The 54,803-nt window shown below is 67.4% G+C and carries 58 protein-coding genes (2 of these 58 cut by a window edge); 24 read left to right on the forward strand and 34 right to left on the reverse strand.

All coding sequences use genetic code 11. The annotated features are described in order from the left end of the window. From parE to J2W22_RS18610, 7 genes are all read right to left on the reverse strand, one after another. A protein-coding gene (gene parE, locus J2W22_RS18580) for a DNA topoisomerase IV subunit B (RefSeq protein WP_307119768.1) crosses the window boundary here: on the reverse strand, window positions 1–116 show its 5' end (the start). The gene continues 1,867 nt to the left of window position 1, outside the view; 116 of the gene's 1,983 nt are visible here — the first part of the coding sequence; it begins with the start codon at window positions 114–116; its stop codon lies beyond the left edge, outside the window. A 203-nt stretch (window positions 117–319) separates the two neighbouring features. After that, a complete protein-coding gene (locus tag J2W22_RS18585; protein ID WP_307119769.1) occupies window positions 320–1,846 on the reverse strand; it encodes a methyl-accepting chemotaxis protein in 1,527 nt (508 codons plus the stop codon). Next, on the reverse strand, window positions 1,843–2,157 hold the full coding sequence (locus tag J2W22_RS18590; RefSeq protein WP_307119770.1) for a hypothetical protein: 315 nt from the start codon (window positions 2,155–2,157) through the stop codon (window positions 1,843–1,845). Before J2W22_RS18590 ends, J2W22_RS18585 begins: the two co-directional genes overlap by 4 nt. Before the next feature lie 81 nt (window positions 2,158–2,238). After that, window positions 2,239–2,628: a hypothetical protein gene (locus J2W22_RS18595; protein WP_307119771.1), complete on the reverse strand. Its 390-nt coding sequence runs from the start codon at window positions 2,626–2,628 to the stop codon at window positions 2,239–2,241. Window positions 2,629–2,637: 9 nt separating this feature from the next. Continuing rightward, window positions 2,638–2,952 carry a hypothetical protein gene (locus J2W22_RS18600; protein ID WP_307119772.1) on the reverse strand — a complete coding sequence of 105 codons (315 nt, stop codon included), beginning with the start codon at window positions 2,950–2,952 and terminating at the stop codon, window positions 2,638–2,640. 67 nt (window positions 2,953–3,019) lie between these two features. Next, window positions 3,020–3,577, reverse strand: coding sequence for a demethoxyubiquinone hydroxylase family protein (locus J2W22_RS18605; RefSeq protein ID WP_307119773.1), 558 nt, complete (start codon window positions 3,575–3,577; stop codon window positions 3,020–3,022). Beyond that, entirely contained in the window at window positions 3,555–4,223 is a 669-nt protein-coding gene (locus J2W22_RS18610; RefSeq protein WP_307119774.1) for a GcrA family cell cycle regulator, read from the reverse strand. Before J2W22_RS18610 ends, J2W22_RS18605 begins: the two co-directional genes overlap by 23 nt. 55 nt (window positions 4,224–4,278) lie before the next feature. On the opposite strand from J2W22_RS18610, the gene J2W22_RS18615 reads away from it, so the two are divergent. The 7 genes from J2W22_RS18615 to queE all read left to right on the forward strand — a co-directional run bounded on the left by J2W22_RS18615 (window position 4,279) and on the right by queE (window position 10,796). Further along, window positions 4,279–5,118, forward strand: coding sequence for an ABC transporter permease (locus J2W22_RS18615; protein ID WP_307119775.1), 840 nt, complete (start codon window positions 4,279–4,281; stop codon window positions 5,116–5,118). A 318-nt stretch (window positions 5,119–5,436) separates the two neighbouring features. Continuing rightward, entirely contained in the window at window positions 5,437–6,633 is a 1,197-nt protein-coding gene (locus tag J2W22_RS18620) for an aspartate aminotransferase family protein (protein WP_307119776.1), read from the forward strand. Between the two features lie 147 nt (window positions 6,634–6,780). Beyond that, window positions 6,781–7,701 (forward strand): ornithine carbamoyltransferase, encoded by a 921-nt coding sequence (gene argF / locus J2W22_RS18625; protein WP_307119777.1) that lies wholly within the window; start codon window positions 6,781–6,783, stop codon window positions 7,699–7,701. 184 nt (window positions 7,702–7,885) lie between these two features. Beyond that, window positions 7,886–8,812 (forward strand): Hsp33 family molecular chaperone HslO, encoded by a 927-nt coding sequence (hslO, locus tag J2W22_RS18630; protein ID WP_307119778.1) that lies wholly within the window; start codon window positions 7,886–7,888, stop codon window positions 8,810–8,812. A 71-nt stretch (window positions 8,813–8,883) separates the two neighbouring features. After that, on the forward strand, window positions 8,884–9,291 hold the full coding sequence (locus tag J2W22_RS18635; protein WP_307119779.1) for a hypothetical protein: 408 nt from the start codon (window positions 8,884–8,886) through the stop codon (window positions 9,289–9,291). Between the two features lie 178 nt (window positions 9,292–9,469). Continuing rightward, complete coding sequence (queC, locus tag J2W22_RS18640) at window positions 9,470–10,153, forward strand: 7-cyano-7-deazaguanine synthase QueC (RefSeq protein ID WP_307119780.1); 684 nt, start codon at window positions 9,470–9,472, stop codon at window positions 10,151–10,153. 10 nt (window positions 10,154–10,163) lie between these two features. Further along, entirely contained in the window at window positions 10,164–10,796 is a 633-nt protein-coding gene (queE, locus tag J2W22_RS18645) for a 7-carboxy-7-deazaguanine synthase (RefSeq protein WP_307119781.1), read from the forward strand. A gap of 170 nt (window positions 10,797–10,966) precedes the next feature. Here queE and J2W22_RS18650 read toward each other — a convergent pair whose 3' ends face one another. From J2W22_RS18650 to lipB, 3 genes are all read right to left on the reverse strand, one after another. After that, complete coding sequence (locus J2W22_RS18650) at window positions 10,967–11,647, reverse strand: hypothetical protein (RefSeq protein WP_307119782.1); 681 nt, start codon at window positions 11,645–11,647, stop codon at window positions 10,967–10,969. 183 nt (window positions 11,648–11,830) lie between these two features. Further along, the gene (locus J2W22_RS18655; RefSeq protein ID WP_307119783.1) at window positions 11,831–12,076 is read right to left on the reverse strand and encodes a hypothetical protein; all 246 of its coding nucleotides are present in this window, start codon (window positions 12,074–12,076) and stop codon (window positions 11,831–11,833) included. A gap of 114 nt (window positions 12,077–12,190) precedes the next feature. Beyond that, window positions 12,191–12,835 carry a lipoyl(octanoyl) transferase LipB gene (gene lipB, locus J2W22_RS18660; RefSeq protein WP_307119784.1) on the reverse strand — a complete coding sequence of 215 codons (645 nt, stop codon included), beginning with the start codon at window positions 12,833–12,835 and terminating at the stop codon, window positions 12,191–12,193. Between the two features lie 94 nt (window positions 12,836–12,929). Here lipB and J2W22_RS18665 point away from each other — a divergent pair, with 94 nt between their 5' ends. Both J2W22_RS18665 and J2W22_RS18670 read left to right on the forward strand, forming a co-directional pair. Beyond that, a complete protein-coding gene (locus J2W22_RS18665) occupies window positions 12,930–13,763 on the forward strand; it encodes a glycerophosphoryl diester phosphodiesterase membrane domain-containing protein (protein WP_307119785.1) in 834 nt (277 codons plus the stop codon). Next, entirely contained in the window at window positions 13,760–14,500 is a 741-nt protein-coding gene (locus tag J2W22_RS18670; protein ID WP_307119786.1) for a hypothetical protein, read from the forward strand. Before J2W22_RS18665 ends, J2W22_RS18670 begins: the two co-directional genes overlap by 4 nt. On the opposite strand, the gene J2W22_RS18675 is transcribed toward J2W22_RS18670, so the two are convergent. Genes J2W22_RS18675 through J2W22_RS18685 form a run of 3 tightly spaced genes read right to left on the reverse strand, consistent with a single transcriptional unit; the run spans window position 14,464 to window position 16,356 of the window. Beyond that, window positions 14,464–15,063 (reverse strand): GNAT family N-acetyltransferase, encoded by a 600-nt coding sequence (locus J2W22_RS18675; protein ID WP_307119787.1) that lies wholly within the window; start codon window positions 15,061–15,063, stop codon window positions 14,464–14,466. The genes J2W22_RS18670 and J2W22_RS18675 overlap by 37 nt on opposite strands. A 1-nt stretch (window position 15,064) precedes the next feature. Then, complete coding sequence (hemF, locus tag J2W22_RS18680) at window positions 15,065–15,907, reverse strand: oxygen-dependent coproporphyrinogen oxidase (RefSeq protein WP_307119788.1); 843 nt, start codon at window positions 15,905–15,907, stop codon at window positions 15,065–15,067. Beyond that, entirely contained in the window at window positions 15,904–16,356 is a 453-nt protein-coding gene (locus J2W22_RS18685) for a tRNA (cytidine(34)-2'-O)-methyltransferase (RefSeq protein WP_307119789.1), read from the reverse strand. The genes hemF and J2W22_RS18685 overlap by 4 nt, the downstream gene beginning before the upstream one ends. 201 nt (window positions 16,357–16,557) lie before the next feature. On the opposite strand from J2W22_RS18685, the gene petA reads away from it, so the two are divergent. The 4 genes from petA (at window position 16,558) to J2W22_RS18705 (ending at window position 19,852) form a co-directional block, all read left to right on the forward strand. After that, window positions 16,558–17,109 (forward strand): ubiquinol-cytochrome c reductase iron-sulfur subunit, encoded by a 552-nt coding sequence (petA, locus tag J2W22_RS18690; protein ID WP_307119790.1) that lies wholly within the window; start codon window positions 16,558–16,560, stop codon window positions 17,107–17,109. A gap of 13 nt (window positions 17,110–17,122) precedes the next feature. Next, window positions 17,123–18,382, forward strand: coding sequence for a cytochrome b (locus J2W22_RS18695; RefSeq protein ID WP_307119791.1), 1,260 nt, complete (start codon window positions 17,123–17,125; stop codon window positions 18,380–18,382). 15 nt (window positions 18,383–18,397) lie between these two features. Beyond that, window positions 18,398–19,234, forward strand: coding sequence for a cytochrome c1 (locus J2W22_RS18700; protein ID WP_307119792.1), 837 nt, complete (start codon window positions 18,398–18,400; stop codon window positions 19,232–19,234). A gap of 87 nt (window positions 19,235–19,321) precedes the next feature. Next, on the forward strand, window positions 19,322–19,852 hold the full coding sequence (locus J2W22_RS18705) for an adenine phosphoribosyltransferase (RefSeq protein WP_307119793.1): 531 nt from the start codon (window positions 19,322–19,324) through the stop codon (window positions 19,850–19,852). Window positions 19,853–19,989: 137 nt separating this feature from the next. On the opposite strand, the gene J2W22_RS18710 is transcribed toward J2W22_RS18705, so the two are convergent. The 4 genes from J2W22_RS18710 to J2W22_RS18725 all read right to left on the reverse strand — a co-directional run bounded on the left by J2W22_RS18710 (window position 19,990) and on the right by J2W22_RS18725 (window position 24,033). Further along, on the reverse strand, window positions 19,990–20,439 hold the full coding sequence (locus tag J2W22_RS18710) for a MaoC family dehydratase (RefSeq protein ID WP_307119794.1): 450 nt from the start codon (window positions 20,437–20,439) through the stop codon (window positions 19,990–19,992). Window positions 20,440–20,571: 132 nt separating this feature from the next. Further along, complete coding sequence (locus tag J2W22_RS18715; protein ID WP_307119795.1) at window positions 20,572–21,852, reverse strand: alkaline phosphatase family protein; 1,281 nt, start codon at window positions 21,850–21,852, stop codon at window positions 20,572–20,574. Between the two features lie 40 nt (window positions 21,853–21,892). Next, window positions 21,893–23,272, reverse strand: coding sequence for a hypothetical protein (locus J2W22_RS18720; protein WP_307119796.1), 1,380 nt, complete (start codon window positions 23,270–23,272; stop codon window positions 21,893–21,895). Between the two features lie 2 nt (window positions 23,273–23,274). Then, on the reverse strand, window positions 23,275–24,033 hold the full coding sequence (locus J2W22_RS18725) for a MauE/DoxX family redox-associated membrane protein (RefSeq protein ID WP_307119797.1): 759 nt from the start codon (window positions 24,031–24,033) through the stop codon (window positions 23,275–23,277). A gap of 42 nt (window positions 24,034–24,075) precedes the next feature. On the opposite strand from J2W22_RS18725, the gene J2W22_RS18730 reads away from it, so the two are divergent. From J2W22_RS18730 to J2W22_RS18740, 3 genes are read left to right on the forward strand one after another with little or no spacing between them, the layout of a single operon-like run. After that, complete coding sequence (locus tag J2W22_RS18730; RefSeq protein WP_307119798.1) at window positions 24,076–24,468, forward strand: MerR family transcriptional regulator; 393 nt, start codon at window positions 24,076–24,078, stop codon at window positions 24,466–24,468. 42 nt (window positions 24,469–24,510) lie between these two features. Beyond that, window positions 24,511–26,124 carry a DUF6438 domain-containing protein gene (locus J2W22_RS18735; RefSeq protein WP_307119799.1) on the forward strand — a complete coding sequence of 538 codons (1,614 nt, stop codon included), beginning with the start codon at window positions 24,511–24,513 and terminating at the stop codon, window positions 26,122–26,124. A gap of 51 nt (window positions 26,125–26,175) precedes the next feature. Then, window positions 26,176–27,618 carry an alpha/beta hydrolase gene (locus tag J2W22_RS18740; protein WP_307119800.1) on the forward strand — a complete coding sequence of 481 codons (1,443 nt, stop codon included), beginning with the start codon at window positions 26,176–26,178 and terminating at the stop codon, window positions 27,616–27,618. Here J2W22_RS18740 and J2W22_RS18745 read toward each other — a convergent pair. Beyond that, window positions 27,587–28,207 (reverse strand): hypothetical protein, encoded by a 621-nt coding sequence (locus J2W22_RS18745; protein ID WP_307119801.1) that lies wholly within the window; start codon window positions 28,205–28,207, stop codon window positions 27,587–27,589. The genes J2W22_RS18740 and J2W22_RS18745 overlap by 32 nt on opposite strands. Before the next feature lie 125 nt (window positions 28,208–28,332). On the opposite strand from J2W22_RS18745, the gene J2W22_RS18750 reads away from it, so the two are divergent. After that, window positions 28,333–29,652 carry an acetamidase/formamidase family protein gene (locus J2W22_RS18750; protein ID WP_307119802.1) on the forward strand — a complete coding sequence of 440 codons (1,320 nt, stop codon included), beginning with the start codon at window positions 28,333–28,335 and terminating at the stop codon, window positions 29,650–29,652. 207 nt (window positions 29,653–29,859) lie between these two features. Here J2W22_RS18750 and ychF read toward each other — a convergent pair whose 3' ends face one another. Beyond that, on the reverse strand, window positions 29,860–30,957 hold the full coding sequence (gene ychF / locus J2W22_RS18755) for a redox-regulated ATPase YchF (protein ID WP_307119803.1): 1,098 nt from the start codon (window positions 30,955–30,957) through the stop codon (window positions 29,860–29,862). A gap of 124 nt (window positions 30,958–31,081) precedes the next feature. Here ychF and J2W22_RS18760 point away from each other — a divergent pair, with 124 nt between their 5' ends. The 3 genes from J2W22_RS18760 to J2W22_RS18770 all read left to right on the forward strand — a co-directional run bounded on the left by J2W22_RS18760 (window position 31,082) and on the right by J2W22_RS18770 (window position 34,194). Then, window positions 31,082–31,657 (forward strand): hypothetical protein, encoded by a 576-nt coding sequence (locus J2W22_RS18760; RefSeq protein WP_307119804.1) that lies wholly within the window; start codon window positions 31,082–31,084, stop codon window positions 31,655–31,657. A gap of 229 nt (window positions 31,658–31,886) precedes the next feature. Further along, window positions 31,887–32,903: a hypothetical protein gene (locus J2W22_RS18765; RefSeq protein ID WP_307119805.1), complete on the forward strand. Its 1,017-nt coding sequence runs from the start codon at window positions 31,887–31,889 to the stop codon at window positions 32,901–32,903. Window positions 32,904–33,198: 295 nt separating this feature from the next. Beyond that, a complete protein-coding gene (locus J2W22_RS18770; protein WP_307119806.1) occupies window positions 33,199–34,194 on the forward strand; it encodes a hypothetical protein in 996 nt (331 codons plus the stop codon). A gap of 81 nt (window positions 34,195–34,275) precedes the next feature. Here J2W22_RS18770 and J2W22_RS18775 read toward each other — a convergent pair whose 3' ends face one another. From J2W22_RS18775 to J2W22_RS18800, 6 genes are all read right to left on the reverse strand, one after another. Then, on the reverse strand, window positions 34,276–35,754 hold the full coding sequence (locus J2W22_RS18775; protein WP_307119807.1) for a calcium-binding protein: 1,479 nt from the start codon (window positions 35,752–35,754) through the stop codon (window positions 34,276–34,278). Between the two features lie 215 nt (window positions 35,755–35,969). Beyond that, a complete protein-coding gene (gene pth, locus J2W22_RS18780) occupies window positions 35,970–36,539 on the reverse strand; it encodes an aminoacyl-tRNA hydrolase (protein ID WP_307119808.1) in 570 nt (189 codons plus the stop codon). An 82-nt stretch (window positions 36,540–36,621) separates the two neighbouring features. Next, the gene (locus tag J2W22_RS18785) at window positions 36,622–37,239 is read right to left on the reverse strand and encodes a 50S ribosomal protein L25/general stress protein Ctc (protein ID WP_307119809.1); all 618 of its coding nucleotides are present in this window, start codon (window positions 37,237–37,239) and stop codon (window positions 36,622–36,624) included. 263 nt (window positions 37,240–37,502) lie between these two features. Next, complete coding sequence (locus J2W22_RS18790) at window positions 37,503–37,985, reverse strand: SRPBCC family protein (RefSeq protein ID WP_307119810.1); 483 nt, start codon at window positions 37,983–37,985, stop codon at window positions 37,503–37,505. Then, a complete protein-coding gene (locus tag J2W22_RS18795) occupies window positions 37,982–38,317 on the reverse strand; it encodes an ArsR/SmtB family transcription factor (RefSeq protein ID WP_307119811.1) in 336 nt (111 codons plus the stop codon). Before J2W22_RS18795 ends, J2W22_RS18790 begins: the two co-directional genes overlap by 4 nt. A 141-nt stretch (window positions 38,318–38,458) precedes the next feature. Then, on the reverse strand, window positions 38,459–39,343 hold the full coding sequence (locus tag J2W22_RS18800; protein WP_307119812.1) for a TraB/GumN family protein: 885 nt from the start codon (window positions 39,341–39,343) through the stop codon (window positions 38,459–38,461). Window positions 39,344–39,451: 108 nt separating this feature from the next. Here J2W22_RS18800 and J2W22_RS18805 point away from each other — a divergent pair, with 108 nt between their 5' ends. The 4 genes from J2W22_RS18805 to J2W22_RS18820 all read left to right on the forward strand — a co-directional run bounded on the left by J2W22_RS18805 (window position 39,452) and on the right by J2W22_RS18820 (window position 46,271). Further along, window positions 39,452–40,345 carry a glycine--tRNA ligase subunit alpha gene (locus J2W22_RS18805; RefSeq protein WP_373423001.1) on the forward strand — a complete coding sequence of 298 codons (894 nt, stop codon included), beginning with the start codon at window positions 39,452–39,454 and terminating at the stop codon, window positions 40,343–40,345. Between the two features lie 214 nt (window positions 40,346–40,559). Next, window positions 40,560–42,779, forward strand: coding sequence for a glycine--tRNA ligase subunit beta (glyS, locus tag J2W22_RS18810; protein WP_307119813.1), 2,220 nt, complete (start codon window positions 40,560–40,562; stop codon window positions 42,777–42,779). A 322-nt stretch (window positions 42,780–43,101) separates the two neighbouring features. Next, the gene (ppdK, locus tag J2W22_RS18815) at window positions 43,102–45,765 is read left to right on the forward strand and encodes a pyruvate, phosphate dikinase (RefSeq protein ID WP_307119814.1); all 2,664 of its coding nucleotides are present in this window, start codon (window positions 43,102–43,104) and stop codon (window positions 45,763–45,765) included. Next, entirely contained in the window at window positions 45,762–46,271 is a 510-nt protein-coding gene (locus tag J2W22_RS18820; protein ID WP_307119815.1) for a hypothetical protein, read from the forward strand. Before ppdK ends, J2W22_RS18820 begins: the two co-directional genes overlap by 4 nt. 136 nt (window positions 46,272–46,407) lie before the next feature. On the opposite strand, the gene J2W22_RS18825 is transcribed toward J2W22_RS18820, so the two are convergent. The 9 genes from J2W22_RS18825 to J2W22_RS18865 all read right to left on the reverse strand — a co-directional run. Continuing rightward, window positions 46,408–46,923, reverse strand: coding sequence for a hypothetical protein (locus J2W22_RS18825; protein WP_307119816.1), 516 nt, complete (start codon window positions 46,921–46,923; stop codon window positions 46,408–46,410). Window positions 46,924–46,935: 12 nt separating this feature from the next. Then, window positions 46,936–47,550 carry a hypothetical protein gene (locus tag J2W22_RS18830; protein ID WP_307119817.1) on the reverse strand — a complete coding sequence of 205 codons (615 nt, stop codon included), beginning with the start codon at window positions 47,548–47,550 and terminating at the stop codon, window positions 46,936–46,938. Window positions 47,551–47,618: 68 nt separating this feature from the next. Beyond that, window positions 47,619–48,623, reverse strand: a complete 1,005-nt coding sequence (locus tag J2W22_RS18835) for a type II secretion system F family protein (protein ID WP_307119818.1) — start codon at window positions 48,621–48,623, stop codon at window positions 47,619–47,621. Between the two features lie 4 nt (window positions 48,624–48,627). Further along, window positions 48,628–49,608: a type II secretion system F family protein gene (locus tag J2W22_RS18840; RefSeq protein WP_307119819.1), complete on the reverse strand. Its 981-nt coding sequence runs from the start codon at window positions 49,606–49,608 to the stop codon at window positions 48,628–48,630. Between the two features lie 51 nt (window positions 49,609–49,659). After that, entirely contained in the window at window positions 49,660–50,949 is a 1,290-nt protein-coding gene (locus J2W22_RS18845; protein ID WP_307119820.1) for a pilus assembly protein CpaE, read from the reverse strand. Further along, a complete protein-coding gene (locus J2W22_RS18850) occupies window positions 50,946–51,572 on the reverse strand; it encodes a CpaD family pilus assembly protein (RefSeq protein WP_307119821.1) in 627 nt (208 codons plus the stop codon). Before J2W22_RS18850 ends, J2W22_RS18845 begins: the two co-directional genes overlap by 4 nt. Before the next feature lie 23 nt (window positions 51,573–51,595). Continuing rightward, entirely contained in the window at window positions 51,596–53,305 is a 1,710-nt protein-coding gene (locus J2W22_RS18855; RefSeq protein ID WP_307119822.1) for a type II and III secretion system protein family protein, read from the reverse strand. A gap of 1 nt (window position 53,306) precedes the next feature. Then, entirely contained in the window at window positions 53,307–54,341 is a 1,035-nt protein-coding gene (gene cpaB, locus J2W22_RS18860; protein ID WP_307119823.1) for a Flp pilus assembly protein CpaB, read from the reverse strand. A gap of 61 nt (window positions 54,342–54,402) precedes the next feature. Beyond that, window positions 54,403–54,803, reverse strand: partial view of an A24 family peptidase gene (locus J2W22_RS18865; RefSeq protein ID WP_307119824.1) — the 3' portion only. The gene runs 73 nt beyond the window's last position; the window shows 401 of its 474 coding nt (coding positions 74–474); the start codon falls outside the window, past its right edge; its stop codon occupies window positions 54,403–54,405.

A 54,803-nucleotide genomic window follows, 5' to 3' on the forward strand; every position in this document is an offset into this window, starting at 1 on the left:
ATATACATGCCCGGGCGGCGCCGTACCGGCTCCAGCCCTTCAAGGACTTCGATCGAGGAGGCGTCATAGGTGCCGGAGGGCACGCCCGGCGCGGCAAACAGGTCTTCAGCAGCCATGGAGAACGTATAGGGGGTGCGGGGTGAGGGGCGCAAGGGAGGGACCTCTTCATTCCTCCTCGGAACGGGGAGGGGGACCATTCGCGGCAGCGAATGGAGGAGGGGCCCGCTGTCCGCAAAGGAAATCGTCCGTGGAGGGCGGGACCCCTCCACCACGACGCTGGCGCGTCGCGGTCCCCCTCCCCGTTCCGGGGAGGAGTTTCTTACGCCGCCTTCAGCTGGGCGATGAACCGGTCGGTCGCCACTTCGAGCGCGAGTGCGGCCTCCGAAAGCCCGGTCGCGGCGCTGGAGACGCTGTCGGACAGCGCCTCGGTATCGCTCGCCACGGTGGCGACCGCGCCGATCCGCTCGGCCATGCGCGTAGCACCAGCGGCGGTGTCGAGCGCGGTGGCCTCGATCATGCCGGCGGCATAGCGCTGGCCGTCGACCTCGTTGCGGATCGCCTCTGCCGCGGCGGCGACCTCGGCGACGGTGCTGGCGATCTCGCCGAGCGCGTCATGTGCCTGCTCGGCGCCGCCATGGACGGTGCCCGCCAGCGTGCGGATCTCCTCGGTGGCGTGGCCGGTCTGGTTGGCGAGCGCCTTCACTTCGTGCGCGACCACGGCGAAGCCGCGGCCGATATCGCCGGCGCGGGCCGCCTCGATCGTCGCGTTGAGCGCGAGCAGGTTGGTGCGCGCGGCGATGTCCTGGATCGATTCGGCGAAGACGGTGATCGTGCTCGCCCGGTCGGCCAGCGCGCGCACCGCATCCTCGCCCGAGCGCGAGACGCCGCGCGCCGCGCCGCTCAGTGTCGCCTGCTGATCGACACTCGACGCGATCGCCATGATCGAGGCAGTGAGTTGCTGAACGCCATGCGCGAGCCCGCCCGCGGTATCCGACGCTTCGGTGGCGATGCGCGCGGTGGCGGCAAGCTCGCCGCTGGCGCGGTGCGCGAGGGTGTTGAGCGAATGGGCCGAGCGGTCGAGGTCGCTCGCCGCGCGGGTGACGTCGCGCACCGTCTCGGCGACCGATTCCTGGAAGGCGGTGGCCAGCGCCAGCATCTCGCGGCGGCGCTCGGCGGCGGCACCGCGCTCGCTCGCCTCGCGGCGCTCGCGCTCGGCGCGTTCCCGTGATTCAGCCGCGCGCACCGCCGTCAGTGCGGCCTCGGCATCGTCGCGGCGCGCGGTCGCGTCCTGGGCGAAGCGCTCGCTCTGGGTACGCGCTTCTGCTTGCGCTTCGATCAGCCGGACGAGCTGGGTGGTGAGATAGGCGAGCACCGCGAATTCGAGCAGCACCGCGACGGCATGGAACACGACGCGGCCGAAATCGCCGCCGCCCTCGAACACCCAGGCCGGCAGCAGGAGCTGGAAGAGGATGTGGTGCGCGGCGATCAGCCCGCAGGCGAGCGCGATCGGCTTCCAGTCGTAGAGCAAGGTCAGCGCCGAGAGCGCGACGAAGAAATACATGTGCGTGTCCATCTGCCAGGGATGGCCGGACAGCGCATAGACGGCGAGGCCGGGATGGATCGCGGCGAGCGTGCCGACGATCAGCCGGGCGGACGAATCATAGCGGTGGCGCAGCGCGACGAGGGTCGGCGCGATATTGGCGGCCGCGCCGAGCAGCAGGGTGATCCATTCGCGCTGGCTGCCGCGCAGCATCAGGCCGAGCAGGAAGACGACGAGCACGGTGGCCCAGCCGGCGATCACCAGCGTCTGCACGCCACGGCGGCGCAGGCGGTCGATCTCGCTCATGCCGCCGGCCCTCCGCACAGCGCCGGCGGCGCGGCGAGGATCAGGACGGCCTGGCCGCTGAGCGCGGAGGCGACCGAGAGATGGTCGCCGCTGACCACGAAGCTGCCCGGGACGGGGCCGCTGCCGAGCAGCTGCGCGCCGCCGTCGATCGCGCCGGCGAGCATGTGGTTGGGGCTGCCGGGAAACAGGGGAACGAGGAGCATCCGCCCCTGGCTGGGCGGCCAGAAGGCAGCGCAGACCAGCGCCACCGCGACCAGTGCGAGTTGCGCACCCAGAGCGTGGCGGGCGAAGATTACTCCAATACGGTTCATTACGCCCGTCTAGGGCTACATAGGTTATAAACGCGTAAACCACGTCATTCGCGGAATTTACGTATACATGCGGGCGCAGCGTCAGCGGGCGCCGAATCCCGCCACGATCATCGCCGCCACCGCCGCCAGGAAGAAGAACAGCATCAGCACCGCCGGCCAGCGCAGATGCGCGGTGCCGCCGCTCGCCGCGGCTTCCTGCTCGGGGGTCATCGTCCAGCCATTGGCCTTGCGGTCGATGCTCTCGAGCGATCCGGTGATCCCCATCAGCTGGAACATCGCGAAGAAGATCGCCGCGCCGAACAGCACCCAGGCGACATAGAGGCTCGCCGGGATCACTGCCGCCTGCCCGGTGGGGCGGGTGACGAACTTGTCGAGAAAGGTCACGGTGAAGGCAACTGCGCCGGTCGAGAGCGCGATCACCTGCTTGGCGATGTCGATCGCGGCCTTGAACCCTTCGATGCTGGTGCCCATCCCCGCGCCTCAGCAAAAGGGGTGGCGGGGGCAGAACCAGGCAAGCGCCGGATAGAAGCTGCGCTCCCCGAGCAGGTCGTCGGGATAGTCGGGCAGGTCGCGGGCGAGTTCGGCGGCATGGTCGAGCAGCGCGAGCAGTGCCGTGCGGGCAGCCTCGATCTCGGCCTCGGAAGCCTTTTCCTCGGCCAGGATCCGGCCCGCCTGCGCCGTCATCTCCCGCAGCCTGGCATCGGCGCCGTCGCCGAAATGCCGGCCCATCGCTGCGGCATGATCGAATGCCGCCCCGAACAGATAGTCGCCTATGCTTCCAGCCGCAGATGCCATCGCCGGCCCCCTTGCGAGACGGGCGCCAGTCTACGCCTGTGGGGGCTTCAAGACAATCGGGCGGGGCTCAGCGCCGCATGCCGATCCAGATCACCGCCTCGGTCGCTGCTGCCACGCCGGTGTCGAGCAGCTTCTGGAAGTGGCCGCCGGGCAGGTGCGCCGCGGAGCGATCATGATGTTCCTGCTCCTCGGCCAGTATGTCGGTGAGGATGAGGACCGCTGCGGGATCGCTGGCGGAAAGCGCCGCGATCTGCTGGGCCATGTGCCGAAGCACCACGCGCTCGATCGCGACGGTGGTGGCGGAGATCGCATGCCGGCCGAGCAGACCGGTGAGCGTACCGAGCAGTGTGCCCAGTGTCGCGCAGACCGGGTAGCTCAGGCAGCGCGGCTGGCCGCGGCGCGCGAGCTCGGCGGCGAACAGCGCGCGGTGGCGCATCTCGTGCGCGATGTATTCGTCGATCTCGGAAAGCAGGTCGGGCGCCGTCCAGCGGGCGAGCCGGCGCTGTGCCCGATAGACGCAGACCGCACCATGCTCGCCGGCATGATCGACGCGCAGCACCCGGTCGCCCAGCGTCTCGCCGGGTGCCAGGCGTGCGGTCAGCTTAGCGGACGCGCGGGCCGCCAAAGGGCAGCGGGGGCGGCGGGCGGCGGTCGCGGCGGGGCAGCTGGGCCTGATAGGCATGGCCGCAATGATCGACACAGTAGGGGAAGCCCGGGTTCACCTTGTCGCCGCAGAAGTGGAAGTCCGGCTCGCCCGGGTGACCGATCGGCCATTTGCAGATCTTGTCGTTGAGATCGAGCAGGCTGGTCTTGCCGGCGATCGCCTCGCTCGGCTTGGCGGGGACGAGTCGGCGCGGCGGGGCCGGCGCGATCGGCGGGGTCTGCTCGCCCGGGTTCTGGCGCACGAAGCCGCCGGGGCCGACCGAGCGGAGCACCGGGCCTTCGCGCTTGGGCGCGGGCGCGGGCGCATCGGTATCGTCATCGTCCGATTCGGGGGCGGGTGCAGGCGCGCGCGGTGCGGCAGCGGCCGGCGCCACCGAAGCGGTCGGCGCGGGCGTCGGGCGCGGCGCGGGGGCCGGCTTGGGCTCGGCGGCGGCCTTGGGCTCGTTGGGCTTCACCGGCGACGGACGCGCGGGAAGACCCAGGCGGTGCGCCTTGCCGATCACGGCATTGCGACTCACCCCGCCCAGTTCCTCGGCGATCTGGGTTGCGGTCAGCCCGCTGTCCCACATCTTCTTCAGCGTATCGATCCGCTCTTCGGTCCAGCTCAAAACTTCTCTTCCTTCACCTTGCAGGCGGCCCGTGCAGCGGTTACGCGAACGCGCGATGAGCAGCCAGCCTGAATTCGGTCAACAGCTCCCCGAGCCCGGCGTTCCGGTTATCCGCAACGTCAACTGGGGAGGTTTGCGCACCCTCTATATCAAGGAGGTGCGCCGTTTCTTCAAGGTGCAGCTCCAGACGATATGGGCGCCGGCGATTTCGCAGCTCCTGCTGATGGTGGTGTTCACCACGGCTTTGGGCTCGCGCGGGGCGGTGCATCTGGGCGGAACGGAGGTGCCGTTCGCCGCCTTCATCGCGCCCGGCCTGGTCGTGATGGGCATGCTCAACAACGCCTTCGCCAATTCGAGCTTCTCGCTGCTCGTCGGCAAAATCCAGGGCACGATCGTCGATTATCTGATGCCGCCGCTCTCCACCGCGGAGCTGCTCGCGGCGATGGTCGGCGGGGCGGTGACGCGCGCCTTCATGGTCGGCGGCACAGTGTGGCTGGCGATGCTGCTGTATCTCGGCACCGCGGCAGTGCCGGTGCAGCCTTGGGCGGTGCTGTGGTTCGGCCTGCTCGGCTCGGTGCTGCTCTCGTTCCTCGGCGTGCTGACCTCGATCTGGGCGGAGAAGTTCGATCACAGCGCCGCGGTGACCAATTTCGTCGTCGCGCCGCTCGCTTTGCTCTCGGGCACCTTCTATTCGGTCGAGCGCCTCGCGCCTGCCTTCCAGGTGGTCAGCCACGCCAACCCGTTCTTCTACATCATCTCGGGCTTCCGCTACGGCTTCCTCGGCGTCGCCGATTCGCCGATCCTGATCGGCAGCCTGGTGATCCTGGCGCTCGACGTGGTGCTGGGCTTCCTCTGCTACGCGCTGCTGCGCAAGGGCTGGAAGATCAAGAATTAGGCTGTCCGACATGCAAGTTTCCCCTCCCTGCAAGGGAGGGGCTAGGGGTGGGTTAGAAAAGGCCGGGCTCGATGCCCGGCCTTTTCTTTCTCCGCAACCGTCGCGCCGAGCTCGCTACGCTCGCCACCCACCCCCGACCCCTCCCTTGCAGGGAGGGGAGCAGAAGGCGCGATAACGCCCCGGCATGCCCCTCGCCGAAACGATTATTGACCTCTCCCGGCCACCCCTCGTAAACACCCGCCTCGGGCGGTCCCGAAAGGCCGCCCTTTGTCGTTTCTGGAGTCTCGTTTCGAGCTTTTCCCAAGGAGGTACGTTCCCATGACCATCACCCCGCTCATGCCCGTCTACCCGCGGTGCGCAGTGCGGCCGGTGCGAGGCGAGGGCGTGTATCTCTATGGCGAGCGCGGCGAGCAGTATCTCGACTTCGCCGCGGGCATCGCGGTCAACGCGCTCGGCCATGGTCATCCGCATCTGACCAAGGTGCTCCAGGACCAGGTCGCCACGCTGATGCACGTGTCGAACCTCTACGGCTCGCCCCAGGGCGAGGCGCTGGCCCAGCGGATCATCGACGTCAGCTTCGCCGACACGGTGTTCTTCACGAACAGCGGCGTCGAGGCGATCGAGTGCGCGATCAAGACCGCGCGCCGCTATCATTACGTCAACGGCAACCCGCAGCGTCACAAGCTGATCACCTTCAAGAACGCCTTCCACGGCCGTTCGATCGGCGCGATCTCGGCGACGGACCAGGCCAAGATGCGGGACGGATTCGAACCGCTGCTGCCGGGCTTCGACTATGTGAAGTTCAACGACCTCGAAGGCGCGCTCGCCAAGATCGACGGCGAGACTGCCGGCTTCCTGGTCGAGACGGTGCAGGGCGAGGGCGGGATGACCGCGGGTACCCAGGAGTTCATCCAGGGCCTGCGCAAGGCGTGCGACGAGCATGGCCTGCTGCTCATCCTCGACGAGATCCAGTGCGGCTATGGCCGCACCGGCAAGATGTGGGCCTATGAGCATTACGGCATCACGCCCGACATCATGACCGTCGCCAAGGGCATCGGCGGCGGCTTCCCGCTCGGCGCCTGCCTCGCCACCGAGGAAGCGGCCAAGGGCATGGTGATCGGCACCCATGGCTCGACCTATGGCGGCAACCCGCTCGCGATGGCGGCCGGCTCGGCGGTGCTCGACGTGATGCTCGAGCCCGATTTCCTGCCGCATGTCGAGAAGATGGGCGACCGCCTGCGCCAGGCGTTCGAGCAGATGATCCCGAACCATGATCACCTGTTCGAGGAGATCCGCGGCAAGGGGCTGATGCTCGGCATCAAGATGAAGGACACGGTGGTGAGCCGCGACTTCGTGGCGCATCTGCGCGACAATCACGGGCTGCTGACGGTTGCCGCCGGCGAGAACGTGTTCCGCGTGCTGCCGCCGCTGGTGATCAACGAGGATCACATCGCCGAGTGCATCGAGCGCCTGAGCGAAGGCGCGCGTTCCTTCGCGCCGCCGAGCGATGATTGACTTCAATTCCTCCCTCGCGAAGCGGGGGAGGGGGACCATGCGCAGCATGGTGGAGGGGGCACCTCCACGGGCTGTGACGCTTGGGGCGATGCCCCCTCCGTCACGTTTCGCGTGCCACCTCCCCCGCTGCGCGAGGGAGGATTTTCGATGACCCGCCATTTCCTTGATCTGTCCGACGCCGGCACCGCCGGCATCCAGGCGATGCTCGACGATGCGATCGCGCGGAAGAAGGCCCGTGCCGGCTGGACCAAGGGCAGGGTCGATGCCGACGCCCCGCTCGCCGGCCATGTCCTCGCGATGGTGTTCGAGAAGAACTCGACCCGAACGAGGGTCTCGTTCGACATGGCGATCCGCCAGCTCGGCGGCACCTCGATCGTGATGGATGCCGGCTCGATGCAGCTCGGCCGCGGCGAGACGATCGCCGATACCGCGCGCATCCTGTCGGGCTATTGCGACGCGATCATGATCCGCACCGACGATCACCAGAAGGTGGTCGACATGGCGAAGTACGCCTCGGTGCCGGTGATCAACGGCCTCACCGACGCCTCGCACCCCTGCCAGATCATGGCGGACATGGAGACGATCCTCGAGGCCGGCTTCGCGCTGCCGGGGCTCAAGGTCGCCTGGCTGGGTGACGGCAACAATGTCCTCGCCTCGATCATGGAAGCTGGCGGGCTGATGGGCTTCGACGTGGTCGCGGCCTGCCCGCAGGGCTATCAGCCGACCGACGAAGACCTTGCCCGCGGCAAGGGCCGGGCCAGGGTGGTCGGCGATCCGCGCGAGGCGGTGGAAGGTGCCGACATCATCGTCACCGATACCTGGATCTCGATGGGCCAGGCCCATGCCGAGGCCAAGCTCGCCGCGATGATGCCCTTCCAGGTGACCGAGGCGCTGATGGCCGCGGCCAAGCCGAATGCCCGCTTCCTCCACTGCCTGCCCGCCCACCGCGGCGAGGAAGTGGTCGATGCGGTGATCGACGGGCCCCAGTCGCTGATCTGGCAGGAGGCGGAGAACCGTCTCCACGCCCAGAAGGCGGTGCTGCGCTGGTGCTTCGGGCAGATCGGCTGAGACGAAGGTGGCCGCGACCGGGTTCGCGGCTGTCCTCCCTGGCATGATGGTCCCCGCCGCGCGGCAGTCCGCGTGGCGCGCGAGTTGTCTTGGGCCCGCGACGCCCTACATAGCCGGCAACTTTCCGAAAATAAGTGCCACCCACGGCATCCCGGCCTAAACGCCGGGCAGCGAGGATATCGACGTGACCAACACTGCCCCCCCCACCGATCTCGATCGCGTGATCGGCTTCACCATTCCCGGCCGCCACACCCGTGGCCGCGTTGCGCGGCTGGGGCCGGTGCTCGACGAGATCCTGTCGGCGCACGCCTATCCGCCGCAGATCGAGCGGCTGCTTGCCGAGGCGCTGACCCTCACCGCGCTGCTCGGCTCCACGCTCAAGCAGGCCGAGGGGCAGATGACGCTCCAGGCGCAGAGCCAGGGCGGCATCGTCAGCCTGCTGGTGTGCGACTACAAGGACGGCGAGTTGCGCGGCTATGTGCAGTTCGACGCGCTGCGCCTGTCGCAGCTCGGCAAGAATCCGTCGCTGTTCGCGCTGTTCCACAAGGGCCATCTGGCGATCACCTTCGACCAGGTGACCACCAAGGAGCGCTACCAGGGCATCGTGCCGCTCGACGCCGGCACGCTGGGCGAGGCGGCGCAGAGCTACTTCCTCCAGTCGGAGCAGATCCCCAGCCTGGTGCGGCTGGGCGCGCAGCGCGACAAGGAAAGCGGCAAGTGGATCGGCGGCGGTCTGTTCCTCCAGCATCTGCCGGAGGGCGAGGCGGGGCGCGAGCGGCTGCACGTGCGGCTCGACCATCCCGAATGGCAGCATGTCGAGGCGCTGGGCTCGACCATGGGCGTCGACGAGCTCGCCGATGCGGCGATCCCGCTCGAATCGCTCATCTGGCGGCTGTTCAACGAGGAGGAAGAAGTGCGCGTCCTCAGCGGTGCGGACCTGTCGCGCGGCTGCCGCTGCGATCCGGGCTACATCACCGAGGTGCTCGCCAAGTTCCCCGAAGCGGAGCGGGCGGAGATGGCGGACGAGCATGGCGTGATCAGCGTCGACTGCGCCTTCTGCTCGAAGAAATTCCCGGTGCGGCTCGAGGATTTCGTTCCGCCGGCGTTGTAATTCGCGCCCCTTGCGCCATATCGGTGCGAAGGGGCGCGAACCTTCGGGTTCGTGACGGGAGGACGTTGCGCATGTTGTTCGGGCGTATGATGTGCGTGGCAATCGCCGCCGCATCGCTGTTTCTCGTGAATGACGGGCCTGCCGCGGCCCGGCGCTCCGGCGCGCAATCGGCGCTGTCGCAGATCGAGCGCGGCCAGTGGCTGCTCAAGGAGAAGCTGGGCGCCGAGCGCAAGATCTGCTTCACCGGCCCTAACAGCTTCATCCAGCTCGGCCACGGCCCCATTCCCTGCGAGCAGTTCGTCGTCGCGCAGGACCAGCGCGCCTCGACGATCCGCTATACCTGCGCCGGCCACGGCCTGGGCCGCACCACGATCACGGTGGAAACGCCGCGGCTCGTGCGGATCGACACCCAGGGCGTGCTCGACGGCTCGCCGTTCGACCAGGAATATGAGGCGCGCAAGGTCGGCACCTGCAGCTGAACGGGGCTTAACCCTTATTTCATGGCTGCCGCGCTACCGTGGCGCTGCTCCTAGTGAGCACTTTCCTCTCTGGCATGGGTTTTCCCAACAACTGGGCCGCTTCCGGGCGGCCCATTTTGCGTCTGCCCCAGCTGCCGCCTATTTTGCCTTGCAGCATGAATCGGGCTAGGGGCCTGCGATGACTGACAGCGTTGCAATTGTGCTGGTTTCCGGCGGCCTCGATTCGATGATCTCGGCCGCGCTCGCGCGTGAGGCGGGGCACCGGCTGTTCGCCCTTTCTTTCGACTATAACCAGCGCCACCAGGTCGAGCTGGCCGCCGCGCGCCGGATCGCCACCGCGCTGGGCGCCGAGCGCCATATCGTGATGCCGATGGACCTGCGGGCGTTCGGCGGTTCCGCGCTCACCGCCGATATCGACGTGCCGAAGACCGGGGTGGGGGAGGATATCCCCGTCACCTATGTGCCGGCGCGCAACACGATCTTCCTCAGCCTGGCGCTTGGCTGGGCCGAGGCTTCGGGCGCCCGCGACATCTATATCGGCGTCAACGCGCTCGATTATTCGGGCTATCCCGATTGCCGCCCCGAGTTCATCGAAGGCTTCGAGAAGCTCGCCGAGCTGGCGACCAAGGCGGGCGTGGAGGGCGAGCCCTTTCATATCCGCGCGCCGCTCCAGCACATGACCAAGGCCGATATCGTGCGCGAGGGCACGCGGCTCGGGCTCGACCTGGGGCTCAGCTGGTCCTGCTACGATCCGGCGCCGGGCGGCCTGCATTGCGGGCTGTGCGACAGTTGCCGCCTGCGCGCCCGGGGCTTCGAGGAAGCCGGCGTGCCCGATCCGACGCACTACGCCGTCAAGCCGTAAGGGCCTGGCGATGACCTACAGCGTCAAGGAGATGTTCCTCACCCTGCAGGGCGAGGGCGTGAATGCCGGCGCGCGCGCCGTGTTCGTCCGCTTTGCCGGCTGCAACCTGTGGACCGGCCGCGAGCAGGACCGGGCCAGCGCGATCTGCCAGTTCTGCGACACCGAATTCGTCGGCACCGACGGGCTGGGCGGCGGCAAGTTCGCCACGGCGGAGGCTCTGGTCGATGCGGTGGAGGGTTTCTGGGGCGAGGGGACGGAGAAGCGCTTCGTCGTGCTCACCGGGGGCGAGCCGATGCTGCAGGTCGACGATGCGCTGGTCGATGCGCTCCACGCCCGAGCTTTCCGCATCGCGATCGAGAGCAATGGCACGCTTCCCGCGCATCCCGGCATCGACTGGGTGTGCATCAGCCCCAAGGCGGGCAGCGAAGTCGTCCAGCGCTCGGGCGACGAATTGAAGCTGGTCTGGCCACAGGTCGGCACCGATGTCGAGGCGATCGAGGGCTGGGACTTCGCCAACTTCCTGATCCAGCCGATGGACAGCGTTGCGGCGCAGGAGAATATCGAGGCGGCGATCGCCTTCGCGATGGCCCGGCCGAAATGGCGACTGACCTTGCAGACGCACAAGATGCTGGGGCTGCGGTAAACTACACGGCTGCCGTAAGCTTAAACCGTCATCCCGTCGCCCTTCTCGTCATCCCGGCGAAAGCCGGGATCTCAAGCGATGGCGCGGACGGCAGGACAAGAGCCGCACGAGATCCCGGCTTTCGCCGGGATGACGGAAATAGGTTCGGGATGAAGTTGGAATCGCTCCGCTCAATCGAGCAGCAGCGGCCCGCATTTCTTGACCTGGTACATGCCCTTCTTCCAGCACTTGTCGTTGCCGAACGGCGGCATCTTCACGCCGTACATGCCGGTGACGACATAGCCCTGCGGACGATATTGCTCGCCCCACGGGCCCAGGCTGGCGCGAAGTTCCTTGATGCGGTCCTGCGCCAGCTCGCTGAACTTGCCGGCCTTCACGAACACGGCATCATGGCCGATTGAGGCGGCAGTCTGGCAGAAAGAGAGCTGCCCCTGAACAGTCGAGAAGCCCGAGTAGATGCGGGTGCCGTACTTGTCGAGCTCTAGCTGGCCCTGCTTCTTGTTCTTGTACGTTCTTGCAAAATATTTCTCGAGCGTAGCGTATGAATCCCGCAGCTCGATCGCGTGATCCTTGATCAGCGAATTGTAATTGTCGACCGACAACAGGGTCGGCTCGAACTGGCACTGGAGCGCGGCGACGTTGAGCGCTGCGCGCAGGTTCCAGGCGAGCGCGGCGCGCAGCTCGTCGGCGGTGGCGCCGGGCAGCGCCGGGCCGGTCATGCCGGGCTCGGTGCCGTTGACGCGGCCGCTCTCGAGATTGGCCGGCTTGAGGAAGAACTGCGCCGAAGCCGGTGCAGAGACGAACAGGCCGAGCCCCCCGGCCAACCCAAGTGCGATACGCGATGCGAGCATGTTGCCCTCGAAAACTACCAATTGACCCCGTGGGCACGGGGTTACGGGTTTACGAGTCCGCGTTGAAGCCCTTTTTTACCATGAGCCGTGCCATCCCGGCATTTCATCGCAAAAGCGGAAACGAAAAAGGCCGCCCGGTCGCCCGGACGGCCCTTTCACAACACCCTAAACGGGCGCGCTTGCTTAGTGCGCGGCGTTGGTGGTGGTGTTGGTCTCGACGGTGGTGGTGTTCTCGACAACAGCGCCGTTCTCGGTGGCGGCGGCGTCGATGTTGGTCACCATGGTGTCGGTGGTGGTGACGTTCTCGGTCGGAACGACTTCGGTGGTGTTGGTCACGTTGGTCGACTCGTTGCTGGTGCACGCCGAGGCCAGGAGGGCCGCGCCGGCGATCATCGAACCTGCAACGATCTTCGAAATGACTGCACGCATGTAGAAAGCTCCCTAGATTATGGATCTGGATTACGGATAGCCGTTTAATACCCAAACCGAAGTGGACATTAGACGGTTCGGGCAAACCCCTCAAGACTCGAAATTTGACCTCGGCTAGGAGAGAGCCTCCAAAAATGGCGAAAATGTGGCACGAAGCGCCGAATCGAATTGCCCGGGCGTGACCGGCTTGCCCAGCGCCTCGGCACTCGTGACCGGGAATTCGGCGATGCCACAGGGGACGATGCCGTTGAAATCATTGAGGTTCGGCGACAGGTTCACCGCGAAGCCGTGCATCGTCACCCATTGCCGGATGCGCACCCCGATCGCGCCGATCTTGGCTTCCTGGCCCGCCTGATCGAGCGTCCAGATGCCGATCCGGCCTTCGGCACGGAACGCCTCTATGCCCAGCTCGGCCAGTGCCGCGATCACCCAGCCTTCGACGGCATGGACATAGCCGCGGACGTCGCGCTTCCGGTCTCGCAGGTCCATCATCAGATAGCCGATGCGCTGGCCCGGGCCGTGATAGGTGTAGCGCCCGCCGCGCCCGGTGCGGAACACCGGGAAGCGCGTCGTGTCGACCAGCTCGCTCGCGTCGGTGGCGCTGGTGCCGGCGGTGTAGACGGGCGGGTGCTCGAGCAGCCAGATCCGCTCGGGCGCGGTTCCGGCGGTGAGCGCGGCGACATGCGCCTCCATCTCGGCGAGGGCGGCGCCATATTCGATCGGCTCCGGCGCGACCCGCCATTCGATATCCTTGGTCATGGGCGGGAATTGCGCATGCCGGGGCGATTCCGCAAGCATTGGCAACAGATTGTCCGCCCGCTAACACCGCTCCGATAAGGGAGGCACGGGTCGCATGGCGAAGATGGGGACCGTCTGGGATCGGACGGCGGAGTTTCTGAGCGACAATCTGGGCGCGATCCTGCCCGTGGCGCTGCTCGCCTTCTTCGTGCCCGCCTCGATCGAAGGCAGCTTCCAGGCGGCCAAGACCGGGGCGGGGCCGGCGCTGGTCCTGTCGCTCTATCTCGTCCAGATCGCCTTCGGCATCCTCTCGATCTGGGGATCGCTGACCATCGCGGCGATGGCACTCGACATGGCCGATGTCCGCGCCGCCGGGCGGATCGGGCGCGAGCGGCTGCTGCCGGCGCTCGCCGTCTCGGTGCTGATCTTCGCGGCGATGCTCGTGCTGGCACTGCCGGTGCCGCTGGTGCTGCAGCTGGGCGGCTATGACCTGATGGAGATCGCGCGCGGCAACGCCGTCTCGCTCAGCCCGCAGATCGCCGGGGGCATCGCGCTTTACGGGCTGGTCGCGCTCGGCCTGATCCTGTGGCTCGGCGCCCGGCTGTTCGTCACCAATCCGGTGATCGTGCGCGAGAAGCGGATGTTCTCGGCGCTGCGCCAGTCGTGGAAGCTCACCCGCGGCATGACCTGGCGGATCATCGGCGTGATCCTGCTCTTCGCCCTGGTCTCCTGGGTGTCGATCCTCGCCGCCAACCTGGTGTTCGGCAGCATCTTCACGCTCGTCGCCGGCGGACCGGCGGACGGCATCTCGCTCGCCGGAGTGCTCACCTCGGTGGTCGTCGCGGCGGTGCAGACCGGCTTCACCGTGCTGGTCCCCGCCTTCACCGCCAAGCTCTATCTTGCGCTGACCGCCGAGGCGGGGCTGCGCGAAGGCGTGCTGCGCGCATGAGCCTCACCAGCCGCGGCATCTTCCTCGATGCCGTCACCCTGTGGCGCGCCGAGCGCTCCCTGCTCGTGCCCGTCGCCGGCCTGTTCTTCGTCGCGCCGATGCTGGGCGCCGCGCTGCTCCTTGGCGGGCTCGACCTGCCCGCGACCGAGGATCCGGAGAAGCTGCGTGCGGCTTTCATGGCCTTCTACACGGCGCATCTGCTGCCGATCCTGGCGATCAACCTCGTCATCGATTTCGGCTGCTTCGCGATCTTCAACCTCTATCTCCAGGGCGGCGGACGCACGCTGGGCGAAGTGCTGCTGCTCGCGCTCCGGCGCTTTCCGGCCTTCTTCGTGCTCAACCTGATCGCCGGGCTGCTCTTCTCGTTCGGCCTGTCGCTGTTCGTGATCCCCGGCCTGTTCGTGCTGGCGCGGACCTGGCTCGCCGGGCCGGCACTTGCCGCCGATCCGGGCGCCGGCGTGCTCGGGGCGTTCCGCGAAGGCTGGCGGCGCAGCGGCGGCGTGACCGGCTTCGCGCTGATCGGGCTTGCCTCGATGGTGTTCTTCCTGGCCTTCGGGCTGGTGATCCTCACCGGCGGCATCCTGGGCACGATCGCCGGGCTGGCCGGTGGTGCCCAGGCGGTCACGATCGTCTCCTACCTCGCCACCGCGCTGTTCGGCGGCGCGGCCTGGACCGGGCTCGCGCTGATCCGCATCGCCGCCTATCGGCTCGGCGGCGCACCCAAACAGGGAATCTGAGGCGCGGCATCCGCCGCCAGCACGCCCGCCAGCCGCGGATCGGCGAAGGTCTCCACCGTGCGCTTGTAAGGCACGAAGCCATGCTTGCGGTAGAAGCCGAGCGCGCCCGGCGAATCGAGCGTGCAGGTATGCACCCAGACGCGGCTGACCCCCGGCCGCCAGGCCAGCATCAGCGCATGCGCCATCAGCCAGCCGCCATGCCCCTTGCCGGCCAGCTCGGGGACCAGCCCGACGAACCCCAGCTCGCAGGTCGCCTCCGCGCGGAAATCGAGCTCGAGCATGCCGACCTCGATGCCGCCCCGGTCGACCACCGCATGCACCCACACCTCGGGATCGTGAATGATCGCGGTCAGCCGGGCATCGTCCATCACCAGCCGCGAGAACCATAGCCAGGGCTCGCCGACGCGGCGGAACAGCGCGCGGTACTTGGCCGGGTCGGGCGCGTTCCAGCGCACCAGCCGCAGCGGCGAATCGGGCAGGGGCCGCGGCAGGGGTTTCGCCAGCATCTCGAGCGCGGTGACGACCGTGGCGATCTGGTCGTCCGCGACCGGGATCAGGCCCATCTCAGCTCCACGCCGCCATCGGCGGCAGGCTCATCAGGATCGCGTCGATATTGCCGCCGGTCTTCAGGCCGAACAGCGTCCCCCGGTCGTAGATCAGATTGAACTCGGCATAGCGGCCGCGCCATTCGAACTGGCGCTGCTTGTCCTCCGCGGTGAAGTCCATCCCCATGCGCTTGCGGACGAGGCGCGGGAACACATCGAGGAACGCCCGGCCGACATCCTGGGTGAAGGCGAAGTCCGCCTCCCAGTCGCTTTCCAGATGGTCGTAGAAGATCCCGCCCACGCCGCGATGCGTCTTGCGGTGGGGGATGTAGAAATACTCGTCCGCCCATTGCTTGAAGCGCGGATAATGCTCCGGGTCGTGCGCGCCGCATGCGGCCTTGAGCGCGGCATGGAATTCGGCGGTGTCCTCGTCATAGGGCATGGGCGGGTTGAGGTCCGCGCCGCCGCCGAACCAGCGCTTGGTCGTGGTCAGGAAGCGGGTGTTCATGTGCACCGCCGGCACATGCGGATTGGCCATGTGCGCGACTAGGCTGACGCCGGTGGCGAAGAATTGCGGGTCCTCGCCGGCACCGTGGATCGACTTGGCGAAGTCGCCCTCCAGGCTGCCGCCAACGGTGGAGACGTTGACCCCCACCTTCTCGAACACCTTGCCCTTCATCACCCCGCGCACGCCGCCGCCGCCCGGCTCGCCGCTCGGGTCGGTGCGATCCCAGGCGATATACTCGAACTTCGCGTCCGATCCCACCTCGGCCTCGATCGCCTCGAATTCGGTGCAGATCGCGGTGCGCAGGCTTTCGAACCACGCCCGGGCGCGCTGCTGCTGGTCGTCGAGCTCGATCATTGCGGGGGGAATCCATTGGTCTGGCGCAGCGCCTCGGCGAGCGAGATGCCCGCCGACACGGCAAGGTTGAGCGAGCGCAGGCCCGTGCGGATCGGGATGCGCACCGCAAGGTCGGCGCGTTCATGGACATAATCGGGCGCGCCGCGGCTTTCCGAACCGAACAGCAGCGTGTCGCCCGGCTGGAACACCGCCTCGGTCAGCGGGATCGATCCGCGCGTGGTGAACAGGATCACCCGCCCGGGCAGTTTTTCGGCGAATGCGTGGAAATCGGCATGGCGCGCCACGTCCGCCGCGCCGCCATAATCCATCGCCGCCCGGCGGAATGCCGCGTCGTTCCAGCCGAATCCCATCGGCTCGATCAGATCGACGGGCGTATCGAAGCACGCGCCCAGGCGCAACACGGCGCCGACGTTGCCGGCAATATCGGGTTCGAACAGGGCTAGTCGCATGGCCTTGCTCCTAGCGTTCTATTCCCTTGCGTAACAAGCCGCTGAAAAAGCCTGTTGCGGAAGCGAGGGACCGCCGTCTATCACCTCGGCGCGCCTATTCGGGGGACATCGAAGGGCAACGAGGGGGCCCTTAGCGCCCGTGTAAGCGTCACGTCCTACCCGCGCGTTCGTCGCGGTAAGTTCGAAGTGCAAGGGGTAAACATGGCAATTGAAGCCGATCTGGCCGGTCCCGAGAATCCCCGTCGCCGCGATTACCTCCAATATGCCGCCGTTTCGGTGGCAGCGGTGGGTGCGGGCGTCGTGGTGTTCCCGCTGGTCAATTCGATGAACCCGTCGGCCGACGTCCTCGCGCAGTCCTCCACCGAGGTGGACCTGTCGAAGATCGAGCCGGGCCAGGCGATCAAGACCAGCTTCCGCAAGCAGCCTTTGTTCGTGCGCAATCTGACGCCGAAGGAAATCGCCGAGGCGGATGCGGTGCCGGTCTCGGCCCTGCGCGATCCGCAGACGCTCGAGCAGCGCACGGCGAAGGGCCACACCAACTGGCTGATCACGCTGGGCGTGTGCACCCATCTCGGCTGCGTGCCGCTGGGCGCGGGCGAGGGCGAGAATCGCGGTCCGTTCGGCGGCTATTTCTGCCCCTGCCACGGTTCGGCCTATGACACTGCCGGTCGCATCCGCCAGGGTCCCGCCCCGAAGAACCTCGAGGTTCCAAAATATAATTTCACGTCCGACACCGTCGTCGTGGTTGGGTGAGGATTAGAGCGCGATGAGCTTTCCCTGGGCCAAACATTATGAGCCGAAGAATCCGGTGATGCAGTGGGTGGATTCCCGTCTGCCCCTGCCGCGCTTCGTCTACAACGCCGTCGGCGCCGGTTATCCGGTGCCGCGCAATCTCAACTATTGGTGGAACTTCGGCGTGCTCGCCGGGGTGGCGCTGGTCTGCCAGCTGATCACCGGCATCGTGCTGGCGATGCACTTCCATTCGTCGGCTGCGAGCGCCTTCGATTCGGTCAATGTCGGCATCATGCGCGACGTGAACGCAGGCTGGTTCCTGCGTTTCGCCCACGCCAACGGCGCCTCGATGTTCTTCGTGGTGATCTACATCCACATGTTCCGCGGCCTTTATTACGGGTCGTACAAGGCGCCGCGCGAGATGGTGTGGCTGCTCGGCGTGGTGATCTTCCTGCTGCTGATGGCCACCGCCTTCATGGGCTATGTGCTCCCCTGGGGGCAGATGAGCTTCTGGGGCGCGCAGGTGATCACCGGCTTCTTCTCGGCGATCCCCGTGGTCGGCGACTGGGTCCGCGTCTGGCTGCTCGGCGGCTATGCGCCGGACGATGCCGCGCTCAACCGCTTCTTCTCGCTCCACTATCTGCTGCCCTTCGTGATCGCGGGCGCCGTGATCCTGCACATCTGGGCGCTCCACATCCCGGGCTCGTCGAACCCGACCGGCGTGGAAGTGAAGGGCGAGCAGGATACCGTGCCGTTCCACCCGTACTACACGGCGAAGGACGGCCTGGGCGTGGTGGTGTTCCTGATCCTGTTCTCGGTGCTGATCTTCTTCGCGCCGGACTATCTGGGCCACCCGGACAACTACATCCCGGCCAACCCGCTCTCCACCCCCGCGCACATCGTCCCCGAATGGTATTTCTGGCCGTTCTACGCGATCCTGCGCGCCTTCACCGCGGACTTCATCCTGCCGGCGAAGCTGTGGGGCGTGCTGGCGATGTTCGGCTCGATCCTGCTGCTGTTCTTCCTGCCCTGGCTCGACAAGTCGCCGGTGCGCTCGGGCTCGTACCGCCCGATGTACAAGGTGGCGTTCTGGGTGCTGGTGGTCGACGTGCTGGTGCTCGGCTATTGCGGCGGCTCTCCGGCCGAGCCGCTCTACGTGATCCTCAGCCAGATCGCGGCGGCCTATTACTTCGCGCACTTCCTGATCATCGTGCCGATCATCTCGCACCTCGAGACGCCGAAGCCGCTGCCGGGCTCGATCACCGAGGCCGTGCTGACCAAGACCGGCGCGTAAGGGGGACCAGGAACAATGACTTCACTGTTCATCAAATCGATCAAGTTCCTGGTCGGTGGTGGCTTCATCCTCGTGCTGCTGATCGCGCTCTATGGCTCGGTCTGGGGCGTGATCAACGAGCCGGCCGCCGAAACCGCCGAGCATGCGATGCACAAGCATCCCAAGGAGCTGAAGCTCGCCTCGGACGGGCCGCTCGGCAAGTTCGACCTGCGCCAGCTGCAGCGCGGCTTCCTCGTCTACAAGGAAGTCTGCTCGGCCTGCCACTCGCTCAACCTGGTCTCGTTCCGCAATCTGAAGGATCTCGGCTATAGCGATGCCGAGGTGAAGAAGATCGCCAAGGACTGGGCGATCAAGCAGCCGGTGTTCGACGAGAAGGGCGGCACCTGGGGCGAGCGCGACAATGTGCCGTCGGACCGTTTCCCGAAGGTCTATTATCCGGGCACCGGCACCCCGCCGGACCTCAGCCTGATCACCAAGGCGCGGCATGACGGCGCGGCCTATGTCCACTCGCTGCTGACCGGCTACAACGAAAAGCCCTCGGCCGAGGCGCTGGCGCACTTCCCGGACTTCGCCAAGACGCCCGACGGGATGCACTTCAACCCGTATTTCGCGAACCTCAACATCGCGATGCCGCCGCCCCTCACCCAGGACGGCCAGGTCCAGTATTCGGACGGCACCCGCGCAACGGTGGACCAGATGTCGACCGACGTGGCCGCCTTCCTGGTTTGGACCGCCGAGCCGACCCTCCAGACGCGCCGCACGGCCGGCTGGGCGGTGCTCGCCTTCCTCATCGTGCTGGGCTTCCTGACCTATGGTGCCTATCGCTCGGTCTGGGCAGGCGTTAAGCACTGATCCCGCTCCGGCGGTAAATGCCGATCAATCTGGATCCCGCCCCGGCTCGGCCTGGGCGGGATTCCTGTGTTTAAAGGGCCCGTTTCGATGAATGACGACATCCGGCAGCGTATCCGGACGATCCCCGACTTCCCCAAGCCGGGCATCATGTTCCGCGACATCACCACGCTGCTGCTCGATGCCGAGGGGCTGAAGCTGACCATCGACCGGATGGCCGAGGCCGTTGACGGCCCGGTCGACCTGGTCGCCGGGATCGAGGCGCGCGGCTTCCTGTTCGGCGCGGCGCTGGCGGTGAAGCTCGGCGCGGGCATGCTGCTGGTCCGCAAGGACGGCAAGCTTCCGGGCGCGACGATCGCCGAGGATTATGCGCTCGAGTACGGCACCGACCGGATCGCCATCCATGCCGATGCGCTGGCGCCGGGCGCCCGCGTGCTGCTGGTCGACGACCTGATCGCCACGGGCGGCACCGCCCGCACCGCGGTCCGCCTGCTGCGCAAGGCCGGGGCCGAAGTCACCCAGGCGGCCTTCGTGGTCGACCTGCCCGAACTGGGCGGCGCCGACGCGCTGCGCGGCGACGGGATCCACGTCCATTCGCTGGTGGCGTTCGACGGGCATTGAAGCGCCTGAGAGCCGACAATTTCTTTCCCCGGCGAAGGCCGGGGCCCAGACTTGAAAGTCACGCGCCTTGGCGCGTCTTCGCCGCGCACGCTTAGTCTGGGCCCCGGCCTTCGCCGGGGAAAAGCTCTATGGCGGAGTCAGGCCTGGGGTCTTCTCCGCATCAGCGCCAGCGCGACAAACCGCAGCACCGGCTCGTCATGCTGGTTGTAGGTGGTCGTCTGGGTCCGCATGCTGCCCATCTCGGGCCGGCTGCGCGACGGCTTCACCTCGAGGATCTCGCTCTCGCAGCGCAGCACGTCGCCGGGATAGACCGGCTTGAGCCAGCGCAGCTCGTCCACGCCCGCCGCGCCCAGGCTGGCCTGGGGATTCACCCCCATCTCGGCGACGAACATCGACATGGTCATCGCGCAGGTGTGCCAGCCGCTCGCCGCGAGCCGGCCGAAATGCGTCTGCGCCGCCGCCTCGTCGGAAAGATGGAAGGGCTGGGGGTCGTACTTCCGCGCAAAGTCGAGCACTTCCTCGCGCGTGACCTCATACCGGCCGAAGCTCCGCTTCGTGCCGACTTGCATATCGTCCAGATAGAGCATGGGATCAGTTTCGGATGAAAACGTAGTTTTGGCAAGTGTCCTGTGCTGCTCCCCGGCGAAAGCCGGGGCCCAGGGTTTCTCTGCCGACTCGCTTGTGACCCTGGGCCCCGGCTTTCGCCGGGGAACCGAAAATCACCTGCGCAGCACATCCCGGAACGGCGCATCGCTGCCGTCCACCCCGGCCTTGGCCGGCAGGCCGATCAGGTCGCGCAGCAGCGGATAGACGTCGACATTGGTGAAGGCGGGCAGCACCGCCTGCTTGAACGCCGGGCCGTTGGCGATGAACAAGGCGCGCATCTCGGGCGACATGTTGTCGAAGCCGTGATTGCCGCCGCTCTCGCCGGCCCTGCCGGGCTTGTCGCTAACCGACCAGCCGGTCTCGGCCAGGCAGAGGATCGCCGGGATGCGGGCATTGGTGCCATAGTGGAAGCGCGCCGGGATCTCGCTTTTGCGCCAGCATTCATAATGGTCGTGCTTGCCGAGCAGCGCCTTCTCGACCTTGGCTTCCTTGCCGGGCGCCGGAGTCAGGCTGAGATAGGGGCCGGCCTCGACCAGGTGGTAGTCCTCGGGCGCCAGGCCGGTGGTGGCGACCACGGTCCGCTCGCCGCTGGTCGCCGCCATGCCATGATCGGCGACGATGACGAGGTTAGCCGGCTGGCCGAGCCCGGCGAGCCCGTCGACCAGCTGGCCGACCAGCTGGTCGACATCGGCCACCGCCGCGGTGGTGCGCTGGTCGTCCGGGCCGTACATATGGCCGGCGCTGTCGACCGTGTCGAAATAGAGCGTCAGGAATTTCGGCCGGGTCGCGGCGGGGCGGCGCAGCCAGTCGATCAGCGCGTTGACCCGCTGCTCGCCGGTGATCACCTGGTTGAACTGCGCCCAGTCGCTCGGCCGGGTGCCGCCCTGCATCTCATAGGGCCATTTGTCGGCCTTCCTGCCGCCGATCGCGACGTTCGATCCCGGCCAGAACTCGGTGCCGGTACGGATGCCCGCCTTCTCGGCGTCCACCCAGATCGGATCGGCCGCGTTCCACCAGAACGGGTCGTCGCTCTGCATGGTGAAGACTTCCTTGGGCCGCGCGGCATCCTCCATCTTGTTGGCGGTGATGCCGTGATGGTCCGGATACATGCCGGTCACCAGCGTCCAGTGGTTGGGGAAGGTCTTGGACGGGAAGCTCGGATGCATCGGCGCGGTGACGCCGCCCGCGGCCAGGCGCGAGAGATTGGGCGTCACGCCGCGATCCAGATAGTCGCTGCGGAAGCCGTCGATCGAGACGAGGATCGTCACCGGGGCACGCTGTTCGGCGACCGGGGCGGGTGCGGCGGCGGGCGGCGGGGCCGCCACCGGCGCGGTCGCGCAGGCCTGGAGGACAGCGGCAAGCGCCGCGGCGGCGATCTTCGAATACCAGCGCATGGGCGGCCCCCTGACAGCGAAATGTTGCGGGGGTAAGTCGTTACATCCCCAGGCCCAGCCGGGCAAACAACGTGTAGCTGAACGGCGCCCTGCCATAGGCGGCATCGAGCGCATCCGGCTTGGCATAGGTTGCAAGCGATCCGCCCAGCGCCACCTCGCCCTTGTCGGACAGCGGGATGCGATAGGCATAGCCCGCCTCGAACCGCGTCACCCGGAACTTGGTGTCGTGCAGCGGATCGGCATGGTCGGGGAACAGCTCGTCATTGGCGACGTTCTCGACCCGGCCGAACAGGCTGTGATGCCTGCTCAGGTCCCAGTTCGCCTCCGCGATCCAGGCGGTCAACGTGTCGCCGGGCACCCGGTCCTTGGCCGAGAAGGCGAGCAGCGCGGAGACGCCCTTGCCGCCATATTGCACGCTCGCGGTGGTGCGGTTCTCGTCCTGGCCGGCGTGCATCTCCTCGGGATCCTTCAGCCGGCCATGGCTCGCCTGCACGACCCAGTTCGGCGAGGGCGTCCAGGTCGCGCGCAGGCTCCAGCTGTCGAGCTTGGGGCTCTCGATGTCCCAGCGCTTCTCGTCCGGCTCGCGCCCGCGGAACGCCGATGCCTCGAGCTGCACGCCATTGGTGTAGAGGCCGCCGGTCACCACCCCATAGGTGATGTGCGTGCTGTCGAACCAATGGTGCGAGATCGGCGACAGCGGCAGATAGCGCGCCGACTTGCGGTGGACGAAGGCCGAGGGTCCCAGCGCCGGCTCGCCCACCGGCCCGCCATAGACGAAGCCGGAAATGCCTCCGCCCAGCGGCACGTCGAGCCGGGCGGTCAGCTCCATGAACAGGTCGTGCGGGTGCTGGCGGTCGATCAGCGGCTCGCCATGCGCGGTCTCGCCGCTGGCGAACAAATTGGGATAGCCGCGCTGGCCGTTCACCGCGTCGAGGCTGCCCATCACGTCGAAGGTCAGCTTCGTCCCGTCCCCCCAGCGCCGCTGCGCCTGGAACATCGCCATGTTCGCCGTGTAGGTGGCATTGTCGCCGCGCGGCCCGCCCTGGTCGGTATAGGCCAAAGTCGCCGAACCCATCGCCATCAGCATCCAGTCGCCGGTCATCACATGGAAGCCGCCGTTCATCCCGTCCGAGACCGGCAGGCGCGAGGTGCCCGATCCGATCGCGCTGTTCGCCGCGCCGGCTGGGGTAGAGGAATCCTGCCCGTCCATCCCCGGCATGTCGTGCATCGAATGATCCTGCGGCGCAGGCGCGGGGGTGGGGGCAGGCATGGCGTGGCCGCTATGATCCTGCGGCGCAGGCGTAGGCGTCGGAGCGGGCGCCGGCATGTCCATGCCCGGCATCGAATGCCCGCTATGATCCTGCGCGAAGGCAGCGGGGGACGTCAGCAGCGCGGCGGTGGTGAGGAGCAGCTTCTTCATGGTTACATTCCCATCGCGGCCGGCCGGGCGAGCATCCACAGCCCCATGCCGATCATGAACAGATTTTCGGTCAGCGAGACGAAGCCCAGCGGCACGCTGCTGCTCCCGCCGACACAGGCGCACTTCAGCGTGCGCCGGTCGACATAGACGGCCTTGAACACTGAGATCGCACCGATCCCGCCGATGGTCAGCCCCAGCGGCGCCGCGAACCAGGTCAGTGCGCCCGCAGCCATCAGCACGCCCGCCAGCGCCTCCAGGAACGGATAGGCATAGGCATAGGGCACCCAGCGCCGGGCGAGCAGGTCGTAGTTCAGGAACATCGACGAGAATTTCTCGACGTCCTGCAGCTTGAGCATCGCCAGCACGCACATGCTGAAGCTGACGAACCACTCCGCCGCACGCACCGTGAAGGGCGTGCCCGAAACCGCGAAGCTCGCCGCCATCGCCAGCGCCGCAGTCATCGCGAACAGCGCGATCACCGGCTGGTAGCTGGTCGCACCCGGCTCGATCACCTTCCCGCCGAAGAAGCGGGTCAGGTCGTCATTCCCGCCGATCCGCTTGCCGTCGATGAAGGTCTGCGGCGTGGTCTTCACGCCATGCTCGGCCTTGAATGCGTCGGTCTCCGCCCGCGTCGTCAGCCAATGGTCATCGACCGTATAGCCGTGCCGCTCCAGCTGCCATTTGGACTTGAGTCCATAGGGGCAGACATGATCGGGCATCACCATCCGGTAGAGCGTCGCGCGCTTTGCATTCCCTGTCATGTGCGCCCATATAGGGTCCGTACCATGGTACGGAGTCAAGGCATGTCATTGACGATCGGGAAATTGGCCGAAGCGGGCGGCGTCGGCGTGGAGACGGTCCGTTATTATCAGCGGCGCGGCATGCTGGCGGAGCCCGAGCGCGGCTATCATGGCGGGGTGCGCCGCTATGGCGAGGGCGATCTGCGGCGCCTCAGGTTCATCCGCTCTGCCCAGGCCGCCGGCTTCACCCTCGAGCAGATCGCCGAGTTGCTCGATCTCGACGCCCGCGACGACCGCCCCCGCGCCCGTGCGCTGGCCCGCGAGCAGATCGAAGTGCTCGACCGCAAGATCGCCGAGCTCACCGCCGCCCGCGACGCGCTGGGCAAGCTCGCCCATGAATGCGGCAAGGGCGGCGCCGGGCCGTGCCCGATCCTGGCTGCGTTCGAAACGGGGTAATCCAGCGATTGCCTCGTCAATGATATTATGTATCATTGCATCATGAACCTGCTCCGGCTCGGCCTGCTCGCTCCGCTTTGGCTCCTCTCCAGCGCCCAGACGGCACCTGATCCACAGGTCATCGGCTTCCCGAGCGCAGTGGTGGAGGCGCATCGTCTTTCGGGCAGCACGACCGTCATCGTGCCCCCGTCGAGACATGCGGGCCAGGTCGAGCTTCAGGTCATGATCGATGCCGCCGGCAAGGTCAGCGATGTCCGGGCGGACAAGTCGGCCGGCGATTTCGGCGATCCCGCACCGGCGATCGCGGCGGCGCGGCAATGGACCTTCCGTCCCTTCGAATATCGCGGTCGCCCGGTAGCCGCGCTCGCCACCATGTGGGTCGATTACCGGTTCGGGCCGGCATGGGCCGATCCGCAGGCGGCCTTCCCGGCGATCGATTACGACACGCTGCGCATCGAGCTCAGCCGGAGCGCCTGTTTCGGCCCGTGTCCTGTCTATACCGTCTCGATCGCCGGCGATGGCACGGTGACCTATCGCGACGATTCCGATGAGGAAGGGGCCGGGGTGGTGCACCGCATCTTCAATCGCAACGGCACCTTGGTATCCGGCACGCACCACGCGAAGATCGATCGCGCCGCGCTGGACGGGCTGATCGAGAAATTCCGCGCCGCGCGCTTCTTCGGGCTGAAGAAGGAATATCAGGCGCCGATCACCGACAGCCCCACTTATGCGCTCCGCTTCTCCACCGGGGCACAAAGCATGGAGGTGGTCGATTATGTCGGCCGCATGGTCGACATGCCCGAGGCCGTGACCGCGCTGGAGGAGGAAGTCGATCGCGTATCGGGCAGCGCGCGCTGGGTGAAGGGCGACGAGACGACGCTGCCGGCGCTTCTGGCCGAAGGGCTCGACCCGCATTCCCTCGCTGCTGCCGACCTGGCCCTTGGAGTGCACGGGCCAGGTGGCGATGCGGTGGTGCTGGGCCTGCTGGCGGCTGGCATGCCTCTCGATCGGATGGTCAGGGGTGCGCAAGCGCCCAAGGCGGAGCCGCTCGGCTTGAGCCTGCTGGCAACGGCCTTGCAGGACGCCAGGCCTAAGGTGGCGCTGGCGCTGATCGAACGCGGCTGGTTGACGAAGATGCCCGTGCCTCAGCGCATGGCGCTTTTCGCACAAACCGCCGGCGGTTGTGATCCCGCGGTGGCTAGGGCGATGGTCGCGGCTGGCGTGGATCCCAATGCGCGCATTCCGGCCACCGAGGATTTCGGCTTTCTCGATGGCGGCAGCACGGCGCTGCACGTTGCCCGCACCCGCTATTCGGCGTGCAGGGAACTGGAGGATCGCGGCCCGCTGGTCCGTGCGCTGATCGCGCTCGGCGCCGATCCCAATGCGGCCGATGGGGAAGGGGAGACGCCGATCTACGGCATCGAGGATCCCGACCTGCTCGCCACCTTCCTTGCTTCAGGCGCACGCACGGATGTGAAGGACCAGAACGGCAACGGCCCCGCATTCGGCAGCTGGACCGATCTGATCGCGCTGATGCTGCTGGAGGCCGGCGCCGATCCCCGTGGCAAGGAGGATGGCAAGACGCTGCCGATGATTGCCAAGGAGAAGAACATGCCTGCCACCCGCGCCTGGCTCGAAGCGCACGGCATCCGCTAACCCGCCGTTCATTTCACCGTCGGCACGATGGCACGAAAGAGGGAGGGGTGCATGCGGGTTCTGCTCGGATTGGTGCTGCTGCTGGCGACGCCGGCAATGGCGCAGGACAGGCTTTCCCTCGCTCCCGGAACCGAGACCGCCTCGGACGGCAGCACCGTCCGCTACGAAGCCGGCGCGATCGAGGTGCCCGAGAACCGCACCAAGCCCGACAGCCGCAAGATCAGGGTCGGCGTGCTGCGCATCAAGGCGGCGAAGGACATCGGCCAGCCGCCGATCTTCCTGCTCGTCGGCGGCCCCGGCGTCACCCTGCTCGACACGCTGGGCGATCCCAGCCCGCTCGCGAAGCGCCGGCTGCGCATGTGGCTCGACCATGCCGAGACCAACGACCTGGTGATCGTCGAGCAGCGTGGGTACACGCTGCGCGGCGACATGCTCGAGCTGCGCTATCCCGCGGCCCTGCTCGACCGGCCCAGCCGCATCGAGGACGATATCGCGGTGACCCGCAAGCTGGCCGAAGGCGCAGCGGCGGCCAATCCGGGGCACGACCTGACCGGCTACACCATCGCCGAATGCGCTGACGATGTGGACTCGGTGCGCCGCGCCTTGGGCTATCCGCGGATCAGCCTCACCGCCGCGAGCTTCGGCTCGCAATGGGCCTTTGCCGTGCTGAAGCGCCATCCGGGCACCGTCGCGCGGGGACTGATCTCGTTGGTCGAGCCGCTCGCCAACGGCTACGACATGCCTGCCCAGGTCTTTGCGGTGATGCAGCGCGTCGCCTTCGAGGCGGAGCAGGGCCCGGCGCTCCGGCCCTTCATCCCGCAAGGCGGGCTGATCGCGGCGGCGCGAACCGTGCGCGACCGCTTCGCCAAGGGCCCGGTGACCGTCGAGGTGCCCGGCACCGGCAAGGTCGTGCTCGGGCTCGGCGACTTCCAGCGCGCGCTGCTCAGCCATGTCACCGATGCGAGCCGCTGGCCGGCCTTCGTGATCGATGCCTATAACGGCCGCTACCAGGCTTGGGCGGCGGAGGAAGTGGAAAGCCGCAAGGCGAGCACCGCCTCGCTGATCGGCCCGCTGATCGATACCGCCACCGGAGTCACCGCCGCGCGCTGGGCGCAGATCCAGACCGATCCCGCGCTCGACATGCTCGGCCCGTGGAACTTCGCCGCCTATGCCGCCACTGCCGATCTCTGGCCCACCGCCGATCTGGGCGACGCCTTCCGCCTGCCGGTGCGCGACGAGACGCCGATCCTGTTCGTCCAGGGCGATTGGGACGCCAATACCCCGGTCGAGAATCTCGTCGACGTGCTGCCCTGGTTCCCCAATGCCCGCGCGCTGATCGTCCATCGCGGCCAGCACAATGGCCGGCTGCTGCGCGATCGTCCCGATCTCGATGCGGCGACGATGCGCTTCCTGCGCGACGGGACGATGCCGGCGCTGCCGGGCCGGGTCGATGCCGCGCCGGTCAAGTTCGCGCTGCCGGCCTCCACCGGCTGAACCAGCGCGCGATCAGCAGGGCGGCGAGCGGGAAGACGATCGCATAGCCGAGGACGCCGATCATCCGCAGGGCCATCACCCCGGTGATCGGCCCCAGCCAGCCGAGCAACGCCAGCCCGCCGCTGGCGATCAGCAGCAGCCGGATCGTCCGTTCGTCCCCCGCGCCACGGAACGCAGGCGCCATCAGCAGCACGGCGACGGCGAAGAACCCGTCCCAGGCGATGATGTCGAGCGCATAGGGTAGCGAGGGCCAGGCGAACGAATCCTCCACCCCCAGCATCAGGATCGACAGGTGCACCACGCTGGTCAGCGCCAGCGCGGCGGCCATGAAGGGAAGCGCCAGCCGCGTGAATCGCGGCCCCTGTCCGGTGCCGCGCACCGCCGCGGCCAGCCCGAGCAGGAACGGCACGAGCAGCAGGATCAGCACTTCCATCATGCCGAACCAGGGCTGGCCGATGGGCGCGCCGGACACGGGCAGGGCGATCAGCCCGATCGCCATTACCAGCGCGTAGAGCAGGCCCAGCCCGGCCACCCCATATCCGGAGATCATGCCCATCAGGCGGAGGATTCGCGCGGGGGATCGCTGCATGGCGCCATCTCACCCGCACGCCGCCGCAAGCGCAAGCCGAACCGTCGCGCGGGGGCGCTCGGGTTCATTCGAAGTTCAGCCTTGAAACCATTGCTCTGTCGAAACGAAGTCGCAGGGAGGGCGATATGCGGGGTGGTTTCTGGAGTGCGGCGGCGCTGGTCTGTGCTCTGTCGACAGTGGCGCAGGCGCAGGATCAGGTCGCGGGACGCTGGATCGTCACCGTCGATTATTTCGGCACGCCAACCTATTGGACGCTCGATCTCAAGCAGGATGGCAGTCAGATCAGCGGCGACCTGACCGGCGACGTGCTGACCGGCACGGTCAAGGGCAGCGAGATCCGCTTCCTGGCAAAGGACAATTCCGGCGGCTCGGAGGACGTGACCGCCCGGCTGGTCAAGGGTCGGATCACCGGCGAGATGCTACTGGTGGACGGCAGCGCGCCGGCGGGCGGGCCGCACCGCCTGGCCTTCACTGCCGAGCGTCCGCCCCAGCCGAGCGGCGCCGCGCCCCGGCGGCATGAGTTCGTGCCGACACGCTATTATCGCCAATTCTCGCCGTTCAACCCGCCGGCGCTGCACGTGAACCCCGGCGACACGATCCATACGACGACGATCGATGCGGCCGGCATCGACTGGCAGGGCATCCGCCGCGCTGCGCCCGGCAATCCGCAGACCGGTCCCTTCTATGTCGACGGCGCGATGCCCGGCGATACGCTGGTCGTCCGCATCCGCAAGCTCCGCCTCAACCGCGACACGGCGATCAGCTCCAGCGGCATGACCGAGCGCGGGCAGGACGCGCGCACTGCGGTGCGCATGGCGGGGGCGGGCAAGCCGGTCACCTGGCGGCTCGATCGCGAGAAGGGTGTCGCCACGCCCGACGCGCCGAGCGATGCGCTCCGGGGCTTCGAGGTGCCGGTCAAGCCGATGCTCGGCGGCATCGGCGTGGCGGTCAATCCGCGCGGCGCCGCGCCCGGATCGGGCGATGTCGGCAGCTTTGGCGGCAACATGGATTTCAACGAGATGGGCGAGGGGACCACCGTCTACCTTCCCGTCGCGGTGCCGGGCGCCTTGCTCTATTTCGGCGATGCCCATGCCTTGCAGGGCGACGGCGAGACCACCGGCGACGCGCTCGAGACCTCGATGGACGTCGAGGTCGAGGTCGATCTGATCCGCGGCAAGAGCGCCGGCCGGGTCCGCATCGAGACGCCGACGCATCTCGTCGCGATCGGCATGGAGGGCTCGCTCGACGCCTCGTTCCGCGCCGCCTCGTCGAGCATGTTCGCCTGGCTGGCGGCGGACTATGGTCTGACCCCGGCCGACATCGCCCAGATCTACGGCACTATCGCCGAATATCGGGTGAGCGCGGTGCCGGGCGCCGCCGCGGGCATGGTCCTCAAGATCCCCAAGGCCCGCCTCGTGACGCTGCCGGGGGTGAGGAAGCCGTGAGGTCGTTTCGATGCTCGAAGGGGTGGGGACTCCTATCCCATAGAGAACTGCGTCACCCCGGCCTTGTGCCGGGGTCCACAGTGCCGCACTGGATGCCCTGGAACCTAGAGTTCAACCCTCACCGTGCGGTGGACCCCGGCACAAGGCCGGGGTGACGGGGGAATTCCGGGCAATGCCGGGCTTCTCCCCTCCGGTTCGGCTTCGACCTCAGCTATGCAGGAAGTGCATCACATCGCCGTCCTTGACGATGTACGCCTTGCCTTCCGCGCGCAGCTTGCCGGCCTCGCGCGCCTTGGCTTCCCCGCCCAGCGCGACGAAATCGTCATAGGCGATCGTCTCGGCGCGGATGAAGCCCTTCTCGAAGTCGCTGTGGATCACGCCCGCCGCGTTCGGCGCGGTGGCGCCCTGGTCGACGGTCCAGGCACGCGCTTCCTTCGGGCCGACGGTGAAGAAGGTCAGCAGATGGAGCAGCTTGTAGCCGGCGCGGATCACGCGGGCGAGGCCGGTCTCCTCCAGCCCCAGCTCGCCCAGGAACTCGCCGCGGTCCTCGACCGGCATCGTCGCGATCTCGGCCTCGATCGCGGCGGAGACGACGACTGCCTCGGCACCCTCGGCCTTCGCCTTGGCGAACACCTTGGCCGACAGGTCGTTGCCGTTCGCCGCGTCTTCCTCGTTGACGTTGCACACGTACAGGACCGGCTTGCCGGTGAGCAGCTGCGCCTGGGCGAAGGCGCGCGCCTCGTCCGGGTCCTTCGGCTCGGTCAGCCGCGCCGGCTTGCCGTCGCGCAGCAGGTCGAGCGCCTGGCCGAGCACGCTGGCCGCGACCTTGGAGTCCTTGTCGCCCTGCGCCGCCTTCTTCTGCAGGTTGGGCACGCGCTTCTCGAGGCTCTCCAGGTCGGCGAGCATCAGCTCGGTCTCGACGGTCTCGGCATCGGCGATCGGGTCGACCTTGTTGTCGACATGCTGGATGTCGTCATTCTCGAAGCAGCGCAGCACATGGACGATCGCGTCCACCTCGCGGATGTTGCCGAGGAACTGGTTGCCCAGTCCTTCGCCCTTGCTCGCGCCGCGCACCAGCCCGGCGATGTCGACGAAGCCGAGCTGCGTCTCGATGATCTTCGCGGAGCCGGCGATCTCGGCCAGCTTGTTCAGCCGCGGATCCGGCACCGCGACATTGCCGACGTTCGGCTCGATCGTGCAGAACGGATAGTTCGCCGCCTGCGCCGCCGCCGTCTCGGTCAGTGCGTTGAAGAGCGTGGACTTGCCGACGTTCGGAAGCCCGACGATGCCGCAGCGGAAACCCATGTGAAGCCTGTTCCAATGTTCTGGGGAAAGGCGCCCCGATAGAGCGAAAGCGCCGCTTTTGCCAGCGCGTTGACTTGGGGGCCGCGCATGGCACAGTGACGCCATAAAAGAGGGGACGAACCATATGATCCGTTTCGGTTGTTTCGCCGCGGCCGGCGTCGTGCTCGCGCTTGGCCTGTCGGCCTGCGACGACAGCGCGGCCAACCAGAAGGCGAATGCGGAAGCCGCTACCCGCGCCGCCGGTGCCGAAAAGGCCCAGAAGCTGAAGGAAGGCGTCGAGCACAGCTTCGACTGCCTCTCGGCACTGCGCTGGCAAAAGGCGGGGATCGCCGCCGCCGGGGCGGGCGACACCAAGGTCTATGAGGCCTATTATCGCGAGAAGCTGGAGGCCGCGCTCGGCGACCAGACGCTCCCGGCCGGCGACGACGGCGCCCCGGCGCTGTCCAAGGCGACGATCCAGGACTATGCCGACTGGGCCTATCCCAGGACGGTCGAGGCCAAGTTCCGCGCCGGCAAGGACAGCAATGGCGACGGCACGGTCTCGCCGGCCGAGCGCAGCGGCCGCGGGCTCAACACCGTGGCCCAGTGCGTCCAGTTCGTCGCCGAAATGGGCAAGGGCCCGCTTGCCGGCAAGGACAAGGTGGCCCGCATGTTCCGCATCGAGGCGCTGCGCAAGTCGCTGAAGGACAAGGACGCCTGAGCCTTTCGCCACGCCTGAAACCGCGGGCGGTTGCGGGATGGCGCCGGCGGCTCCGTCCCCGAGAGGGAAGAAGGCGGAAGTTGCGACACGCGGTTTCGCCTTCTAAGGCCCTCAAAACGCCGTATTGCGACCGGATTAGCCGGACGCGAACGGCTTGACTGGGGGCCGTTCATCTGGGGTACAGGGGCGGCAGGCCCTTTCGGTGCCCGCGTGTTTTAAGGAGCAGGGAATGATTCGCCGTCACATGTTCATGAGCGCGCTTGCCGCGACGGTTGCGCTGTCGGGCTGCGGTGGCGGCAACGATTCGACCGCGACGCCGACGCCGACCGCGACGCCCACCCCGACGCCGACGCCGTCGCCCACCTATGCGGCCTTCCCGCTGGCCGCCCCGGCCGAGTTCAACACCTATAACGCCGCGATCAGCTATACCGGCGATCCGGCGACCAGCGCGGTCACCCTCGGCCCGGTCAGCACCGAAGCGCTGACGGCTCTGGCTCGCGTCCGCCTCGCCACCGACACGGCGATCGCCACCGGCACCTATGTGATGCGCGAGAACACCGAGGAATCGCGCTTCTGCGTGCCGACCGGCCAGACCTGCACCTCGACCTTGGTCACCGGTGCCGAGACGACCAACCCCGAGTTCATCTTCCGCACCAACGATGCGACCACTGCGGGCAAGTTCGCCCAGGTCGAGTATCTGAACAACGTGGTGAAGGACAAGGTCACCGCCAATGCGGCGCTGGCGCTCACCCGGGTGAGCTACGCCAATTGGTGGCGCGGCGATTCGACCGCCGGCCAGAAGCGCCTCGCCTATACCGCCTGGGGCTATTCGACCGCCTATAGCGACATGCCGGCCACCGGCACCGTCAACTACAGCACGCTGACCGTCACCGGCCGCCTGGTGAGCACCGTCGGCGCCACCACCGCGATCAACAAGGTCACCGGCACCGTGACCATGGCGACCAACTTCGCCACCGGCGCCGTCACCATGACGATGACCCTGTCGACGATCCCGACGGGCGGCGGCGCGCCGGTCGCCTATGGCACCTTCACCGCCCAAGGCGCGATCCCGGTCGGCCAGAACCAGTGGACCGGCAGCTTCACCACCGGCAGCCCGCTCACCGGCACGCTGGCCGGCGGCTTCTTCGGTTCGCAGGGTGAGCAGGTCGGCACGGTCTTCTCGGCCACCGGCAGCTTCGGCGGCGCCAACCAGAGCCTGATCGGCGTGGTCGTCGGCAAGAAGTAAGCCGCACCACTCGAGGAAACAGCGAAGGGGCTCCGGTTCGCCGGGGCCCCTTTTCTTTGCGGAAAAGGGCGTCCTGTGCCGTGCCGGTGCAGCCGCTTCTGGCCGCCTGATACCGGCCGCGGGCGTTCGATGTCGGAAGTTCTGCCCTCAATATCGATGAAAAATCTAGGAAATCACGACGCCGCTATTCACCCGTGCGCCGCGCCATCCGAGTGAAGAACCTTGAATGATGTGGCTGTCGATTGATCTGTTATGGTGATATGACGCTCCCTCTTTGGTTAAAAGGGGTTCAGCTATGGCAAATATTGTGATGCGCGCCGCGTTGACGGGCGTCGCTCTTCTGGGGAGCGGTTTTCTATTTGCAGGTCAGGCGCAGGCGCAGGCGACGCGCACCTGGGTCTCGGGTGTCGGCGACGACGTCAACCCGTGCAGCCGCACCGCGCCGTGCAAGACCTTCGCCGGCGCCATCTCGAAGACCGCGGCGGGCGGCGAGATCAACTGCATCGATCCGGGCGGCTTCGGCACGGTGACGATCACCAAGTCGATCACCATCGATTGCACCGGCACGTTCGGCAGCACGCTGAATTCCGCGACCAACGGCTTCATCGTCAACGACAGCGCCACCGGCACGCCGGGCACCATCAAGGTCATCCTGCGCGGCCTGTCGGTCGATGGCGCGGGCACGACGCAGGGGCTGAACGGCATCCGCTTCATCTCGGGCGCCTCGCTGATCGTCGACAACGTCATCGTCCAGAACAACGGCAACGGATATGGCGTCTCGTTCCAGCCGAGCCGCCCGGCCAAGCTGTTCCTGACCAATGTGACGATCACCGGCAACGGCAACGGCACCTCGGGCGGCGGGATCTTCGTCAATCCCACCGGTGCCCTGGGCACGGGGCGCGTCGTGCTGAACGACGTCAGGATCTTCAACAATGGCGGCAGCGGCCTGCAGGTCGATACCGTCGGCAACACCGCGACCGGGGGAAGCATCGTGCTGGTCAAGAACAGCGTGATCTCCTCCAATCCCATCGGCGTGCTGGTGAACACGCCCGCCGGCACCACCACTGCGGCGGTGATGATCGACAGCACGGGGATCTTCGACAACAGCAACCGCGGCATCCTCGCCGGCGGCGCCACGGCCACCGTGCGCGTCCGCAACTCGACGATCACCGGCAACAATGCCGGCCTCCAGTCCGGTACCGGCGCGGTCATCCGCAGCTATGGCAACAACGCCCTCGACGGCAATTCGGTCGACGGCGCCTTCACGGCACCGGTGCTGCCGCAGCAGTGATGGTATGCGGCGGGTGGGGCCTGGGGCTCCACCCGCTCACCGGCGGCGCGGGCCGATGCAAAGCGGCCCGCACCTCTGGCCTCAAAGGTGGAAGTCGCCCGAGACCAGCGCGATATTGCCGCTCAGCGCGATAGCGAAATCGGCGACGCCGTTGCCGTCGAGATCGCCATAGATCATCGTCCGCGCGCCCGAATATTCGTAGCGCAGTTCTCCCGCGACGCCGGTGAAGGCGCCCGTCCCGAGGAAGGCGAAGGCATCGTCGGCGCCCCCGGCGACCGCGTCGATCGCGCTCAGGTCGATCCGGTCGCCTTCCGCCTGGCTGAAGTCGTAGATCAGGTCGGCGGTGGTGGCCGTGAGCCCGGCGAAATCGCCCGAAGCGAAGCCGAACGTATCGCCACCGCCACCGCCGGTCAGCTGGTCGCGCCCGGCGCCGCCGATCAGGATGTTCGCGCCCGAATTGCCCGAGAGGCTGTTGTCGAGCGCATTGCCCGTCCCGTCGAGCGCCGCGGTGCCGGTCAGGCTAAGCTGCTCGAGCTCACTGCCGAGCGTGTAGCTGATGCTCGAATTGACCGCATCGACGCCGCCGCCGGCAGCTTCGACGATGACGTCACCCAGGCTGTCGACCGAATAGGTATCGCCGCCTGCACCACCGGACATGAAGTCGTCGCCGGTGCCGCCGTTCAGGACATTGCCGGTGGCGCTGCCGATCAAGATGTCGTTGCCGCCATTGCCCTCGATCGCGGTGCTGCCCCAGGGAAGGCCGCCATAGGGATCTGCGCTGACGTCGAACACATCGTCATAGTCGGAGCCGAGCACGGTCTGGATGTGCTCGATGCTGGTGAGCGTGATCCCGCCGATCGTCGCGGAGCTGCCGCCAAGCACCGCGGTGAAATCGGCCGTGACGCCCGAGGTGGCGGCGGTGAAGACGAGGCGTACCGAATCGATTCCGCTGCCGCCGTCGAGCGTGTCGTTCACGCCGCCGCCGAGCAGATCGTCGCCATCCAGGCCGTAGAGGAGATCGGCTTCGCTGTCGCCATTGCCGGTGTAGGAAAAGCCCTCGAGCCAGTCGCGGCCGGCGCCGCCGATCAGCACATCGCTGCCCGACCAGCCGTAGAGCGAGGTGCTGCTCCCGGCCAGGCTGCCGGTGGTGAATGTATCGTTATAGGCCGAGCCATAGATGGTGCCGAGCCTCTCCATATTGGTGATCGCGGCGCCGGCGACGGTGATCGAGCCTCCGGTCCAGATCGCGCTGAAGTCTATCGTCAGCGCCGAGGTGGCGTTCTGGTAATTGCCGTTGAGCCGATCGGTGCCCGATCCGCCGTCGACCAGGTCGCCGGCGCCGGCGGTGATCGTGTCGTCGCCATTCTCGCCATAGAGCCGGTCGTAGCTGTTCTCGAAGAGCGGGCCGCTGACGATCGTGTCGTTGCCGTCCCCGCCGCGAATGAGGTCTGCGCCGGCGCCGCCATCTAGCGTATCATTGCCGCCCAGACCGTAGATCGTGTCGCCGCTGCTCGATCCGGTGATGTAATCGGTGCCGCTGGTGCCAGTATAAGTGGGCATTGTCATTCCCCTTATGCCGCAGCGCGAGAACATCGCGCATGCTTCGCGATGAAATAGATCGATTCAAAAGATGAATCGATGATGACAATGGCGTCGTTACCTTTGCGGAAACTATTGGCTATCACTGATCCATGTTGGAAAGGGGTTCGCGGCCGGTCGGCTTGTCGTGCATTGCTGCCCTTTCGCGGCAGATCGCGCCAGCCCGCCGCAGCCCCTCAATCCTGCAGACGCAGCGCCACGTCGCTCATGAACCGCGCATCGTCGCCCGCCGCCAGCCACGGCGCCTCGGCGGCGATCGCGCCGAGCATGTCGGCCAGCGGGTCGAGCTCGTTCTTGGCGTAATTGCCCAGCACATAGCCGTGCACCCGGTCCTTGTGCCCGGGATGGCCGATGCCGATCCGCACCCGGCGGAAATCCGGTCCCAGATGCTTGTCGGTCGAGCGCAGGCCGTTGTGCCCCGCGGTGCCGCCGCCGCGCTTCACCTTGACCTTCATCGGCACCAGATCGAGCTCGTCATGGAACAGGGTCACGTCTTCCGGCGTCAGCTTGTAGAAGTCCATCGCCGCGCGCACCGAACGGCCGCTCTCGTTCATGAAGGTGCCTGGCTTGAGCAGGATCACCTTCTGCGTCCCGATCCGGCCCTCGCGGGTCCAGCCCTGGAACTGCTTCTTCTCGGGCGTGAAGCCATAGGTCTCGGCAATGGCGTCCACCGCCATGAAGCCCACATTGTGCCGGTGCATCGCATATTGCGGGCCCGGATTGCCCAGGCCGACCCACAGCTGCATCTCAAATCCTGCTCAAACGAAAATCGCCTCCGCACCTAGGGCGCGGAGGCGATTTTTTGAACCGGTAAGTTCGAGGGGGCGATTACTCGCCGGCTTCCTCGCCTTCGGCTTCGGTCTGGGTCGTGTCGCCTTCGCTCGACTTGAGCGCCGACGGAGCAACCACGGTCGCGATGGTGAAGTCGCGGTCGGTGATCGCCGAGGTCGCGCCCTTCGGCAGGGTCACTGCCGAGATGTGCAGCGAATCGCCGACTTCGAGGCCCTTGAGCGAGATGGTGATCTCGCTGGGGATCTCGGCGGCGTCGACGACCAGGTCGAGCTCGTGACGGACGACGTTCAGCACGCCACCGCGCTTCAGGCCCGGAGCGAGCTCTTCGTCAGCGAAGACGATCGGCACGTTCACGTGCACGGTCGCGTGCTCGCTGATGCGCAGGAAGTCGGCGTGCACCGGACGATCGGTGACGGGGTCGAAAGCCACGTCCTTGGGCAGGGTGCGCTCACCATTGATCATGATGATCGAATTGAAGAAGTGCCCGGTCATCAGCAGACGATAGAGCTCGCGCTCCTCGACGTGGATGCTCTTCGGATCCTGCTTGTTGCCGTAGATCACGGCGGGGACGCGGCCATTACGACGAAGCTCGCGGGAGGCTCCCTTGCCAACCTGCTCGCGCGTCTCGGCCGACAGCGTAAGCGTATCGCTCATGTGTCGTTCCAATCAGCTAAAGTTAGTTCGATCCGGCCAGGCCTCCAGGGATGACCCTGGCACGGAAGGCGCGCGCATAACGGGGGAAGGCGGGAAAAGCAAGGTTGTGTGCAGGCGAATGCAAACATGTGTCGGCAAACGCCAACATTCGTCATCCCCGCGAAAGCGGGGACCCATCTCCCGGACCATCCCCGGACACTCCGGCCGTATTTGTTTGCACGTGCAGGAGATGGGCCCCCGCTTTCGCGGGGGTGACGATGGATTCAGACGATTTCCTCGAGAAAGTCATCCAGCTTCTCGAAGCTCTGGCTCCAGCCTTCGCGCATGCCCGAAAGCGCGGGCAGCAGCTCATCACTCGCCTGCAGCACCACCGTTGTCATGTGCATCTGCGTGCCGCCGCCGGGGGCGTCGGTGAATTCCATCCGGGTGCGGTGCTCGATGCCCCAGCTGCCGTCCGGCGCACCGAAGGCGCGAAGAACCATGACCAGAGTGTCCGGACGATCGACCACTTCATACTCGCCATGCACTTCGTTGATCCCGTACGGCTCGGGCCCGCGCATATCGAGGCGGATCCTGCCGCCCGGCCGCGCCTCGCTCTCGGCGAAGGGCACGTCGAAATGGTGCGGACCCCACCAGCGGGCGAGATGCTCGGCCTTGGTCATGCAGTCGAACACCAGGTCGCGCGGCGCGGCAAAGGTGCGGTCGATGGTCACTTCATAGCCGGCACCGAGTTCCGTCGTGGTCATTTGCTCTCTCCATTCTTCTTCTGCAGTTCATCGAGATAGGCGTCGAGGTCGTCGAACTTGGCGTCCCAGAAGCGGCGATATTCGGCGATCCAGTCGCTCGCGGCCTTGAGCGCCGCCGGCTCCAGCTTGGCGGGGCGCTGCTGCGCGACCCTGCTGCGCGAGATCAGCCCGGCATGCTCGAGCACCTTGAGGTGCTTGGTCACCGCCGGCCCGCTCATCGCAAAGGGCTGGGCGAGCTCGCCCACTGTGGTTTCGCCCAGCGCCAGCCGCGCCAGGATCGCGCGGCGAGTGGGGTCGGCAAGGGCGGCGAAGGTGTTGCTCAGGGCGTCCATATATAACTCATAGGTTATTTAACCGAAGAGTTATATTAAGCCCGGGGCAATGTCAATCCGGCGCCACCTTAGCTACCTTAGGTGTCCGCTGCTTCTGCTCGTCATCCCGGCTTTCGTCGGGATGACGGTCGTGGGTTGGCCTCAGTACCGAACCCGCTCGACCTTCAGCCCACGCTTGGCCAGCTCGGCCTGCACGCTCTCGCTGCCCGCCAGGTGCCCGGCGCCGACGGCCAGGAACACCGTGCCAGGCTGTTGCATTCGCTTGGAAATCCAGCCGGCCCAGTTGCGGTTGCGGTTGACCAGCAGCGCCTGGCTCACCTCGGGGGCGGAGGCCATGTCGGCATTGACCAGCCTCGCCAGCCCCTCGGCATCGCCCTTGCGCCAGGCAGTGACGGCCTGGTCGATCTTGCTGCCGGCCTGGGGCAGGTCGTCGATCGTCTCGATCAGCAGCTTGCGCTGGGCGGGCAGGGGCAGGGCGTCGAAATAGCCGAGTTGCTGCCGCGCGGTCTCCAGCCCCTCGATCTTCTTGCCCGCGGCCTTGGCGGCGTTGGTCAGGGTCAGCTCTGCGCCCTGCTTGTCGTCATATCCCAGCTGCTTGAGCGGCATCACCGACAGCAAGGTGGCGGCCAGCCAGGGCTCGGCCCGGTCGAGCGAATCGGGCGCCATGCCATATTCGGGCAAGGCCGCGCGCATCTTCGCTGCCTCTGCGGCAGGCAGCTGCTCGGTCAGCGGCGGGCCAGCGGCGGCGGTGCCCAGCTCGGCGACGATCTGCTGCATCTCGGCATCGGGCGGCAGCACCAGCTCGAGCACCAAAGTGTCGGAGGCATCGAAGGCCTTCCTGATCCCGTCGTCGAACCAGCTGAGCCCGGGCTTGAGCACATGGACGGTACCGAACAGGTAGATGGTGGTGTCGGCGTCCTTGACCACCCACAGGGCCGGGTCGGCCTTCTCGGCCGGCGCGGCAGGCTTCTGCCCGCAGCCCCAGAGGGTCAGCGCGGCGAGGGCGGGCATCAGGCGGCGGATCATCGGGCGTGCGATCATCCCCGCTGGGTAGCCGCGAACCGCCGATCGATCCAGAGTCGCGGCGGTGCGGCATTGACCGGTTGGAGAGGAGACGCCAAAGCGCGGGGCACTATGGCAGAGCCCCTCAGCTTCCAGCGCATGATCCTCACGCTCCATGACTATTGGGCGGAGAAGGGCTGCGTGATCCTCCAGCCCTATGACATGCGCATGGGTGCGGGCACCTTCCACCCGGCGACGACCTTGCGCGCCCTCGGCCCCGAGCCGTGGAACGCCGCCTTCGTCCAGCCCTGCCGCCGCCCGACCGACGGCCGCTATGGCGAGAACCCGAACCGGCTCCAGCATTACTACCAGTATCAGGTGATCCTGAAGCCGAGCCCGCCCGACCTGCAGAACCTGTACCTGGGCTCGCTCGCCGCGATCGGCATCGACTTCACCAGGCACGACATCCGCTTCGTCGAGGACGATTGGGAATCGCCGACGCTCGGCGCCTGGGGCCTGGGCTGGGAAGTCTGGTGCGACGGCATGGAAGTCACCCAGTTCACCTATTTCCAGCAGATGGGCGGCTTTGACTGCAAGCCCGTCGCCGGCGAGCTAACCTACGGGCTCGAGCGGCTGGCGATGTACATTCAGAACAAGGACAGCGTCTACGATCTGGCCTTCAACGACCAGGGCGTGACCTATGGCGACGTGTTTCTCGAGAACGAGAAGCAGATGTCCAAGTACAATTTCGAAGTCGCCGACACCGAGACTTTGTTCGAGGGCTTCCGCAAGGCCGTGGCCGAATGCGAGAACTGCCTGAACAACAATGTACCCATCGCCGCCTATGAGCAGGCGATCGAGGCCAGCCACCTGTTCAACTTGCTCCAGGCCCGCGGCGTGATCTCCGTCGCCGAGCGCCAGGCCTATATCGGCCGCGTGCGCGATCTGGCCAAGGGCAGCTGCGAAGCCTGGATCCAGCACATGACGCCCAGCTGGCAGGCCAAGTATCCGGAGTGGACGATATGATGTTCACGCGAAGCCGCGAAGGCGCGAAGATTTTGTTTCGCGCAGAGGCGCAGAGGGAAATGCCCGCGAAGCGGCTGCAAATCGCCCGCGCACAAAGCCTGACGCCTCGCTGGCGCGAGACGGCCCAGCCTGGGCGCTCTCTGCGTCCTCTGCGCCTCTGCGCGCAAAATTCTTCCTTCCTTCGCGCCTTCGCGCCTTCGCGTGATGAAAACAAATGACCGAAGATTTCCTCCTCGAGCTCCGCTCTGAAGAAATTCCCGCCCGCATGCAGGAAAAGGCGCGCGCCGATCTGGCCGCGCTGTTCGAGGCGCGCCTCAATGCGCTCAACCTGCCCTTCGAAAGCATCGAGAGCTACGCCACCCCGCGCCGTCTCGCGCTGATCGTCCGCGGCGTCGCCGAGATGACCGCGGCGGCGAGCGAGGAGCGCAAGGGCCCGCGCGCCGATGCGCCGGCCCAGGCGATCGAGGGCTTCCTGCGCTCGACCGGCCTCACCCGCGAGCAGCTCGTCGAGCGTGACGACGGCAAGGGCAACAAGGTGCTGTTCGCCGTGATCGACCGCCCCGGCATCGTCGCCGGATCGGTGCTCGCCAGCGCGATCAGCCATGTCATCACCGCCTTCCCCTGGCCCAAGTCGATGCGCTGGGGCGCCGCCTCGGAGACGACCGAGAGCCTGCGCTGGGTGCGCCCGCTCCAGGGCATCATCGCGCTGCTCGGCGACAAGCTGGTGCCGGTCGAAGTCGCGGGCGTGAAGAGCGCTTCGGTCACCGTCGGCCACCGCTTCCACCATCCGGGCGGGATCACGATCGGCTCGGCCGCCGATTACATCGAGAAGCTGCGCGCCTGCCACGTGATCGTCGACGGCGCCGAGCGCCGCGCGATCATCGCGGTCGGTGCCAAGCTGGCCGCGCAGAAGGCCGGGCTGACGCTGATCGAGGACGAGGGCCTGCTGTTCGAGAATGCCGGTCTCACCGAATGGCCGATGCCGCTGCTCGGCCGCTTCGACGAGGCGTTCCTCGACGTGCCGCCCGAAGTGATCCAGCTCACCGCCCGCGTGAACCAGAAATATTTCGTCTGCCGCGACAGCGCCGGCAAGCTCGCCAACGCCTTCGTCTGCGTGGCGAATATCGACGCCGCCGACGGCGGGGAAAAGATCGTCGAGGGCAACCAGAAGGTCCTCGCGGCGCGCCTTTCCGACGCGCGCTTCTTCTACGAGACCGATCTCAAGACCCGGCTCGAGGACCTCACCCCCAAGCTCGAGAAGATCGTCTTCCACGAGAAGCTGGGCACGGTCGCCGACAAGGTCGCCCGCGTCGGCATGGCCGCGCATTCGCTGATGGGGCATGTGATCGCGCCCGAGGACGACGCCTTGAGCGCCGAGGCTGCGCAGGCCGCAGCCCTGTCCAAGGCGGATCTCGTCACCGGCATGGTCGGCGAGTTCCCCGAGCTCCAGGGCCTGATGGGCAGCTATTATGCCGGCGCCCAGGGTGCCTCCGCGAATGTCGCGCTTGCCATTCGCGACCAGTACAAGCCGGCGGGGCAGAGCGATGCCCTGCCGGAGGGGCCCGTTGCGGTCGCGGTGAGCATCGCGGACAAGCTCGACAGCATCGCATCCTTCTTCCTCGCCGGCATGCCGCCCAGCGGGTCACGCGATCCCTTCGCGCTCCGTCGCGCGGCGCTGGGCGTGATCCGCATGATCATTGCGAACAACCTGCGCTTCAGCGTTAGCGCGCTGGCGGGCAATTGCGCGGAGAGCCTGGTCCTCCAGCTCGCCTCGGGCGAGCGCGACGTCCATGCGGCGGCCGAGGCACTGCGCGGGAGCTCGCCCCCGCTCACGGGGCATGGGGCACGGCTAGATGCGCTCCTCGCGGGCGTGAATGCGAAGCAGGGCGGATATCTGGCCTCGTTCGAGGAACTCCGCGGCGCCGTCCGTGACTTCTTCGCCGACCGCCTCAAGGTCCAGCAGAAGGAAGCCGGCGTCCGTCACGACCTGATCGATGCGGTGTTCGCGCTGGGCGGCGAGGACGATCTCGTCCGCTTGCTCGCCCGGGTGAAGGCGCTCCAGTCCTTCGTCACCTCGGAGGACGGCAGGAACCTGCTCGCCGGCTACAAGCGCGCCGCCAATATCCTCAAGAAGGAGAGCTGGGCGCCGGGCGAGGTCGCGGACAACGAGATCTACGAGGCCGAGCCGGCCGAGGCCGCACTGCGCGAGGCGCTCGATGCCGCCGAGCCCAAGGCGGAGGCGGCGGTCGAGGCCGAGGACTACGAAGCGGCGATGGCCGCGCTCGCCTCGCTCCGCGCGCCGATCGACACGTTCTTCGACGATGTCACCGTGGTCGATCCGGACGAGTTCAAGCGCGAGATGCGCCTGGGCCTGCTCGCCCGCATCCGCGACGCCGTGAACAACGTCGCCGACTTCTCGAAGATCGAAGGCTGATCGACCGGGGCGCGCCTCCGTAGCGCTCTCCGCTTTCCCCGGCGAAGGCCGGGGCCCAGTCCTTGAAATCACGCGCGATAGCGCGTCTTCGTCGCGCACGCTTAGTCTGGGCCCCGGCCTTCGCCGGGGAAAAGCCGGGCACGCCGGTGGATTGCCGGCATATTTGCCTGGGCCTCTACAATGATTTATCTTACGTAACCGGTGTCTCGCCGTGATTTGATCACGGCCAAGCAAATCTTGCCTTCTGACAACGTAGTCAGCGGGTTTCCCCTTGTTCGCACCTGCGGTAGGCGCCTGTCCCAAGTCGTGAGAAGGGACGTGGATGACGCAATATGTGTACCGCTTCGGCGGGAATGTGTCGGACGGGGGCAAGGGTGACAAGAACCTGCTCGGGGGCAAGGGCGCCAATCTCGATGGCATGGCCTCGATCGGCCTGCCGGTGCCTCCCGGTTTCACGATCAGCACGCCGATGTGCGCGGTCTATTACGAGCAGGGCGGCATCTTCCCCGACAGCGTGAAGACCGAAGTCGCCAACGGCATCGCCCATATCGAGGGCATCACCGGCAAGAAATTCGGCGACGCGTCCGATCCACTTCTCGTCTCGGTCCGCTCGGGGGCGCGCGCCTCGATGCCGGGCATGATGGACACGGTGCTCAACCTCGGCCTCAACGACACGACGGTCGTCGGCCTCGCCGCGATCAGCGGCGACGAGCGCTTCGCTTGGGACAGCTATCGCCGCTTCATCCAGATGTATTCCGATGTCGTCCTCGAGCTCGATCACGGTCGCTTCGAGGAAGCGCTGGAGATCGCCAAGGAGGATCGCGGCTATAATCTCGACACCGAGCTGACCGCCAGGGACTGGCAGGCGCTGGTCGCCGAATACAAGGCGATCGTCGAGGAGCTCTGGAACAAGCCCTTCCCGCAGGACGTGCACGACCAGCTCTGGGGCGCGATCGGCGCGGTGTTCGGCTCGTGGCAGTCCGAGCGCGCCAAGGTCTATCGCCGGCTCAACGACATCCCCGGCGACTGGGGCACCGCGGTCAACGTCCAGGCAATGGTGTTCGGCAACATGGGCGACACCTCTGCCACCGGCGTGGCCTTCACCCGCGATCCCTCGACGGGCGAGAACGCATATTATGGCGAGTTCCTGATCAACGCCCAGGGCGAGGACGTCGTCGCCGGCATCCGCACCCCGCAATACCTCACCCTGGCCGCCCGCGAGAAGGCCGGCGCCAAGCCCGCCTCGATGGAAGAGGCGATGCCCGAGGTCTATGCGCAGCTCGCCGCCGTCTTCGAGACGCTTGAGAAGCATTACCGCGACATGCAGGACATCGAGTTCACCGTCGAACGCGGCAAGCTCTGGATGCTGCAGACCCGCTCGGGCAAGCGCACCGCCAAGGCCGCGCTCAAGATCGCGGTCGACATGGCGAGCGAAGGGCTGATTACGCAGGAGGAGGCGATCCTGCGCGTCGATCCGCAGGCGCTCGACCAGCTGCTCCACCCGACGCTCGATCCCAACGCCCCGCGCGACGTGCTGACCAAGGGCCTGCCCGCCTCGCCGGGCGCTGCATCAGGTATCGCGGTGTTCGACAGCGACACCGCCGAGAAGCGTGCGGGCAATGGCGAGGCGGTCATCCTGATCCGCGTCGAGACCAGCCCCGAGGACATCCACGGCATGCACGCGGCCAAGGGCATCCTCACGGCGCGCGGCGGCATGACCAGCCACGCGGCGGTGGTCGCGCGCGGCATGGGCCGGCCCTGCGTCTCGGGCGCCGGCACGCTGGCGATCAACGCCCGCGAGAAGCTGTTCCGCGTTGGCCAGCGCGAAGTTCGCGAGGGTGACCTCGTCACGATCGACGGCGCCACCGGCGAAGTGATGCTCGGTGCCGTGCCGACGGTGCAGCCCGAGCTGGCCGGCGATTTCGGCACGCTGATGGTCTGGGCCGACGCCAAGCGCCGGCTCAAGGTGCGCACCAATGCCGAGACGCCGCTCGATTGCCGCACCGCGCGCGATTTCGGCGCCGAGGGCATCGGCCTCTGCCGCACCGAGCACATGTTCTTCGAGCCCTCGCGCGTCACTGCGGTGCGCGAGATGATCCTCGCGGCCGATGAGAAGGGCCGCCGCGTCGCGCTCGAGAAGCTGCTCCCCGAGCAGCGCAGCGACTTCGTCGAGATCTTCGAGGTGATGGCGGGGCTGCCCTGCACGATCCGCCTGCTCGATCCGCCGCTCCACGAATTCCTGCCGCACGAGGAGAGCGAGTTCGCCGAAGTGGCGGCGGCGGCCGGCCTCGACGTCGAGACGCTCAAGCGCCGCGCCGCCGAGCTGCACGAGTTCAACCCGATGCTCGGGCACCGTGGCTGCCGTCTGGGCGTGACCTACCCCGAGATCTACGAGATGCAGGCCCGCGCCATCTTCGAGGCGGCGTGCATCGTCGCCGAGAATAGCGGCGAGGCGCCAATCCCCGAGATCATGATCCCGCTGGTCGCCACCAAGCGCGAGCTGGAGCTGATGAAGGCGGTGGTCGATCGCGCCGCCCGCGACGTGTTCGACGAGCAGGACCGCACGATCGAATATCTGGTCGGCACGATGATCGAGCTGCCGCGCGCGGCGCTGCGTGCGGGCGAGATCGCCGAGGCGGGCGCCTTCTTCTCCTTCGGCACCAACGACCTCACCCAGACCACGCTCGGCGTCTCGCGCGACGACGCGGCCAAGTTCCTCACCACCTATGTGGAGAAGGGGATCTACGCCAAGGATCCGTTCGTCAGCCTCGATGTCGAGGGCGTGGGCGAGCTGATCGCGATCGCCGCCGAGCGCGGCCGCGCGACTCGGCCCGACATCAAGCTGGGCATCTGCGGCGAGCATGGCGGCGACCCGGCCAGCATCGACTTCTGCGAAGAGACCCGGCTCGATTACGTCTCGGCCTCGCCCTATCGCGTGCCGATCGCGCGGCTGGCGGCGGCGCAGGCGGCACTGCGCCGGGCGTGATCCCGCTCGCGCTGCTGCTGGTCCAGGCGGATCCGGCGGAGACCCTCCGCCAGGAGCTGGTGGCGGCACGCAGCGCGACCGCGGTGCTCCAGCGCCGCTGCACCACGCCGATCCGTGCGGAAGTGAACCGCGCGCAAAAGCCGGCCACGCCCGAGCAGCGCGCGCATCTCGCTGTGGGTCCGGCCGAGCCGGTGGTCTATCGCAGCGTCGTGCTGAGATGCGGCCCGGTGTCGCTGTCGGTCGCCGAGAACTGGTATGTCCCCGCACGCCTCACGCCCGAGATGAACGCGGCGCTCGCGGGCGACACCCCCTTCGGCGCCGCGATCCGCCCGCTCGCTCCCAGCCGCCGCACCCTCGGCATCGCCACCCAGCGCGAGGATGCCAGTGTCGCACCCTATGTCGTGCGCCAGCGTGCGGTGGTGCTCGACGGGCAGGGCCGTCCGCTCTCCGAGGTGGTCGAGAACTACACGCCCGTCATGCTCTGCCTGCCGGTGCGTCAACCCTAGCCATTCCCACAGTCCGTCATCCCGGCGAAAGCCGGGATCTCGTGCGGCTCTTTCCCAGCGCCTTCGCCTGAGATCCCGGCTTTCGCCGGGATGACGGTGATTTGTCGGGATGACGGCTTGAGGCCGCCTTCGACCCTCAGCCCTGCCCGAACTTCTCCGCATGCTCGCGCTCGTTGCCCGCGGCGAGCAGCGCGGCCTGTTCGCGCCAGCCCTGTTCGGCGATCGTTCCGGCGGGCAGCTCTAGCCTTTGCTCCAGCGCCGCCTCGTCGGCCGGTGCCATCTTCTCGATCTCGCGATAGGTCTTGATGCCCAGCTCGTTGAGCCGCTTCGCCCGCGCCTCGTCGATGCCCCTGATCCGCACCAGATTGTCGCGGCCCCAGCCGAACCAGCCGCGCCAGGCGGCGCCCGGCTTGTCGTCGGCCACCGGCGCTGCGGCGGGCACCTGGCTGCGCAGCGTCTTCACTTCGGCCTGGAGCGCGCGGATACGCTCCTCGGCCTCGTCGCGATAGCGCGCGTGCTCCAGTTCCTCGTCCTGATAGCGCTCGCGCCACTTCGCCCCGCCCGAGCGGCTGGCCAGCCCCAGGAACCAGCCGGCGACCAGAGTCAGCCCCAGTGCCGCGAACTGCGTCGCGGTTTCGAACGGAAGCGCCATGACCTGTAGACCTTAGTGGGCGTGCTCGGGATGCGACGGCTCGGCCTGGGCGGGTTCCCCTGCCGGCTGGGCATGTACGGGCTCCGCTGCGACCGTCTCGACCACAACGGGTTCGGCGTGCACCGGTTCCGGCTCGGCAGGTGCCACCGGTTCGGCGGGAACAGGCTCTGCAGCAGCGACAGTCTCGGGCGTCACCGGTTCGGCGGCCGCGACCGGCTCGGCTTCGGCATGCTCGGCTTCGGCATGGCTCTCCACCGCATGGGTGACCGCGGCACCGGCAACCGCGCCGGCCACGGCAGCCGCCGCGACGGTGGCGGTCGAATGGCCTTCGGGCTCGGGAGCAGGGGCGGGCGCGGCAACCGGTGCCGCCGCAACCGGGGCAGGGGCCTCGGTCGCCGCCTTCAGCTTCGCATTCTCGGCTTCCAGGTCGCGGATGCGGCGGGCGGCGTCGCGCAGGTCGCTCTCGGCGCGGTCGCGATAGCCGGCATTGTCGATCTCTTCTTCCTGCAGGCGCTCGCGCCACTTGCGGCCGCCGCTATGGCTGGCGAGCCCCAGGAACCAGCCGGCGATCAGCGTCAGGCCCAGCCCCGCGAGCTGGGTGATCGTCTGGAACGGCAAATCATGCATCGAGTCGACCCTCCCCTTAGTCGGGCGGGAAGCTATCCCGCCCGGGCAGGTCGCGCCACCGAAATTGGTTAAGGGCCCTTGGAGATCAGCGCGTCGTTGATCGAGCAGGCCGCCGGGCCGAGAATGACGATGAACAGCACCGGCAGGATGAACAGGATCAGCGGCACGGTCATGATCGCCGGCAGGCGGGCTGCCTTTTCCTCGGCGCGCATCATGCGCTCGTTGCGGAACTCGGCCGAAAGCACGCGCAGCGCCGAGGCGAGCGGGGTGCCGTATTTCTCGGTCTGAATCATCGTGGTGACCACGCCGCGGATCGAATCCAGGTCGATGCGCTCGGCCAGGTTCTCGAAGGCCTGGCGGCGATCGGTCAGGAAGCCGAGCTCGATCGCGGTCAGCTGGAACTCCTCGCCCAGCTCCGGATAGGCCTTGCCCAGTTCCTTCGAGACGCGGTGGAAGGCGGCGTCGACGGTGAGTCCCGCTTCGGCACAGATCACCAGCAGATCGAGCGCGTCGGGCAGGCCCTTGCGGATCGCCGCGCTTCGCTTCTGGATCTTGTTCTTCAGGTACAGGTCCGGGAACTTGTAGGCGAGGATGAAGGTGCCGGCGACCAGGCCGTACGCCTTCATCGGGCTCCAGTCCGCGAACATCTCGGTGCCATAGACCATGTAGAGCATCGGCCCGCCGAACACGATCGGCAGGACCAGGCGGCCGAAGATCACCGCGACCGCGAATTCCTTGCGGCGGATGCCGGCTTGGAGCAGCTTGGTCTGCGCCTGCTTGACCTGGCTGTCCTGCAGCACCTTCATCGAGGAAAGCAGCGAGCGGATCCGGTCGGTGGTTTCGCTCTTCTGGACCAGCTTGGCGCGGCGCTTCGAGGTGGAGGCGGTGATGCCCGCCTTCAGCTGCTCGCGGCGCTCGTTGAGCGACTTGACCCGCTTGGCCATCGGATCGCGCACCGTGGTGGCGGCATAGATCGCCAGCATCACCGCGAGGGCGGCTACGGCCGAGAGGATCGTCGCCACCCAGATGACGTCGATACCGAGCAGCGTGGGGCCGGAGGCGGGAGGGGTCATCGCATCAGATCTCGAAATTGACCATCTTGGCCATGATGAAGGCGCCCAGGCCCATCCAGATCAGGCCGCCGCCGCCGATCATGATCAGCCGCTCGTCCTTGAAGAAATTGGCCATGTAGTTGTTGTTGATGAACCACACGAGCGTGAACACGATGAAGGGCAGCGCGCCGACGATCAGCGCGGATGCCTTGGATTCCGACGACATCGCCTTGATCTTCAGCTTCATCTGGGCGCGCTTGCGCAGCACGTCGGCCAGGTTGGCGAGCGTCTCGGCCAGGTTGCCGCCGGTCTCGCGCTGGATCTGGATGGTGATGGTGAAGAACTGGAATTCGGGCGTGCCGAGCCGGTCTGCAGTCTCCTGCAGCGCGGTGTCGAGCGACTTGCCGATCTTCATCTTGTCGCTGACCGCGCGGAATTCCTCGCCCACCGGGCCGTCGACTTCCTGGCCGACCACGCCCATCGTCTCGGTGATCGGCAGGCCCGAGCGCAGGCCGCGGACGAGCAGCTCGATCGCGTCGGGGAACTTGGCGGTGAACTTGGCGACGCGGCGCTTGATGAAGAAGCCGACGACGAAATGCGGCAGGCCGACGCCGAGGAACAGGCCGACGCCCAGCGCCAGAAGGATCGGCAGGCCCTGCAGCAGGATCAATGCCGCGGGCACCAGCGTGAGACCTGCGCTGACCATCATGTATTGGCCGAGCGTCCAGGGCTTGCCCGTCATGTTCAGCCGCTTCTGGAGCAGCGCCGGGTTGGGCAGGAAACGCGCGGCGGTCACGTCCATCCGCGTGGCGCGGGCGGCGGCGACGCGGCGCATCTGCGCTTCCATAGCGTTGCTGCCGGTGACGCTCACCAGATGGCGCTCGCGGACCGACTTGACGCGGCGCGCACCCGCGCGCTCGGCCGAGGGGCCCGAAAAGGCGAACACCATCAGCGCGAGCACCAGGAAGGTGCCTCCAGCGAGCATCAATACCGGCAGCATGTCCACGCCGCACCGTCTCCGATTAGCTGAGCATCGCGCAGCCTAGCCGCGCAATGGTTACTTCTTTGCCTTTACCGGCATCTTCACCTTGAACTTGTCGAGCAGCGAACCGCCGCCCTTGGGCTTGTCGCCCTTGCTCTTGGCCTTGCTCGTGCTCTCGTCGGCGCCCGAATCGGCGATGCCGGCGATGCGCAGGGCGAGGTCGCTCAGGCCGGCAATGGCCTTGTTGCCCTTGCCCACCTCGGCGATCGGCTTGCCCAGCTTGGCCGATTGTGCGGCCAGCTTGGCATCGAAGCCGAGCAGGAAGTCGATCTTGCGCTCGATCGAGCCTTCGAAGTCCTTGCGGCTGATCTCAAGCACCGCCGCCTGCTGGATCTTGTTGGCGACGACGATCACCTGGGTCTGCGGGGCGTTCGACTTGAACCAGCTGAGGATGCGGATCGCGTCGCGCGCGGCGGCGAGCGTCAGCTCGGTCACCAGCACGGCGACCTGGACGTCGGTGATCAGGTGCGGGTGATTGACCAGCATCGAGCGCGGCAGGTCGACCACGGTGCACTCGAAGGCGGTGCGGATTTCTTCCTGCAGCTGATAGAAAGCCGCGCCGTCGGTCATGATCGGCGAGTTGATCGGCGCTTCCGCGCTGAGCACGGCGAGGCGGTCCGAAGCGCGCACCATCGCGCGCTCGATGAACAGCCCGTCGATACGGCTCGGATTCTCGATCGCGTCGGTCAGGCCGCGGCCCGGCTCGAGGTCGAGCGCCAGCGCGCCGGTGCCGAAATGCACGTCGAGGTCGAGCAGCGCCGTGGTGCGGTTCTGGCGCTCGCCCATCAACCAGGCGAGCGAGGTCGCCACGGTCGAGGCGCCCGAGCCGCCACGCGTGCCGATCACCGCCACCGCGCAGTGCGGGCGGTCGGCCGAGGCCTCGGCCAGCTTCGGCGCGTTGAGCGCGGTCTGCGCTTGGGCGAAGGCATCGCGCAGGGCATCCGGGTTCAGCGGCTTGAGCAGGTAATCATGGATGCCGCTCGCGACGAGGTCGCGGTACAGGCGCACGTCATTGACCTGGCCCGATGCGATCACGACCGTGCCCGGCTCGCAGACTTCGGCGAGCGCATTGATGTCGTTGAGCGGATCGCCGCTCTCGGACAGGTCGACGAACAGGATGTTCGGGCTCGCCGAGACCGACAGGGTCTGGACCGCGTTGCGCAGCCCGCCCTTGTTGACCTTTTCCGGCGACCAGCCGAGCTCGACGGCGATCGGACGCAGCACTTCCGCCGTCGTCTCGTCGCAGACGAACGCAACGAACGGATCGCGATGCCCGGCGCGGGCGGGATTGAAAGGAGCGTTCACTTCGGCGACCCTCCACCCGAGTTCAACGTGGCGCCGCCGCCGCCCGAGGGCGCGGCCGAACGGAAGGCGCCGACGGCCTTGGCGCTCGTCGCCTGGTCGGCAGTGGGCGAGCCCGGCGCGCCGCGGACCAGATCGGCCGGGTCGGCGATCATCGCGGCGAGGTTGGCATTGCTGGCGCAGCCATAGTTGGAGCTGGTGCTCGCCTCGAACGTATATTCGGCCTGGCGCGAGTGATCGGGGCAGCCCGGCACATTGGCGGTCATCCGGGTGACAACCACGCGGACGGTGCCCGGGGCGATCTGGCCGGCGGTCACCGGCGCGCGATCGGCGAGCATCAGGCCGTAGCGGCCGGCCTCGGCGGCGACTTCGTCGCGGCCGGTGGCGCCATTGGCGCCGTCGTCGATCGCGACGCGGTCGCCATAGCGAAGGCCCATCGCCGACATCCAGCCGGCCAGGCGCTGGCTCTCGCCCGCGGCCAGGCCATAGCCGGTGGTCTGCAGGTCGAGCACATAGTCGTTACGCTGGACAACCGGCTGATGAACCGATTCTACGCCGCCATTATAGGTGCCGCAGCCTGCGAGCAGCAGCGCCGGGACGAGCAGGGGAGTGAAGCGCGGAAGCACGGGCGATCTCCTCGTCGATCGGGTCAGAAGCCGAAGCCGGGGGCCGCCGAGGCGCCGCCCTTCTTCTGCTTGCGGTTGGGTTGCGGGGCCGGAGCCAGCTGGACCGGTGCGGCCGGCTGGCTGGTCGGGGCGGGCGAGAAGGCGCCCACCGAAGGCTGGCCATCCGCCGGCGCCATGCTCGGCTTGGGACGGTCGGTGCCGCTCCGGGCGCCGCCGAGCGAGCCCATGAAGACGCGCTCGAAGTCGTTCGGCGCCTTGTAGCCGTCGGTCGGCAGGACGATCTGGTTCGCGTTGACCGGCTTCACCAGATACGGGGTGATCACGATCACCAGCTCGGTCTCGTTGCGCTGGAAGCCGTTCGAGCGGAACAGCGCGCCCAGGATCGGCACGTCGCCCAGGCCCGGGGTCTTCGAGATCGAGTTGTTGTGGTTGTTCGACAGCAGCCCGCCGATCACCATGCTCTCGCCCGAGCCGAGCTCGACCGTGGTCTCGCTGCGGCGCGTGGTGAGCGCGGGGATGGTGACGCCGTTGAGCTGCACCGCGCCGGCCGAGGACAGCTGCGACACTTCGGGGCGCACGCGCAGCGAGATGCGGCCGTCCGACAGCACGGTCGGGGTGAAGGCCAGGCTCACGCCATATTGCTTGTACTCCACCGTGGTGGTGCCCAGGCCCTGCGCGACGGGGATCGGGATCTCGCCGCCGGCGAGGAAATTGGCCGTCTCGCCCGAGCGTGCGGTCAGGTTCGGATTGGCCAGCGTGGTCACCTGGCCGATCGTCTCGCCCAGGTCGATCGCCGACAGCACGTCGAGGCCGAACAGCTTGCCGGCCAGGCCAGCAGTGGCGTTGTCCGAGCCGCGGGTGATGTCGGCCAGGCCGCTGGCACGCGGATTGACGAACTGGCCGGTCGACGGATCATAGGCGCCGGTGATCGTCACGCCATTCTGCGTCATCGTCGCGGTCGGGTATTTGGCGAGGTCGGCGGCCGAGAAGGAGCCCGGGCTGCGGCCCTGGGCCAGGCCGAACTGGAAGCCGCCGGTGGGATCCTTGGTCGTGAAGTTCACGCCGACATTCTTGACGAAGCTGCGGCTTACCTCGGCGAACTTCACCTGGAGCTGCACCTGCAGCGGCGTTGCCATCTTCAGCCGGTTGATCACTGCGATCTTGAGCTGCGCGGCGGCATCGTTGACGTTGACGCCCGGATTGAGCAGCCCGGTGACCAGGCGCTGGGCCTGCTCGCTGTCCTGCGGCGAGCGCACCGTGCCGTTGAGCACCGCGATCTGGCCGACCGTGGTCACCTGGATGTCGGTGTCGGGCATGGCGAGCCGGATCATCCGGTCGATCGAGGTGATGTTCTGCGCGACGCGGACATTGGTGGAGAAGATCACCGCGCCCGAAGCGCTGGTGGCGAACACCGTCGCCTCGCCGAATTCCTTGCCGAACAGGTGGATCTGGCGCGGATTGTTGACATAGACGTCCGCCACGCCGGGGTTCGACGTCCAGACGTTCGCGACATTGGCCGGGAGCGTGATGAGCTGGCCCTCGCCGATCGAGAGCAGGATCTCGCTGCTCGGGCGCTGGGTGCCCGAGGGCAGGTTGGCGACGCCGACATTGGCGCGCGCCTGGCTCGGGCGCTTGGCCTTGGCGGTCTGGGCGAAGCCGGTCACCGGCATGCCGACCAGGGCGGTCGACACGATCGCGGCGAGCGAGCGCTTCAGAAGCAGCTTGCCAGTCATGTTAGTTCTTGCCCCCCAGAGCAACGGCGGTCTCGGCATTGCCGCGGACGATGGTCACGACCGGGCCGCGCGGAGTCGCGGCGCCGGGATAGCTTTGCCCGGGCGTCGGGCTGCCGGCGACGGCCGCCGGGCCCATGTCGCGCGGTTTGGCCGGCACGGTGCTGCGCTGGAAGCGCGACACGTCGGCACCGGTGGCGAAGGTGGTCGCGCCCTCCTGGGGACGCGCCGCGACCTTGGCGATCATCGCCTTTTCCTTCTTCGGATCGCCGTCAGCGGGCACGTCGACGTCACCGCTGGCAATCGCATCCTCGAGCTCGCCCTGATTGTCGGCGATCGAGCGCAGCGACAGCGAGAGCGTGCCGATGGTCTGCGCCACCGCGATCTTCTCGGCGATCTTGGGCGTCGCCTCGACCGTGACGGTCGAATAGGTGTTGACGATGGTGTTGCCCTTGTCGTCGGTCTGCTTGTCGGTCTTCTGGTCGGTGGCGAGCACGCGCAGGTTGCGCAGCACCGTCTCCGAGGCCTTGAGCGCGGGGCCGTCGCCGCCGCCGCTCACCGACTGGGTGAGGATCAGGTCGATGCGGTCGCCCGGGAAGACGAAGCCCGCGACCGCGCTCTGGGTCGAGACGGGCACGGTCACCGCGCGCATGCCGGCGCCGAGCGCAGCGGCGAGGAAGCCACGGTCGCCTGGCTTGACCAGCGCGCCCTGGGTCACCGGCTGGCCGGCGGGGATCGGGAAGCGGACGACGGTGCCGACCAGCTTGGCCGGATCCGATTCGCTCTTCACGTAATAGGCGCCCTCGACCAGCTCCTTGGGCCAGGGGCGGAATTCGAGCGACTGGGCGTCGAGGATGGTGCCCACGGGCAGCTCGCGCTTGGCGACGAGCACCTCGGTGGTGTTCTGCGGCTGGACGGCCGCCGGAATCGCTCCGGCCTGGGGCGCGGGCGCGCCGGTCATCAGGCTGCGCGCCATGAACGCGGTAATTGCCGCCACGACGAGCGCACCGACGAGCAGGATCAGCTTGCGTGCATCCATTTCGCTATTCCCAAGCCTTCTCAAAAACGCAGGCGTTTGTGGTTGCGCCAGCGTTAATTATTCACCCGAACTGGTTAAAAATCGGTTCGCGAAGCACGAGAAGCGCGGCGATTGCGATCGCCACCCCATAAGGGATTTCCACAGGATCCCCCGTTTTCGCCCGCCATTTGCGCTCGATCACCATGATGAGCGTGAGCACGCCGCCGATCAGCGACATCAGCACCAGCATCCAGACCAGCGGCTGCACCGGCAGCCACAGGGCGAGCGCGCCGATCATCTTCACGTCGCCGCCGCCCATCTGCCCCAGCGCGAAGGCGCCGACGAAGAAGGCGAAGACGAGCGCGGCCACGCCGGCCTGCAGCGCGACATCCGGCCACAGCGCCAGCCCGTGCGCCCACCACCAGAGCGGCGCCATCAGGGCGATGGCGGCATTCTTCCAGTTGGCGATCTCACGGGTGCGCG

It is taken from the genome of Sphingomonas kyeonggiensis, from assembly GCF_030812785.1.
Lineage (GTDB): Bacteria > Pseudomonadota > Alphaproteobacteria > Sphingomonadales > Sphingomonadaceae > Sphingomonas > Sphingomonas kyeonggiensis_B.

Bases quoted from the DNA above. Each gene is read 5' to 3' on its own strand.
- J2W22_RS18790 (WP_307119810.1), bottom strand. From the start codon at position 37,985: ATGACCACGACGGAACTCGGTGCCGGCTATGAAGTGACCATCGACCGC.
- J2W22_RS18720 (WP_307119796.1), bottom strand. From the start codon at position 23,272: ATGAAGAAGCTGCTCCTCACCACCGCCGCGCTGCTGACGTCCCCCGCT.
- J2W22_RS18675 (WP_307119787.1), bottom strand. From the start codon at position 15,063: ATGGGCCTGATCCCGGTCGCGGACGACCAGATCGCCACGGTCGTCACC.
- J2W22_RS18825 (WP_307119816.1), bottom strand. From the start codon at position 46,923: ATGGCGCTTCCGTTCGAAACCGCGACGCAGTTCGCGGCACTGGGGCTG.
- J2W22_RS18600 (WP_307119772.1), bottom strand. From the start codon at position 2,952: ATGGCATCTGCGGCTGGAAGCATAGGCGACTATCTGTTCGGGGCGGCA.
- lipB (WP_307119784.1), bottom strand. From the start codon at position 12,835: ATGACCAAGGATATCGAATGGCGGGTCGCGCCGGAGCCGATCGAATAT.
- J2W22_RS18765 (WP_307119805.1), top strand. From the start codon at position 31,887: ATGATTCGCCGTCACATGTTCATGAGCGCGCTTGCCGCGACGGTTGCG.
- J2W22_RS18795 (WP_307119811.1), bottom strand. From the start codon at position 38,317: ATGGACGCCCTGAGCAACACCTTCGCCGCCCTTGCCGACCCCACTCGC.
- J2W22_RS18785 (WP_307119809.1), bottom strand. From the start codon at position 37,239: ATGAGCGATACGCTTACGCTGTCGGCCGAGACGCGCGAGCAGGTTGGC.
- J2W22_RS18595 (WP_307119771.1), bottom strand. From the start codon at position 2,628: ATGGGCACCAGCATCGAAGGGTTCAAGGCCGCGATCGACATCGCCAAG.
- J2W22_RS18800 (WP_307119812.1), bottom strand. From the start codon at position 39,343: ATGATCCGCCGCCTGATGCCCGCCCTCGCCGCGCTGACCCTCTGGGGC.
- hemF (WP_307119788.1), bottom strand. From the start codon at position 15,907: ATGATCGAGCTCGACGACCAGCAGCAGCGCGCCCGGGCGTGGTTCGAA.
- J2W22_RS18650 (WP_307119782.1), bottom strand. From the start codon at position 11,647: ATGCTCGCATCGCGTATCGCACTTGGGTTGGCCGGGGGGCTCGGCCTG.
- petA (WP_307119790.1), top strand. From the start codon at position 16,558: ATGGCAATTGAAGCCGATCTGGCCGGTCCCGAGAATCCCCGTCGCCGC.
- J2W22_RS18740 (WP_307119800.1), top strand. From the start codon at position 26,176: ATGCGGGTTCTGCTCGGATTGGTGCTGCTGCTGGCGACGCCGGCAATG.
- J2W22_RS18770 (WP_307119806.1), top strand. From the start codon at position 33,199: ATGGCAAATATTGTGATGCGCGCCGCGTTGACGGGCGTCGCTCTTCTG.
- J2W22_RS18590 (WP_307119770.1), bottom strand. From the start codon at position 2,157: ATGAACCGTATTGGAGTAATCTTCGCCCGCCACGCTCTGGGTGCGCAA.
- J2W22_RS18665 (WP_307119785.1), top strand. From the start codon at position 12,930: ATGGCGAAGATGGGGACCGTCTGGGATCGGACGGCGGAGTTTCTGAGC.
- cpaB (WP_307119823.1), bottom strand. From the start codon at position 54,341: ATGGATGCACGCAAGCTGATCCTGCTCGTCGGTGCGCTCGTCGTGGCG.
- J2W22_RS18855 (WP_307119822.1), bottom strand. From the start codon at position 53,305: ATGACTGGCAAGCTGCTTCTGAAGCGCTCGCTCGCCGCGATCGTGTCG.
- J2W22_RS18620 (WP_307119776.1), top strand. From the start codon at position 5,437: ATGACCATCACCCCGCTCATGCCCGTCTACCCGCGGTGCGCAGTGCGG.
- J2W22_RS18730 (WP_307119798.1), top strand. From the start codon at position 24,076: ATGTCATTGACGATCGGGAAATTGGCCGAAGCGGGCGGCGTCGGCGTG.
- J2W22_RS18750 (WP_307119802.1), top strand. From the start codon at position 28,333: ATGCGGGGTGGTTTCTGGAGTGCGGCGGCGCTGGTCTGTGCTCTGTCG.
- J2W22_RS18670 (WP_307119786.1), top strand. From the start codon at position 13,760: ATGAGCCTCACCAGCCGCGGCATCTTCCTCGATGCCGTCACCCTGTGG.
- J2W22_RS18685 (WP_307119789.1), bottom strand. From the start codon at position 16,356: ATGCGACTAGCCCTGTTCGAACCCGATATTGCCGGCAACGTCGGCGCC.
- glyS (WP_307119813.1), top strand. From the start codon at position 40,560: ATGACCGAAGATTTCCTCCTCGAGCTCCGCTCTGAAGAAATTCCCGCC.
- pth (WP_307119808.1), bottom strand. From the start codon at position 36,539: ATGCAGCTGTGGGTCGGCCTGGGCAATCCGGGCCCGCAATATGCGATG.
- J2W22_RS18585 (WP_307119769.1), bottom strand. From the start codon at position 1,846: ATGAGCGAGATCGACCGCCTGCGCCGCCGTGGCGTGCAGACGCTGGTG.
- ppdK (WP_307119814.1), top strand. From the start codon at position 43,102: ATGACGCAATATGTGTACCGCTTCGGCGGGAATGTGTCGGACGGGGGC.
- J2W22_RS18615 (WP_307119775.1), top strand. From the start codon at position 4,279: ATGAGCAGCCAGCCTGAATTCGGTCAACAGCTCCCCGAGCCCGGCGTT.
- J2W22_RS18760 (WP_307119804.1), top strand. From the start codon at position 31,082: ATGATCCGTTTCGGTTGTTTCGCCGCGGCCGGCGTCGTGCTCGCGCTT.
- J2W22_RS18775 (WP_307119807.1), bottom strand. From the start codon at position 35,754: ATGCCCACTTATACTGGCACCAGCGGCACCGATTACATCACCGGATCG.
- J2W22_RS18695 (WP_307119791.1), top strand. From the start codon at position 17,123: ATGAGCTTTCCCTGGGCCAAACATTATGAGCCGAAGAATCCGGTGATG.
- J2W22_RS18715 (WP_307119795.1), bottom strand. From the start codon at position 21,852: ATGCGCTGGTATTCGAAGATCGCCGCCGCGGCGCTTGCCGCTGTCCTC.
- argF (WP_307119777.1), top strand. From the start codon at position 6,781: ATGACCCGCCATTTCCTTGATCTGTCCGACGCCGGCACCGCCGGCATC.
- J2W22_RS18805 (WP_373423001.1), top strand. From the start codon at position 39,452: ATGGCAGAGCCCCTCAGCTTCCAGCGCATGATCCTCACGCTCCATGAC.
- J2W22_RS18830 (WP_307119817.1), bottom strand. From the start codon at position 47,550: ATGCATGATTTGCCGTTCCAGACGATCACCCAGCTCGCGGGGCTGGGC.
- ychF (WP_307119803.1), bottom strand. From the start codon at position 30,957: ATGGGTTTCCGCTGCGGCATCGTCGGGCTTCCGAACGTCGGCAAGTCC.
- J2W22_RS18655 (WP_307119783.1), bottom strand. From the start codon at position 12,076: ATGCGTGCAGTCATTTCGAAGATCGTTGCAGGTTCGATGATCGCCGGC.
- J2W22_RS18735 (WP_307119799.1), top strand. From the start codon at position 24,511: ATGAACCTGCTCCGGCTCGGCCTGCTCGCTCCGCTTTGGCTCCTCTCC.
- J2W22_RS18700 (WP_307119792.1), top strand. From the start codon at position 18,398: ATGACTTCACTGTTCATCAAATCGATCAAGTTCCTGGTCGGTGGTGGC.
- J2W22_RS18835 (WP_307119818.1), bottom strand. From the start codon at position 48,623: ATGACCCCTCCCGCCTCCGGCCCCACGCTGCTCGGTATCGACGTCATC.
- queC (WP_307119780.1), top strand. From the start codon at position 9,470: ATGACTGACAGCGTTGCAATTGTGCTGGTTTCCGGCGGCCTCGATTCG.
- J2W22_RS18745 (WP_307119801.1), bottom strand. From the start codon at position 28,207: ATGCAGCGATCCCCCGCGCGAATCCTCCGCCTGATGGGCATGATCTCC.
- J2W22_RS18710 (WP_307119794.1), bottom strand. From the start codon at position 20,439: ATGCTCTATCTGGACGATATGCAAGTCGGCACGAAGCGGAGCTTCGGC.
- J2W22_RS18705 (WP_307119793.1), top strand. From the start codon at position 19,322: ATGAATGACGACATCCGGCAGCGTATCCGGACGATCCCCGACTTCCCC.
- J2W22_RS18635 (WP_307119779.1), top strand. From the start codon at position 8,884: ATGTTGTTCGGGCGTATGATGTGCGTGGCAATCGCCGCCGCATCGCTG.
- J2W22_RS18725 (WP_307119797.1), bottom strand. From the start codon at position 24,033: ATGACAGGGAATGCAAAGCGCGCGACGCTCTACCGGATGGTGATGCCC.
- queE (WP_307119781.1), top strand. From the start codon at position 10,164: ATGACCTACAGCGTCAAGGAGATGTTCCTCACCCTGCAGGGCGAGGGC.